Source organism: Bariatricus sp. HCP28S3_A4 (genome assembly GCF_052066395.1).
Taxonomy (GTDB): Bacteria; Bacillota; Clostridia; order Lachnospirales; family Lachnospiraceae; genus Allocoprococcus.
In genome coordinates, this window is sequence record NZ_JBQHSE010000011.1 from 1 (window position 1) to 57,671 (window position 57,671).

Here is a 57,671-nt window from a genome sequence, read left to right on the forward strand (position 1 = left end):
ATCTGTCGATTCAACCGTTCTTGAAAAATCTCTTAAAGAATTTTCAGGGTTGTTGTCTATTGTTTAGTTATCAATGTTCTTTCTTCTCTGTCTCGCGACAGCTATATTAGATTATCACATCTTCAAGCTTCTGTCAAGACTTTTTTATTTTTCTTTTTTGCCGATCCGTTCTTCGGAACTCTATTCTTCAGAGCGACAGCTTAAATAGATTATCACATCTTTCGACGTTTGTCAACAACTTTTTTCTTATCAGACTTCTGCATGCCGCCCCCTGGCCTCTGTCTCAGCCCTTTCGGAAATCAGTTATGACCCGCTGCCCGGCCCCTCATTTCTGATTCCTGTCCGGTCAACGAGTCATATCTTACCACTTACTTCCTTAATTGTCAATGTTTTTTCTCTTTTTTATTTTTTTCATGCAATTCAGATAGTTTAATATAGATTTTTCCAGTTACATTATATATTTTTTTATAACCGTACAATTTCCTGTATCTATCTAAATACAGTTATTAATTTCATTATGTAATTATGTTCGTATAATAATGTCAGAAATTCATCTTCACGAATCATTCCCATAAGTGTTTTTCCAATCTCAGTCGTATATAATAATGTGATTCCTACAAAAATAAACCCAACAATAATCAAGGAAATAGATGCACCTACAAGCATTCCTGCCAATCTGTTCAGGATTCCCAGAACCGGCAGCTCAGTAACGAAATCCAAAGCAAATACGATTGCTCTTACAACGATTGTCACAATAACAAATGTTCCCAAAAAGGAGATAATATCAATAACCAGCTTAGCAAAATATTTGCTGATATATTCCATGAAAGTAGTGGCTCCCAATGCACGATAAACTTCGCTGTTGTTATTGCTCAAAAGCAATTCTTTAAACACATCCGGAATATCGGATCCCTCAATTGCCGCAATCTGAGCCTGGCGCGGTATCTCCGCATCATTCAGAATTTCCGCTGCTTTTTCCTGCGTATGTCCCTCCAGAATTCCTGCGGAAATTCCATATTTTGCGAGATCCTCACCCGATACCTTTCCATCCACAATATCCTGCACTGTAATTCCCGCCGTCGCCAACTGTTCTTCTGTAACTCCCGCTCCAGCCAGTACTGCTCTCACCTGTTCTTCCGTCAATCCCTCTGCTGTCTGTCCTCCGGAAATTAATTTTGTAACAGTATGAATGCATTGTTTTTCCAACATTTCATCCACCGGAGTAAGGGAAATGACTGCCTTACTCACATAAGGCGTAGCAACAAATACCACCGCAATCGTAAAAAGCGTCGCAACTAATGACACCGCAATCCGCACGCCCCCTCTTACAAATCCGACAAGTACTCCTACTAATAAGATACCAACAACTATAATCAATAACCAATTCATACGCACTCCTATTTCACCAGACGAATTTCTTCTATACCATCGGCGTTCATCACTAAGTATTTATTTATTCCCTGAAGTGGCAGGATCTCCATAATCTCTTTATCCATCTCCCCTTCAAATTTTTTTACCCCAAGTTCAGAATAAATCAAACTCTTCTTTCCATCATACATGATAACATTGCCATTTGAAACTTTAATATTACTGTACTCCCCTTCAAAATCTCTGGACAATGCCAGATTACCGGACATATTATAAAGTCTCAGTTCATAGCCTTCTGTTCCCACATTTTGTAATATAAATCCAATATATTCTTTATCATAGAAAACACTTTTTATTTCTTTTTCAATTTCCACTGATTTTGACAATTCCGGCTGATTTGTACCTCTGTAAATCAAGAACGCCCCATCACCGATAAGGACTGATGTTTTATTGTTTGCGAAAAAAGATACAGGAATTACCTGGTTTTTATAAATCTCTTCTGCCACCGGCACACCGTATTCTTCGTCAGTATTTGCAAAATCATAATACGCCACTCGAGTCGCCTCTACTCCATCTACTACGCATAAATAAGAAATCTGAAGTATCGTTCCATTCGGCGAAAGCGACATCCCGATTGGATAACCTTGTCCACTCAAGGAAGTTCTGTGCTCAACCAGTACATTCCCTGCCGCATCATAACACACTACTTGCGGTGTACTCTCATTTTTGAGCAGTACACTTACAATTCCATTTTCCGAAATTGCGAACTGTTCTATTGGATAATTTGTGTGAATTTCACCACGAAGTCCTTTCTTATCAAATACATAAATATCATTTCCTCCTCGATCTGCCGTCGCTGCAGAATTGCCAGCTACATGCACCAAAGGATTCTTGATCTGATAAGGCTGATTCCACTGTTCCTCTCCTTTTTTATTCAGAAAAGCAATTCCATCACGACTATACTTCAATACTCCCGTTGAGAACTGCACATAGCTGCCGCCATTATTTCCTCCGCTTCCATACTCCTGCATCACCCTTGTCTGGCCATATGTCTGCACCTCGATCAAAAGAAATGTACTGATAACCGCCGCCAAAATCGTTAAAATCGTTAAAATTCCTTTTCTCCGTATACGGCGTCTGTGCACCTTTATTTTTTCCTGCAGATCCCCCATAGGATCTCGTAACTCTACTATAACTCCCATATCGTGTCCTTTTTCTTTCCGTCATTTATTATATAGTATATCACTTTCTGCTCTAGGGCAGCAATAATTTCTGTCCAATGAAGATCAAATTCCCGTCCTCAAGCCCATTCATCCTGCAGATAGCATCTACATGTCCGATATCACCGTAAACTCTTTTACTGATCTTAGCAAGTGTATCGCCCTTCTGTACAATGTAAATATCTTCACTCATCTCCTGGATCGTACTGGAAGCCGTATTGCCTGCTATATCCGCCTGTGCCCCATCTAAATTTCCTGAAGTATCGTCTGACGTTTCTCCCCCATCCCCTTCTCCCTGATTCTCATTTTCAGGCTGTGCTGTACTTTCTTCTTCTCCGCTCGGATTCTCCGGTTTTTTCTCTTCCATCATAGCTGTGACACTGTCTCCGGAAGCTGAGGCCTCTGTGGTCTCTTCAGTACCAGATCTTTCTTCATTTCTTGCAACACTTTCTTTTATATCTTCCACAGATGACTGAACGGAACGCATTTTATCATAATTATTGATCGTCGTAACTCCCATCACCAATACAACAAGAACCAGAAAGACACTGGCCGCATACATAAATCTGGAATTACGCTTTTGTTCCTGAAACTCAAATCTTTCTTTTACAATATTACGAAACTCCTTTGCAGCCTTATCTTCCACAGCTTCACTGGGAGTCACGCCGATCTGTTTTCTTGCGCTTACCATATAATTCTGCATGGCCGGATTTTTTTCATAATAAATATAATGGCCTCCTATCGGCATCAGCTCACCATATTTATGTGCGAAAAACAACTCATCTGTCCCCGATGGTTCTTTCAAAATCAAAACCGTCCCACTTTTACCAAAATACTGCTCATGCAGTTGCCGCAAATTACTATTTAATACGGCAGGATATCCCGGAAGACTTATGAACCATCCAAGCATCTCTCTTCCACCGAAATACTCACTGCAATCTTCCCGAGCTTTCTCCCATGTCTCCCTTGCGATCACAATATCCATTCCATCGATCCCTATCTCTTCCATACGGACCGCACCGGAAATATACACAACCTCCTGATCATCTGATCTCACTATACGACCGACCAGGAACGCCCCCACCGGTTCCTCATCTGTATTTTCACAAATCTGGCTCAAAAAGGTATCTACATAATCTTCTACATAAATCTTTGGAGTATCACTTACATTTCCTATCTGACGTACGTTTTTGGGAAATCTGTTTTCCATATACTCTCACCTCATCAAAATAATTATTTGGCTTATGATAGCATATGGAAATCAATTATTTTATCGCTTTGTGTCTATCAGATAATTAAAATACTCGACAAGCCGGGACAAATCTCTTCGAATTCTTGTTGTATCTGCATTTTTTCGCCGACTTGTCTCGCATCCTCCACAATATTTGTCTGTCAGGGTCGTAATCCAGGCTTCTCTGGTATGTGGGATTGTAAAAAATGTAACCGGCCACATATGACTTCGTATAATATCACGTTCAATGTCATTCAGATCAAAAAATTTTTCCGCATTCTTCAATGCTGTTTCAGGATGTGTCAGACCGTGAAAATGGTCCCCTGTTTTTCTGGCATGTGTATGCCAATCATATAAAAACAGGTCATGCAGCATTCCTCCTCTGGCCGCCGAACGTGCATCCAGCTTAAAAAAGCGGCACCATTGATAATTATAATATGCGACGTGCATACAATGCTGATAACAATTACTGCTACCGTGGTGCGGATACAATTTCATACGGAGCACCACCGGATGTTCTGCAACATCACGGATACAATCATAGAATTCCTTATTCCATTCACGGCGGAGTTTCTGAAGACGCCCTGCCATTCTTTTTCGGAAAGCCTGCATAATTTCCTCCCTCACTCTTTCCATAAAGAGCTGCATTTTTTTGACATTGTTAGTATACCAGAATAGCCGCATTTTCTATAGTATTTTTGATAAATTTAGGAAAAACATAAGATTTGATCGAAAAACAGGCGGTTTTCGTTTTCGAAAACCGCCTGTTTTTCGCTTCAGATAAAACAACTATTTTACAAATGCTTTTACTTTTTCATAAATACTGTCAGCGTCCAGACCATATTTCACAATCAGCTCTTTTGCCGGACCAGATTCGCCAAATACGTCATTTACACCGATTTTCAGAACCGGCGTCGGGCAATTTTCAGATAACACGTCACACACAGCACTTCCAAGGCCGCCAATTACAGAGTGTTCCTCAACTGTAACAACTTTTCCCGTTTCCTTTGCTGCCGTAAGAATCAGCTCGGTATCCAGCGGTTTGATCGTATGAATGTTGATCACTTTCGCATCAATTCCGTCTGCTGCCAGTTTTTCTGCTGCTGCAAGAGATTCGCTGACCTCAAGTCCGGTTGCAACAATCGTTACATCTTTTCCTTCTCTTAATACGATACCTTTTCCGATTTCAAATTTATAGTCCGGGTTGTCATTAATTACCGGAACTGCAAGTCTTCCAAAACGCATATAAACCGGTCCCTGATGCTCATAAGCTGCAAATACTGCCGCCTTTGCTTCCACATCATCAGATGGGCTGATAACTACCATTCCCGGAATTGTTCTCATAAGAGCAATGTCTTCGTTACACTGATGAGATGCTCCATCTTCTCCCACAGAGATACCCGCATGTGTTGCTCCGATCTTTACATTATTCTTCGGATATCCGATAGAATTACGTACCTGTTCGAATGCACGTCCTGCTGCAAACATAGCAAAGGTACTTGCAAAAGGAACTTTTCCTGTTGTAGCAATACCTGCCGCAACCCCCATCATATTTCCTTCCGCGATACCGCAGTCAATAAAGCGCTCCGGAAACGCTTTCTTGAACACGCCGGTTTTTGTAGCGCCTGCGAGGTCTGCATCCAGAACGACTACATCATCATGTAATTTACCTAATTCTGCCAAAGCATTACCGTAGCTTTCTCTTGTTGCAATTTTCTTTACTTCTGACATAATGCTTCACCTACTTTCTCTAAATCTTCCATAGCGATCTTATACTCCTCATCATTTGGAGCTTTTCCATGCCATCCTGCCTGATCTTCCATGAAGGAAACCCCTTTACCCTTTACAGTCTTGGCAATAATAGCTGTCGGCATTCCCTTGGTAGCTCTTGCTTCCTTGAATGCAGCATCAATTTCATCAAAATTATGTCCGTCAATATTGATTACATGGAAATTAAATGCTTCAAATTTCTTATCAATCGGATATGGTGAATTTACTTCATCAATACGTCCGTCAATCTGAAGGTTATTGTTATCCACAATCACTACCAGGTTGTCCAGTTTTTTGAATCCTGCCAGCATAGAAGCCTCCCATACCTGGCCTTCCTGAATCTCACCATCACCAAGAAGTGTGTATACACGATAGTCATCTCCGGAAAGTTTTGCAGAGATCGCCATACCAACAGCAGCAGAGATTCCCTGTCCCAAAGATCCGCTTGACATATCAACGCCCGGGATATGTTTCATATCCGGATGTCCCTGAAGATAAGAACCAGTATGACGAAGTGTCGTCAGATCCTCAACCGGGAAAAATCCTTTGTGAGCCAGTGCAGAATAGTAGCCCGGAGCAGTATGTCCCTTTGATAATACAAAACGGTCACGGTCCGCTTTCTTCGGATCTGCCGGATCCACGTTCATTTCTTCAAAATATAAATATGTATAAATATCTGCTGCAGATAAAGATCCGCCCGGATGTCCTGATTTTGCAGCATGCACTGCTGTCACGATACTTTTACGGATTTCATTTGCAGTTTTCATAAGTGCTAACTTGTCCATGAAATTTGCCTCCTGATGGAATGTTTATATGAATGTTACTTTCGACCGTTTATACTTACTCTCCAAAAACAGCCTTATAATCAGCCTGGAATTTTGCGATTCCGGCATCTGTAAGCGGATGATGTGTCATCTGTTCAATTACTTTATACGGTACCGTTGCGATATCTGCACCTGCAAGTGCACAGTCAGTTACATGGATCGGATTACGTACACTTGCTGCAATGATCTGTGTATCAATATCACCTGCTACGGCGAAAATCTCTGCAATCTCGCTGATCAGATCTGTTCCACGTACAGAAATATCATCCAGACGTCCAAGGAACGGAGAAACATATGTAGCTCCTGCTCTTGCCGCAAGAAGTGCCTGGTTTGCAGTAAAGATCAGTGTAACATTTGTCTTAATTCCTTCTGCGCTTAAAGCTTTGCAAGCCTTCAGACCTTCTACGGTCATAGGAATCTTTACAACCATATTCGGATGAATCTTAGCGATCTCTCTTCCTTCTGCGATCATTCCTTCAGCATCTACTGTTGTAGCTTTTACTTCTCCGCTGATCGGTCCGTCTACAATAGAAGCGATCTCTGCGATAACTTCTGAAAATACACGTCCTTCTTTTGCGATCAGTGATGGATTAGTTGTTACTCCGCAGATAACACCCATGTCATTTGCTTTTCTGATGTCTTCAACATTCGCTGTGTCAATGAAAAATTTCATCTTTTTCTCCTCCTTAAAATATAAGAAATCTTTTCCGTAATTCGACAGCCTGATTCATTTTTACTGCCGCCCGGTTTATTTAAATTATATCTCATTCAGGAGAAGTTGGTCAATAGCCTTGTATTTTTATTAATATTTTATTTTATTAATAATCGTAAATTATTAACTACATTTATATCTTATTTTACTAATCAACCAACTGTTTTACCGCTATTTTCAAGATTTGTCTTTTAATTTATTACTAATATTTTTTGCTTTTGAACTAATTTTAGTTTTTGCATACGAAGTTGTCCCTCTCACGATCAATTTCGGTTCATATTCAACATGATAGGTGCTGATGGGTTGAAATTCTGAAACCTTGCTGTTCTGCGAAGCAATTTTTTTCATAATGATATCACAGGCATCTCTTCCTTTAAAGACCACAAAATGTTCAATTGTTGTAAGCGATACCTTGTGCATCCTTGCAAACAACGTGTTATCGCACCCCATGACCGAAATATCTCCCGGCACTTTGTATTTTTCCGACTGAAGTGCATCCAGAATTCCGAATGCAATCATGTCATTCAACCCTACGATAGCCGTTACATCGTTCTGTTCCCGCAGCAATTCTTTTGTCAGGTCATATCCAATCTTATACTCTGAATCAATATTCGGAACACTCATATCAATTTTCTCATCCGCAGCTTTGATGATCACATTCTGTTTCAATCCTCTCGATTCAAACTCTTTCAGGAATCCTTCCACACGTTTGGACCGCTGCTTCTGCCGGGTTGTGAGCGGAGGAGCGATATATGCGACTTTACGATGCCCCAGTTCCAGAAGATGACGTGCCATCAGACGGCCCAGTTTAGAATTGTCCAATTCTACCGCATCAACATTTAATCGTTCATTCTGATTGTTAACGACCACGATCGGTATGTGTTCCGCAAGTTCTTCTACAAGTTCCATAAAACACCTGCTCGGATTACATGTATAAATTATCCCAAGCGGTTTTAACTCCCACATCATTTTCAGATAACGTTCTTCCATTTTCAGTTCACGCTGCGTATTACAGATGAACAGCCCAAAGCCCTGTTCTTTCGCACGAGTTTCAATCCCCTGGAGAAGCATCACATAATATGGATTTGTCAAATTAGGGCAAAACACAACGATCAGCTTCTCCTTTCGGCTTTCCTTCCGCTTCTTTCTTTTGGGAATCTCATATCCCATTTCCCCTGCAGCCTGTTCCACCTTTTGTATTGTCTCTTTCGAAAAAGAAACATTATATTTTCTGTTCAGCACCATAGATACTGTGGCCTGCGAAACGCCAGCCGCTTTCGCAACATCTGAAGAAGTGACTTTTTTCTTTCCCATGAAGCTCCTTTCCGGAATCATTCCCAAATATCATTTCAGTCTATACTCACTGTTTCTACAATTCAGTACGTCCTTCCAGTGCACGTAATAGTGTGACCTCATCGATATATTCCAGATCTCCGCCTACCGGTACTCCGCTGGCGATCCGACTCACCTTGATTCCGGTTGGTTTAATCAGTTTACTGATATACATCGCCGTCGTTTCGCCTTCCAGGCTGGAATTGGTCGCAATGATCACTTCCTTCACATCTCCTTGAAGACGTGCCATAAGTTCCTTCAGCCTGATGTCTCCCGGTCCGATTCCAAGCATGGGAGAGATCGCTCCATGGAGCACATGATACACACCGTTATATTTTCCGGTTTTTTCATATGCACCCATATCTCTTGTATTTTCCACAACCATAATTGTCTGATGATCTCTTTCTGTACTTGCGCAGATCGGGCACAGCTCCTGATCGGTAAGTGTGCAGCATTCTTTACAGTACCGCACATTGTTCCGCGCTTCGACCATCGTATTTGCAAGCTGTTCCACCTGTTCTTTCGGCATATTTATCATATGAAAAGCCAGCCTTGCGGCTGACTTATTTCCGATCCCAGGCAGTCTCGACAGTTCTTCAATCAATTTGGTTATCTGACTGCTGTAATAATCCATGATTTATTCTCCTTGTACGTTCTTTTAGAACATTCCCGGCATTCCTCCGCCTATTCCACCTGTCAGTTTACTCATCGCAGATGCATTGGCGTCCTCAACCTGTCTCAGCGCCTCATTCGTAGCAGCTACGATCAAATCTTCCAGCATCTCAATATCATCCGGATCTACGACTTCTTCCTGAAGTTTTACCTTAAGCACTTCTCTCTTCCCGCTGACAGTAACTTCCACAGCTCCGCCTCCGGCAGTTGCAGTAAATTCCTTTGTCTCCATCTCTTTCGCCTGTTCTTCCATCTGACGCTGCATCTTCTGTGCCTGTTTCATCAGATTTGCCATATTCCCCGGCATTCCTCCACCCGGAAATCCTCCTCGTTTTGCCATAATAATAATCCTCCTTGAATGCTGCAATCTCTTCCCCGACAGTCCTGCTGCCGGTTTTATTCATCTTCAATGGTAATATCCATATGAATCATTTTTTCTATATCCACAAAACTGTCCTCGAAATGCCGCCCTTTTTCAACCTGACGAACTTCAATATCAACCGTTTTGCCGATTTTCTTTTCTATCAATTCCTGAAGCTCCTGCTTATGTGAATCGCTCCCAACCACACTTGCACTGATTTCATCCGGGAGTACGATTAGAAGCTGATTCTGTGCCCCTACACTCAGTCTTGCCTGCTTTAAATACGTTCTCAGCATACCGGATGCTTCATTTGCAATCCCGCGGAAATTAGACACTACCTGCTTTACATCCTCTGCGATTGCCTTCGGAAGCTTTGGTTTCGGCGCCTCTGCCGGCGCATCTCCGTTCACATACACCACTCGTTCTCCGGCAGGTGCTGCTGTAATCCCTTCCTCCACCTGCTTCTCCAGAGCGCGAATTCGATCCAGCAGACTGTCCCGGGTCGTTTCCATCTGCGGTCTGCACAGCTTGATCAACGTCACTTCCAGCAGAACTCTCTTCTGCGTCGCATATTTCAATTGATTGGTAAGCTCCGAGAAAATACGGATATAGCGCAAGAGCACTTCATCCTCTATCATCTGTGCTTCTTCTTTGAGCTGCACCAGATTCTCTGTTGATACATCCAGCACATCTTCCATATTATCAGAGCTCTTTACCAGAAGAAGATTTCTCAGATACCAGGTAAAATCCGCAGCGAGCTGCGACAGTTCCCTTCCCTGCATGACCAGTTCATCCACCGTTTTCAGTACTGCTGACACATTCTGAGAAATAATTTCCCGCAGAAGACGGCTGAACACCTCCGTATCCACAGCTCCCAGGACTTCCAGTACATGATCATACGTCAGTTTTTGTCCCAGATAAAACGCAATGCACTGATCCAGAAGACTGAGCGCATCACGCATGGAACCATCCGCCGCTTTTGCCACATACCGGATAGCTTTCTCCTCTACATCTACCTGTTCTTTCTTCATCAGATCCGTCAAACGCGCTGCAATCGTGTCAATCGTAATCCTTTTAAAATCATAACGCTGACAACGTGACAGAATCGTAATTGGTATCTTATGGGCTTCTGTTGTAGCCAAAATAAAAATAACATACTCCGGAGGTTCCTCCAGAGTCTTAAGAAGTGCATTAAATGCCCCGATAGAAAGCATATGCACCTCATCGATAATATAGACTTTAAAACGGCCTTCTGTCGGACGGTAGGAGACCTCTTCCCGGATCTCCCTGATATTATCAACGCCATTATTGGAGGCCGCATCAATTTCAATCACATTCATGGAAGTGCCCGCCGCAATGCTTTTGCACATCGGGCACTCCCCACATGGACTTCCATCCACCGGATGCTCACAATTCACTGCTTTGGCAAATATCTTCGCCACAGTCGTTTTCCCGGTTCCCCTTGTTCCGCAGAACAAATAGGCATGTCCGATCCTCTCTGCCTTTATCTGATTTTTTAATGTTGTAATAATGTGATCTTGTCCCTTCACGTCCTCAAATTCCGTAGGCCGGAACTTGCGGTATAAGGCAGTATATGACATGTTCTTTTACTCCTCAGTTTCTATTCATTTCCAAAACTGATACCGGTCATCCTTGCTTCTTTGATAATATCGGAATTCGGATCAACCATCTTCAGCTTTCCGGCCACCTCAGCAAGCGGCACTTTCTTAATCTGTCCGTTCTTGATTGCCACCATGTAGCCGTAATCTTCTTTCAGAATCAGATCCGCGGCTGCGGCACCCAGACGCGTTGCAAGAACACGGTCATACGGGCATGGTGTTCCGCCTCTCTGTGTATGACCCGGTACTGTAATACGTACTTCCTGATCGGTACGGTTCTGGATCTTCTCAGCCAATTCATATGCAACAGAAGGATATTTCTTCTTTGCCTGTTTTTCTTTCAGTTTCTTCTTCGGAAGCGCTGCATCTTCCTCAGAAATTGCTCCCTCCGCTACTGCAATAATCGTAAATCTCTTTCCAGCTTTTGCACGGGCATTGATTGCATTGATAATGGTATCCAGTTTATACGGGATCTCCGGCAAAAGGATAATATCTGCGCCGCCTGCAATACCGGCATGAAGTGTTACATATCCCACTTTATGTCCCATTACCTCTACGATGAATACACGGCTGTGAGATGTTGCTGTGGTATGGATTCTGTCAATCGTGTCGGTTGCAATATCCACCGCACTCTGGAATCCAAACGTCATATCGGTTCCCCAGAGGTCATTATCAATCGTCTTCGGCAGTGTGATTACATTCAGTCCCTCTTCTCTCAGAAGATTTGCTGTCTTATGAGTTCCGTTTCCGCCAAGTACAACAAGGCAGTTCAGATTCAGCTTGTGATACGTATGCTTCATCGCTTCCACTTTATCAATGCCGTCCGGTCCGGGCACTCTCATCAGTTTAAATGGCTGACGGGATGTTCCGAGGATTGTTCCGCCGACTGTCAGAATTCCCGAGAAATCTCTGGAAGTCAGCATTTTAAAGTTGGAATAGATCAATCCCTTGTAACCTTCCTGAAATCCATAAATCTCCACATCATCACGCTTTGAGAAAATCGCTTTTACAACACCTCTCATTGCCGCATTCAGTGCCTGGCAGTCTCCGCCGCTGGTCAGCATTCCTATTCTTAACATTGCTCCTCATCCTTTCTGTCCTTTTAGAGCGTCCGCATACAGATAACGTCTCGCGCCGCCCACATTTCTTTTATTATAACTGATTCTTTCTCCAGAAACAATAGTGGACTCTTTGGAATTATTTTGTAAGGACTTCCGCACCGTCTTCCGTAATCAGCACCATATATTCCACTTGTGCAGAAAGTCCGTCATCCTCCGTATAAACTGTCCATTCATTTTCTTCATCAACAAAGAAATCCGGGCTTCCCTCATTGATCATCGGCTCGATCGTGAAAATCATTCCCGGTACCAGAAGCATCTCGCTTCCCTTCGGGGTCACATAGCTCACCCACGGATCTTCATGAAATTCCACTCCGATTCCATGACCACCGATATCTTCCACCACAGAATATCCGTTCGCCTTCGCATACGTATTGATTGCATCGGCAATATCCCCGAGATGATTCCACGGTTTTGCCTGTGCAAGTCCCAGTTCTACACATTCTTTCGTAACTTCAACCAGTTTTCTGGCACGCTCACTGACATTTCCTATCATAAACATTCTGGAAGCATCTGAAAAATAGCCGTCCAGAATCGTTGACACGTCCACATTGATGATATCTCCCTCTTCCAGAATAATGGATTCATCCGGAATCCCGTGGCAGACCTCATTGTTGATTGAAGTGCAGACACTTTTCGGAAATCCCTGATAATGAAGCGGAGCGGGAATTCCTCCATGCGACACAGTAAAATCATAAACAAGGCGATCGATTTCTTCTGTACTCATTCCCGCATGAATGTGTTCAGCCACATGATCCAGCACTGCCGTATTCAGCCGGGCACTCTTTTTAATTCCTTCAATCTGTGGAATCGTCTTCAAAATATCACGAGTCGGCACAATCTCTCCTTTTTCCTCATGATATGCAATCCTCTCCTCAATGGCAAGATGGCATTTTTTGTATTTCTTACCGCTTCCGCACCAACATAATTCATTTCGTTCCATATGATTCATATTATTACCTGACTTTCTTATTTTTTACTATTTCACATAACCGATAAATGTATTTCCGCTAGCTCCGACCTTGCTTTCCATTTCTGCAAACGTAACAGAGTATCTCTTCCCGTCCGCCGGATCCAGATATGCAATATTCGTTTTATTATATCCGATGACCAGCACTGTATGCCCATTCTCAAACATCGCAATAACTGGTGTCTCACGGCTGATCGTATATAGGATCTCTTCCGTTGTACATCCGGTCAGGTCCAGCCCCTCCCCTCCGATATACGTACTGAGAATCGTTTCCGGAGATTTCCCAGCATTCAGCTCTTTCACCACATCAGCTGTTTTTCCCTCTTTTTGAAGCATCTGCTGCAAGCAGGCAGCCATTGCGGTTTCGCCCTCTTCCATCTGGAATTCCGTCATATTCTCCACCTCATACACGGAAGGCCAGTTTCCTCTTTCCCAAACATACGCCTGTCTAGAGGAAACCGCAACACCGTTCACTTCATTGGCTTTTATCACAGCATAACTTGCGCGTTCATAAACTCCCTGCAATTCTCCAAGCGCATATACATAATACTTGCCATCCATCGTTGACTCATCAAACCGAATCGTCATCGACTTATCGAACAATACCTGCTTTGGCTTGAGGAGCTTGGCATTACTGTCTTTGATTCCGTCTTCATAAGTCAGACGCATTACTTTCTGCCGCGTATCTTCTGTATAGGACTCCAGTTTAATGTTACTCTCTGCCTGTTCTTCGTTATTTGTGATATAATCCGGCGTGATCGCCATATAAATATTTCCGTTTTTCGCTACCCGGTTCAGCTGCAGCATATTATCATTAATATAGCCATCCAGCAAATACACATCAGCCACTTCATATGTCTTCACAATTTCCTGTTTCTGGTTGATAATCTGCAGCTTATACATCGGGTACACAGACTGACCCGCAAGTGTCTGTCCTCCGTCTTCTGACTTAAGCGTTCCATATGCAAAATCATCCTTAATAAACCCTACTGGTTTCAGATATTCACCATTTTCCGCATCAATTTCAAAAGAATCCCCAGTCTGCAAATTCAAAACCGTAATCTTTTCCGATTCATTTACTTTACCGCCGATTCCCTGATACGCAAGCAGATGCCCGTCTTGTGAAGCCGTATACTGTCCGTTTTCAAGCCCTCGAACAAGGACTTCCCTGGTATCTTCTTCCATGTCAACGCTGTAAAGGGTTCCATCCATCATCACATAAAGCATTTCGCTTTTATTGCTGTAGTACACATATTTCCCGAGCTCTTCTTTCATGACATAATAGCCTTTACTGCTTGGAACAAACGCTTTCTCTGCCACCGAATTCTTCTCACTGTCAAAATAGTATACCGCAACACCGGTCTCTCCTTCATGTGTCCCCCGGTTCATATATCCCGACACGGTAAATGTTGTATTTCCCACTTGATCCACCGATACAATATGAATTTCATGGCGGTCATAAAAGTTACGAATATCTACATTCTCTGCATCTGCAAAGCTGAATACCAGCGACATCTCATCGGCATCTTTGTCATAATTCCAAAGTTCATTATTCTGCACGAAAGAAACAATTGTGCCCTCTGAATTAATCTGATATTCCAGATCCACAGGTGCGATTCCCAGCAGGATTCCCTTACTGCCAAGTGCCTTCGTTGTACCGTCAAAATTCTGAGTCATTGTTCGATTATAATCCATCAAATACTGCTTATCCCCCACAACTCTGACGCGGAAGAATTCCTTCACTGTATACAATGCCTCCGGATTGTCACTTACCCCGGCACACCTCACACGATAGGTCAATAAGATGGAAGTATATGTCTCATTACACTCTTTCACTTCCCACAACACATCTCCAGCAACCTGAGGCCTTAGTTCTCCCCATACTACATGATTCAAATCCGAGTGAATCGTAACTGTCTGATAAGTAGAGACCGCACCGTCCGATGTCGTCTCCAGATAGGGCTCCAATTCATCTGTCTGCTCTTTCTTCATGGCCCGCTCATGAAAAGTATTTGCAAAATCCAGACATGTTTTATAATTGCATCCTTCCTGATTTCGAATTCTTGTATAATAATATACATCCTCATTTTCCAGATGGAGGGTCACCTTAAGTACACGTTCTTCATCCAGTATTCCATCGCCCTTTAACTTGAGTGTTTCCACATCACCAATCTCTTTTAACGTCTCCTGCTGCAGACATTTTTCGCCGTCCAATGTAAATACCTGCCAGGTCATCTTCTGAACCTGAGTGTCATATTTTTCGAGATGCAGTTCTATCTCACGATTTTCCACCGGAGTGAGCGTATCGCGCATTGATGGAATCTCCATGTCATTCTTATACCCAGGAATGGAATTAATTTCATACCCTTCCGTCACAAATGAAATTCTCGGCAATGTTGCACCATCCATATCAGCGCTCATGTCCGTATTCCCACGATTGGTCAGATAACTGAACACAATCACTGCCATGATAAACACGGCAGTAAGAACACTTGCGCGCACCGCTATTTTTTTAATCATATATTTCACCCTTTAATAATTTTCCCAACGTAGGCTGAACATGCAGCATTTTCTCGCATGCACAGATTGCCTCATCATTGTCTCCCCGTTTTCCCGTATATACGGCCCGTATCAATATATTCTTCGGCGTATGTTCCATATCGATAAATTCCAGAATCTGTGTATCATACCCTTCCCTTTTTAAATACTCCGCACGGAGCGAATCTGTCACTGTCACAAGTGCCGCCATCCGTTCTTTAATCAGCCCATAGGAAAACAGCGGCGCAAGCACTTCATTTGCCATTTGCCCATTGAGCTCATGCTGACAGCAAGGAACCGAAAGAATGACTTTGGCTTTCCATCCCACAGCTTTCGCAAGCGCAAAATCCGTCGCTGTATCACAGGCATGAAGCGTCACAACCATATCTACCTCGTCGCTTCCGGTATAATCTGCAATATTTCCTTCCAGGAACTTCAGTTTCTTGTATCCATATTTTTTTGCAAGCTGATTACACGCTTCGATCACATCTGTTTTCAGATCCAGTCCAATGATACGGATGTCATATCCATTCAGCTCGTGCAAATAGTAATACATCGCAAAAGTCAAATATGATTTTCCACAGCCAAAATCCAGGATCGTCACTTCTCTGTCCTTTGGCAGCTGTGGCAGAATATCTTCAATAAACTCCAGGAAACGATTAATCTGGCGAAACTTGTCGAACTTCGTACGCACGATTTCTCCCGTCTTCGTCATAACTCCCAGATCCCGCAGAAAAGGAACCGTTTTCCCTTCTTCCAGAATATAGTGCTTCTTTCACTTCAGCAGTCTGCAGTCTCTTCTGTATCGTCATCTTGCCTTTCTTACTAACAAGAACCTGGTAGCGGAACTGCCTTGTTTCCATCTGCATCTGCTTGAAAACTTTCATCTGGTTTTCCACATATTCCGAAGTCGCTTCCGCCTCCAGATTCAGATGAAACGCCTGATTGTTCCTGTATTCTTCACATTGAAAAAGCAGTCTGTCCTGCTTCATGACCGGACGTATTTTAACCTTCACCGTCCCATCTTTTTCCCGCGGATTACTGAGCACCGCAGAAACAAAATCTATATTAAAACTTTTATCCAAAACTGATTTTAATGTATCCATAATATACTCCTCTGAATCATAGTCGAAGATACCCTAATATTGTAAAACGGAAATGTTGGAAACGCAAGGGGTTTTCACATGAATAAGGAGCCCGGCTTGCGCCGGGCTCCCGCTCTCTGAAAGGTTTCACATTTTCTAACTTATTCTGCTTTCGGAAAACAGATCAACACTTTAAACAAATCTCCATCCAGATATAATTCAAAAGTACCTCCCTGTAATTCTGTAAGATTCTTTGCTATCGATAATCCCAGACCGCTTCCTTCCGTACTTCGTGAAAGATCTCCCCTGATAAAACGCTCTGTCAACTCATCCGCAGAAATATTTAAAGGCTGTTCTGACACATTTTTCAAAGTAAAGCGGATCTCCTGTCCCACGGTCATCAGATCAACATACACTCTGGTGCCCTCCATCGCATATTTTGCCGCATTATTGAATACATTAAATAATACGCGCCACATTCTTCTGCCATCCGCAAATATAATTGCCGGTTCCTCCGGAAGATTCACAACCAAATGAAGGTTCCTGTCTGTAAATTTTTCTTCCAGCTCTGCGTAGGTCTGATTGACCAACTCGACCAGATTCAGATTCATTTTCTCCAGTTTAATGTTACCGCTGCTGACCTTGGAGGCTTCCACTACATCTTCCGTCAACGTTTTCAGACGAAACGCTTTTTCTTCCAGAATCTGAAGATAATTCTGTATCTTCGGATCCTCGAAATTCTCACGTTTTAAAAGTTCCACATAATTGATAATGGAAGTCAGAGGCGTCTTGATATCATGCGAAACATTGGTGATCAGATCCGTTTTCATCCTCTCATTTTTCATACTTGCTTCCAGCGCACGATCCAACCCGTCTCCAATCTTATTAATCTGTTCCGCCACTCCCCGCTGCTCACCGCTCAATCCTTCCAGTGGAATCTGATAATCAACCTGTCCCTCCGCAATTGCAGACACTCCTTTTCTGATCCTATTGCGTCCGAGTGTCGAACGAACCACTACAACAAGCGCCACTGCTTCCGCCGCCAGCATGACGATGAGCCAGAAAGGTGCTTGCCACGCCCAACCGACAGCAAACCAGTGAAGCAGAGTAAATACTCCAAATCCGACCAACGTCCCCCACAAAGCATTGATATTGGAAAACATCATTTTTATAAACCTGCATATCCAGCAGAAAAGGCTGTTTTTCAAGATCGTATGTGCTTTGATTCTTCTTGTCATTCCAAACCACAAGATCGAAACTGCCACGCAGAGCAGCATAAAAGCCATGCCCAACAATATGACACTGTCCCACGTCCACAAAATATATCCATTGGAAATTGCATAGGATGTCGAACTGGTGGTTGTTGATGTCGTATAATGATAATATCCCTGACTAAAGATAGAATCACATACATAAGCAACAGCAGTTACAGCCAGGGCACATGCACCTCCCACAATCACAATGAAAATTTCCGTCTTCATTCTGTCTATCGTAAGAAGGCAGACTCCCTCCTCACGGTTGGAACGGCCGGATATGATTGTAAGCCACGTCAGGCAAATCAAAAAAATAATTACCGCTGTTATTCCGATTCCAAAGACCGTCCTGTAAACGGGAGCATATTCACTATACACTTCATTTTCCTGGTAAAATTGGTCCTGAACCGGATATGTAGTATCAACCGCAAATGCACAAACATAATCATTAGTCCGTACAAAAGACGAAATCACACTTTTCCATACCGTTGCCGATTTCTTCATATTACTTTCAAACTCAGCAAGTTTTGGCGTAACAACAACATATTTTCCATATTTCTTGATGTACTCAATGCCCTCTTTCCAATCTGACATTCTCAAAATCTCTGCCCTATTGGAATAGATTTTTCCTGTTTTTCTGTCCACCAGCAAATAATAAAGATTCGAATTTCCTTCCGACCATTCATTCAGGATCGTCCGGCAGTTATCCACTTCATTATTAATCTGATCCACCGCTTCTGCGATTGCCTCCATCACTTCACTCAGTTTTCCATTCCATCTCGGATCTGTATTCACCAGTTCCACCAGATTTGATACTCCCAGCGGTTTATATGTTTCTTCTACCATGTACCCGTCGTATAGCCAAAAGCTGGTAAATGCAATTCTCCCATCACTGTCGAGCAGATTTTTGTATAGGCTCTCATAGCCTACCTCTCCGTTTAACAGTAATCCAAATATCTCTTCCTGTGTTTCGTACCCGAAGCTCTTTGCTTCTTCTATCGTAGAAAATCTTAGTGATCCATCCTCAAGCATTTTCTGAAATTCATCCTGGTAAAAATACTGGTATGTACCATCTTCACGCTTACAGACTATGATTTTTTTATCGATATCCGCTGTCGCCCCATAGTTTCCATATACCCCGGTTATCCCCCATTCATACAAATCACCAAGCCTATATGCCAGACCGCTTTTATTCTCACCCGAGATTGTTTCATCATCCAGGAATTCTCTGAGGTCTACCGTCTTATTTTCATCATAGACTCCTTCTGTTTCGAATTCTTCCATTCTGGGTTCAGCCCAGATTATGTCCGATGCAACTCCCTGAAGCTGTTCTTCAAAAGCTTTGGAGTCTTCGTATTTCTGCTCCGGTTTATCCAAAATCGCCGCCATACCGCCATTCATATAACAAGTCATCATCCACACAAGACAGACCGCCGCAGTTGACGCCATCAGATGTTCCAACACAAGAAGAACTCCCTTACATGGCGCACTCCTATACCATTTATTCATACTGTCGCCTCCTGATTATATTTTTTCCACCTTATACCCTACACCCCAGACGACTTTAAGATAGCGAGGTTCCTTTGGATTAATCTCTATCTTTTCACGAATATGCCGGATATGTACCGCAACCGTATTATCTGCGCCGATCGCCTCTTCATTCCAGATACTTTCATAAATCTGATTGATTGAAAATACTTTTCCTTGATTTTTGACCAGTAAAAGTAGAATATTATACTCAATAGGAGTTAATTTGACTGTCTCACCATCCACGGTCACCCGCTTTAAATCATCCCGGATGACCAGTCCTCCGGTTTTAAATTCATATTTGCTGTCTTCTTTTGATGTACTTCCAAGCTGGGTATAACGACGCAACTGAGATTTCACTCTTGCAACCAATTCAAGCGGATTGAACGGTTTCGTCATATAATCATCCGCACCGATATTCAATCCCAGAATCTTATCTGCATCTTCCGACTTCGCTGATAAAATAATGATCGGCAGACTCATCTCTTCCCGAATCTTTAAGGTCGCCCTGATTCCGTCAAGACGCGGCATCATGACATCTATAATCAGAAGATCCACTTCCTTTTCCTTTAAAACTTTGATTGCTTCTTCGCCATTATAGGCTTTTAGCACCTGATATCCCTCCTGAGTCAGGTAAATATCGATCGCATCTACGATATCTTTATCATCGTCACAAACTAAAATTGTAGACATATTCATCACCTCCTCTACAGTATACAAGATTATCAAAGATTTTTTAAGAGCATGCGGGGAGTTTTCTTAATTTTCATTTAAATTTTTTTGCTGATTTTACGCGGTTTTTCGGCATTTTTGTCACTAACGTGTTACTAACCGTTTAAACTTAATATGATGTAATCTAATCAAAGATGATACAATATGATTATACGAACTTTCTCGCAAAATACCTTTCTGCATCGAACGTATTGCCAATCAAAAACAATATGTTACACTATATTTGATCGGAAATTATACCGAGAAGCTTACACGAAGAGAGGGGAAGCGGCGCGCGCTTCCCTTCTTTTCTTTTTTATGTCAATCTATTCCACCCAGATTCTTACCGCTTCGATTCTTAGTGACTGTCCGGTCGTTCCGGCCACCTCGCCATCAGCTTTTTTACCCTGCCAGCCGATATCCTGGACATGGGCTTCATAGTACAGCTTCTTGTCCGGAACACCTGTCAGATGCAGTCTGAATGCTTCCAGTCTCAGTGATTTACCGATCGTACCGATCAGAGTATCCGGTTCGATATTATCAAGGTGTACCGTTCCGATATTCTGCACATGGAAATCGCCGGATAATTTCGCATTCGGATTTTCCTCACGGATTTTCCTGATATCAAGTAAAAGTGCCTCCATTCTGGTAGAAAATCCGGTTGTGCCGGAAATCTGTCCATCGTGCACCGGATCCAGCCAGCCAAGGTTCTGGCAGTGCGCTCGGTACCAGAGCTGATTGTCATTTTTTGCCTTGCCCGGGATCTGTTTGATTCGCTTCGTCGGAATGTCAAACGCTTCCAGCACTCCCTCGGCGATATCATCCATCCGGGAATTGAAGATTTTAACGTCATTCGCATTTGAAATAAAACCGAATTCTACCAGACGGTATCCGTACCCCTTCGCTGCTGCTCTGTTTACATTGGCCAGATCGCCGCGACCCACAATCATGTTAGATCTTCCCGGAAGGATCTCTTTTAACATTTTTGCAAGTGCATTATCATATTTGTCTGCAGTATATCCCTGCTTGATTATCACATGGCCACCACGTGCGGATGATGCTCCGGAATCCATGTGCAGTTCTATGATCTGCCAGTCCTTCGGGATCGTCAGCGTGTTGATTCCTGCGGTCTTGTACCAGTTCTTCGAGGTATCTGCCAGTGTGACATAATCTCCGCCAAGAGCCTTGATTCTGGCCCCCAGAGTCCTCACACGTTCCTGCTCCTGATATCCGTTGCCTACCGCTCCACTGTCTCCTGCTCCGTGTCCGCAAATCAAAAATACATGTGCCATACCCTTTCTCCTTTCCGTGCGACGTCGCACATAAAAAGAGTCGTTTCTGACTCTCCTATTCCTCGGTGTGACAAGTGTTAGTAATCTTTCCGTATACATCCTCATACAATTCTTGTTTATCACCGTTGTATGTATACTCAGCATAGATTCCGTCTCCACTGATTGTAGTAGATGCAAGACATTTGTAGTTCTGTAAAGTCTTGCATGACCAGACGATAAAAACATTGCTCAAATCAATCTCTATATCTGGTCTGTTTTTATGATACCACTCAACGAGATTCTTTTTGCACACACTTTGGAAGTGCTCCATTCCTGTAATAATCATAATCTTTGTTCTCCTTTCAAAATAAAGAGGACGATGTTACTCGCCCTCTGAATCCTTCTCCCTTAACTGCAACAATACGTCACGCAGCTTATCCGGTATCGGAACAAAAATAGCCGCATTTTCTAATAGACTAATCGCTTCGTTTGAAATATAGAACATAATCACACATTCCCTGAGTGGTATCGTACCGCCAATCAGCTGCTGAATCACGAAAGCAACTGCAATCACAATAAACATTACAATCTTTTTCAACAGCCCCTTGAATCCAATCTCGGAAGATAACTGTTTTAGATATACCGCTTTAATGAGTCCCGTTATATAGTCCACTACTGCAAGAAATACGATTGTTTTTAGCAGCACGTCCCATCCTCCAAGCCAGTACGAGAAGAATCCTCCAACGAACCCGAATACAATACTAAACCAATTGAATAACTTATCCATCTTCTTCATATACCTCACTCTCTTTCTATAATTTTCTGCATAAAAATAAGACCTCTACGGTCTCGCTCTGGTTTCTCTCATATGTCACCTGCTTTCTGACACAGAAAAACCGCAGGCAACTGACCTACGGTAATTTTCTGTTTCTATATTTTATTTATATATTAATACCACAACTATTTAGCGTCATTTTTAACTGTCATTGAATTTATATCCATAACTTTCTCTTTTTCTTTAGAATAAGATAATATTCTGTTTATATATAATCCGCCAAAATAAAGTGTTAAAACTTCGATAGCAACAAATACGCCACAGTATAAACGAGAAACTGGAACTATGTCATGGTTGCATATCATGAATATGCCAATTATGATGGGACATATAATAAGCAACCCTAACATGAGATAATAATAAACATAATTAGTTTTCTTAATAAAAGGTTCATTCCGCGTCTCGTTAAAAAGGTAATGGTCGAATCCGTTTTTTGAAGTATCTTTACAGTAGGCAAAAATACTTTCTTCAAGCATAAATATATAATGTGCTTCTTTGATAAACCGCGTAGTTAGATCTAACCATATTAAGCCAAAAAGACTACACACCCCAGGTAATATAACAGTAACAAGAAAAGCAATAGTATTCCTGGATTCTGGAAGTACACTAGAATCGTGAAGATATTGATTAAAATTATTTATCGTCACTCCATCAAATTTTTGTATTGTTTCATATAGGATATTAAATTGTGATAAGATAATTCCTAACAATACTCCTAAAAAAGCAAGCCAAATACTTACAATAGTAAATTCAAAAGAATATAAAGTTCGCTCTTCTTCTTTGAGAGTCTGATATTCCTTTAACATGATTTCTATTTTTGTACTATCATCCATTTGCTATCATCTCCTTTAAATGAATTATACCATAAATTAACCAATCATCAACATCCATCACATTATTCAACTTCTTTCCACAAACTCTCTGTTCCTGTCGCTCCAGGCTCCCATACATTGTTATCCACCAAAGATTCCCATGTTTTACCGTTATGCATCACCTTATCCCATCCACCATTCAACATTCAATCGCCAAAATCGCTAGTTTACATTGTGCAGATAAAAAGAGCCGTTCCTTTCGGATTTACGGCTCTTATCTACTTAATTAAAGTCTGCTTTAACGCATATCTTTGTTAAGTAATGTAATTCAGATTCTCGGTGGCAATGCTAATTTATTCTTCTGTGTAAACTTTCCATATATAATTTTTTGTTGGGTTGTCTTTCGGTATTATTCTACATGGACATCCAATAACAATGCTGTTAGAAGGTACATTCACATTAACCATCGTATTTGGAGCTATAAGAACATTATCTCCGACGGTTATTCCTCCGATTACAGTAGAATTAAGACCGATATACACATTATTCCCAATTACAGGCGCACCACTCATTGAAATTCCAACAGTTGAACCTTTTAGCATGCTAACATTTTCCCCTATAACAGCTTTCTGATGTACTGTTATATTATAAGGGTGCGTTATGCAAAATCCCTTACCTATATTCGTACACGACTTTATCTCCAGACCATATTTCCGAGACATTCTGTATAATACAAAATCGAAAAATATGCGAGCAATCTTAGTCTTGCTTGTTTTTGCATATCTTAATGCGATTACAAAACGTAATCTGTGTTGAAAAACTAAGTCCTTTAGGAAATGTAACAATACAAATTCTGTATCATCTGTAGTTCTGTAATAATCCGGGTACCATACACATTTTTCAAACATATACTCACCTCCAAATTGATAATGCTAATATACCATTTTGGAGTGGTTATATCAATCAACTTTACATAAACATTTATGAATACATCTGATCAAGAGCAGTATTAAGGCTTTCAACCTCACTTGCCGTCAACGCCTTACTTAATACCTTGCGCTGAATTTTCATCACCATTAAGGAAGTAGACCATTAAATCTTCTGTCCATTCGCAAGCATATACATGCCGCTGAGACACATCTACACTACCCCAGTTGGAAGACACTCTAATTGATTCGTGTGGGATGTCTGATAATACGGGCAATTGCGGAAGAACCTGATGTAGTGCATACTGTACGGTCGGTATCTACAATAAGTATCAAAACCCTTCGATTGTGGACTACTTACACAAATACAGATTCTACCGATATTGTGTATTAAGTAATATCACACCGCCCTTCGAAAGTTGACTACCTTGTCAGTTTAATTTTACCTCACATTTTAGACAAAACCAATCCACTTACTAATCTTATCTCCAAATATTTTTATGAATGCAGAAATAAAAATCAATTCAATAGATAAAATCAAAATGATTGGAATGGGGAATCGTGCTGGAATTAACAAATAGATTGTTTTCTCTAGAAGTCTCATTAAAAAAATGTGACTCAAGTATATACCAAAAGAATAATTCCCCAAAGTAATTCCAAGACTAAAAAATATATTTCTCTTTATCGCTCGTTTGTTTGCAATCCACATACACATCAGTGTAACCACAGCTAACGAGGTTAACATAGATGATAACTTAATCTGAGTTGTTGCCATATTTCCATTTTCGTCTAAAATAAACCATGCAAACGACTCGATATATTGGAGTATAAGAGTACTAATCCAAATCAATACCGCACCTTTTATAGATATCCGTTGCAACTGAATTCTATTATTTCGTATGCACATACCAAAATAAAAGAAAATAAACCATACGAAAAACATATTAGCATTCCAAGGCCACGGGAGCGGCTTAAAATATTGAATTAAAATTGCAATCGGAGAAATCAAAAACAACAATTTCCAATATTTTGATTTCATAGCCTTTATGATTAAAGGAACGAGTAAAGTTAATTGGATATATACTAGAATATAATAGTAAATACCACAACATTGTCCTGTCAGATATTTCCACGGAAATACTACATAGTCACCATAGTATATTGTATATATTATTGACCATATAGTATAAGGAATCAGAACTCTTAAAATCCTCTTTTTGTAAAATTCTCGCATATCCGTTATTTTTTCAATTGTTAATAATCCAGATAGAAACAAAAATGCTGCAACACAAAAATTTAACAATGGTCTTAGAATTACGCCATAGTATCCGCCTAAACAATTATGGATACATACGACTGCAACTATTGCTATTCCTCTGCAAAATTGAATTTTTTTACTCATATTTTCATCCGTTTTCAAAATAGTTGTCCTCCATATATACTATTATCCAATAATTGTACCACAAACCTGATGATATACAAGACCATATCTCTCTTTAATAGCAGTGACCACACCGCCATCAACCGTTACCTTTGTTTCACCGGAATTGCTTCAAACAATAGCATCGTGGTGTCTGTAGGGATCACGGTCGCTGCCTAAAGTCTGCTTTAGTCAACATTCTACCGAGTCTTTTGGTTTGTCGTTTTCTTTTATTAGTTCAACACCGCCCTTCGAACGTTAATTAAATGTATCTCACACTATCGACCATGAATGATACATCAAATTCAACAACAACATTTTCGATATTGTTTGCGCCATTTACCAGTACGAACAAGCAACCATAATCTACATCAGCGTTAACTGTTGCAGACACAGATTTTTCATCTGTACCAGTATAATTCGCAATACCAAAGCTACCAGACGTTGTTGTATTTGATTTCTTGAAGTTCGTAGACACAATAATACCACTATCGTTCACTATGTTACTAATGGTATATACACCAGTTTGACCTGCGCTCAGACTAAACCACTTATCATGACTTAAACTTGTAGATGTAAAATCAGTGTTGGATTCAACGTCTGAAATATTAAAAAATACCTGTGCATTACCATTGTGTCTTGTACATTTGACATGATTTCCATTTGTAATCTCGACGGTTGCAATATCGTTGCTATACGTTCCATTCTCCAAAGGATATAATGCTGATTTTTCAACATCTTCAACGCCAGTTGCATTGATAACAATATCCCCCGTGACTTCTGAAATAGTCAGAACACCATCAACACAATTTGCAGAAATATCTGTACCACCCATTGTCACACTTATATCACCCAATATGCATCCATCACTTGCAGTTAATATTTCACTATGGGAACTTCCTTCATTAACGGTTGTCGCATTACTAGAAGAAACACATTTCGTTAAATTTCTTGTAATTGTGTACACCACAATCACTGGCACATCAACTGTCACTTCGCAAGTCGCAGAATAATTACCGGCAGTTGCTGTGATTGTGGCAGAACCGCTTGAAATAGGTGTAACCACACCGTCCACTACTGTAACGACGTTGGTATCAGAGGATTCCCAAACAACCATATCCGTGCTTTCAGATGGTTCAACAGTTGCGGTAAGTGTTTGCGCAACAGCTTCCGTAAACGTCAATGCAGATTGGTTGAGTGTAATTCCAGTTGCAGGAATCGAAACAAGTAACGGAATCTGTGTGTCACAGTATGCCATTCGAGTAACAATAATCTCTCGCAATTTTTGGAGTGTATTTGTAGTCCTTGATGGAATATTAGTAAATGCTCCACCACCCGTAGTGTTTGCATAATCTTCTTCATATAAATCAGAAGGAATCGTATCCATAAATCGTTCAAACTCATTGATGATATTTGCATCACTTAAAATATCATTTCTTAATTCTTCGTATCTAGCCTTGATCTCATTAGGAAATAATGTAACAAGTCTTTCATAAAGAAGATTAGATTGCCCAACTTCTTTTTCGGCACTATATCCACTTGGACATGGTGTTTCATAGTCATAAAATGTCGAACCATCCCAATACAAAGCCCACGTTGTATCCATATCATAGATGTTAGCCAAGAATCTCTGTGCATCGTAAGTGAACATAGTCTGACTCTTTGCAAGACCGCCATACATTAAAATACAGTAAATATAAATATAATAATCAATTAAACTTGATAAATAAAAATGATTCTCTATGTTTGCAACAAATTCTTCATCAGTAGAGTTCATGACAAACGAATAAGCATTTTGGAATGCTGTCTTTACTGCATCTGGCACAGTGTCATTTAATTCGTCTGTCCAATCCGAACCATTAATGTTCGGAAGTACTCTCCATACAGTAACACGACTATTAGCATCTGCAATCAATGCGGAATGTGTACCTGTCTCATCATCCATATTGAACATAGAACTGTCTTTTCGGATATTCCAAGTATATAAGCCTTGATAAACTCCATTGATATACACTTTAATTGGAAATCCATCAACTGCTCCGCTGTTGGCTGATTCCTTGTACTCTGTTGGATAGCTTTCATAATCTGAACGGCTCTTTGCTATTTGATTCCAAAGTCTACCACCAACAACATTTCTTGCGTGTGTATGGTCAATCCAGTTTGCTTTTAAGCAATATTTATGTGTATTGCTCCAATTTCTAAAAGTACATTTTAATTTCTGTGTTCGTGCATCATCACTAAACATTTTAAGATTAAAATTCTTTTTTGCATATTTTGCACTAGAATCCCCTTGCACTTTTAATGTTACATAGCTTTTAATGGTCTTTGTCTTTGAGCGATATTCCATTGTAAGTGGAAGTTCATCTTCTGCTTTTGATGTTGGTGCTGTTCCCACAAAAAATACTTTTGGAATATCATCATCCATAGGTTCTACAACGACAATTCCACTAGATTCTTCTATCTTCTTAACTCTGCCAGTCAAGGCGGTATTCTCCTCAGAAAGTTGACTAATATCTTCCGTATTTTTCTGGATCTGCTCTGCTTGTTCAGTCGTCGCTCCAGCCTGCACCGGATTGGATTTCATGTACGTTCCGACTGCTTCCGCAATCTTTTCATCCGATACACCACCGCCCGGATCAGTTGCTTCAAATCCCGTAGGCCTTCCGTCCTCGTCCACCTCACTGACGGCAATAACCTGTCCCGCTTTCGCAGGTACCGGAATGCCTACCTTGTCCTCGGCAATCTCATTGACTGTTTTTAAGATTTCTGCGAATGTATCATCTCCACCGCTTACGTATCCTTCCGGTTTCGACCTCGTACTAACCTTTGCCCGAATCTTATATTCCGTATTGCCGGACGTCTCATCGGTAAGATAGATATACGCGAAGAAGTAATAGCTGTCACCATACGAGGATTCATTTTCAACCATCGAGTCCGGGATTGGCACATTGGTAACACCGTCTTTCGTAACTCCAATTCTTCTAGCAGCTTCTCCGCCGTGCTCGTCCAATGAAAAGTGTATTTCTACCGCGGTCGGAAGGTTCAGCCCTTGAATCCTCAGAATCTGCCCGTAGTCCCACTGCCAGATATCCTTAACTTCCGCAGTTCTGGAGCCTTCCTTGAAGCGCGCTATATTAATCTTGTTTTCCATATCATCACCTACTCATAACATCTAATTTCCGTAACATCTGACCGCATACTGTACGTTTCATCCTCGCCGTACGCCCGCACCCTCACTGTCGGGTGCACGTCTTCTGTATCCATGCAGGACGGATAGAAATCACTGCCCTCTGACAGAATCAGATAATTTGTCGTAACCTCTTTTGTCCTCGTCCCCGATGCATCTGTAATCTCTACCTTATAGGATGTTGCGCCTTCCACGGATTCCCACGATATAATGAGCTTATTTTTGTACGGATAGAAATATCGGCAGTGCCAGCATGTCGCATTGATAATTGCTGGCTTATCAAGAATCATCTTTTCAATCTGCTTCTGTGCTGCATTGTTCACCGCTTCTTTTACTTCATCTGACAGCTCCGCTTTGACTTCCGGAATCTCCGGCATGTCTACCTCATACCGCGGTGTGAATCCTGCCCGCGCGGTCATGGAGCAGGCGGATAATAAGGCTAATACAAGTGCTAAGATTAATTTGTTTTTCATGATAGATCTCCTTTCTATTAGATCAGTGCCAATAACTTCTTCAGATTTTCAAAGCTCAGCACCAGTTCTTCCGACGTGGTAGAACCCTGCTTTGTTTCAGTCATTTTGAGTCCTTCGTATGATATCGTAATGTTCTGCGACAGTCCGGATTCCCAGTCTCCCTCCTGCGTGGCTCTCGTATACTTTGTTGTATCAATCGTCATGACTCCGCTTTCGATATGCATTTTCCCAGTATACCGCAGATACGGCGATACATCATCGTTAAATTCGCTTTCGTAGATAGCCCCGCTGAATAGATAGCCGCGGAAGGTTTCCGCTTCAATGTTTGTTGCCGAGAACTTATACATTTCCCACTCCGTACCATTCCACCGGTATGTCGCTCCCTGCACCAGCCCTGCAGTAGTTCCGGTATTCTTCCAGAGCATACCGATATATTTGTCGGATGGTTCATCCGCTGACTCTACGATTCCAGTCGGGTCACCCTCGATTTTCTTCCAGGTGTAATCCTCAAATACCGTGCTCGGCGTCGGATTATCACTTACCATCTGTCCCATCCATGCACCCGGATAGGATCCTAATTTCGATTCGGGCTCTCCAAACATAGGGAAAACACTGTTTTTTTCAAACAGTTCGCTCCAGGATCCGTATTTGGTAACGTAAGGCGATGATCCTGACATATATAGCCTAACTTGGTATGTATCATCCGGGACTTTATATTGCTGAATTGATAAGCTTCCGTCTACCGTGTCAATTCCTACCGAATTTCCATCCGCTCCGTATTTAGTTATCCCCATTGCGATAAAAGGGTGTCCAGATGTGATCTGATATGTGTCTCCCGGAACAACCGGTATTAGCTTTTTCATACAAATCCGGTTGTAATTTCTGCTTGCTGTCATTTCATCCGGTGCCTCGGTATCGATCGTAGTGTCGGATGAATAATATCCTTTTACCCAGTCTTCCCGTTTTCTCGATGCGAGATTTCCCTTTCCGGTAAAGGTTTCGCCATCATCACTGTATTTAATGTGCGTATACGATGATATCCCATCCGCCCCCTTTAGTGGCTCTGTGGTCTTTTCTCCTTCCGCGTCCGTGATGGTGAGTGATGTATCATCATTGACTACCACGGTTGGGCTCACCCCATCGTTTCCGTTGATGCCGTCGCTCACATCCGTCACAGTAACCTCGTAGAATCCTTTTACATTCCCGGCGAAATCCTTCGCGTCGAATCGGTACAGTGCTTTCCCGTCCACATCTGCAGCATTGACTGTGATGCTTTCTCCGGTCGCTAAATCCGCGCCGTCTTTGCTCCACACGATTTCAAATTTGTCCGTTACGTCTGTCACGCCGTCGCGAACAGAAGCTGTCAGTGTGGTAGATCCGGTATTATTTTTAAATGTCGTTCCGTTATCAGTCGAAATCATACAGGTGTATGTCTTATTCTGCTCAATAAGGGCGTTCATTTTTGCCACCAGATCTAAGTCCAGCTGAGACTGCAGTTCATGGAAATTGTCAAACGTTGTTTTGTTTCTGGTCAGATCGGTAAAGCTCCGGATCTGCTCTGTAACCCTCGCTTCCAGATACAATTCCGGGTTATATTCATCATCCTCAATCTGCACCGTATCGCCGATATCGGTATCAAAATACCCGGATACCTCGTACTCAACCTGCGGAACGCAGTTTTTCTTGAGTTCCGCCAGAGCATTGCCATATAGGACGTTCACGTTGTCCGTATCGTATTCGTAGATCTTCGCAATGTACCGGTCTTTTGCGGACCACAGGTTAGATGGAAACCGGTCTCTCGCTTGTGGGGCGAGAATGTTGTTACTTCCGGATTCCGTGTAGTATTCAAGGTTCCCATCCGCATCGTATTCCGTTTTGTCCAGATCCGTGATCGTAAGCCCATCCCTGCCAAACGGCCGGATCGCCGTATACAGTCCCGTGATATCTGATGTCTTTGTGATTCCGGTCACGTTTTTTCCGTATCGCAAAGTAATGTCATTCCGGTTCACGCCGATGCCTTGGATCGTGTCACTGTGCTCTTTATAGACATCCATCACGATCGCTTTAAGGGAGTAGTTATCGTTTAGCTGTGAGGCAAATTCCACCTCAGCACTAAACACCGTGGCCAGCGAAAACAGTCTGGCCAACAGTGTGCTGGATCCTTCCCACTCATACTTGATCGACTTATCGGATACCTCATTATTTCCAAGCGTGATCACTTTTTCCGCGTCAAATATACTTAAGTACTCCGCGAACGTCTTCGCTTCCGTAGCAGCATATTTCTCTTTTTCTTCATTTAAAAGTTCGAATGATAAAGAGTACGCCGTCACTTCCACTTCCAGTTCATCACGCCGGACGCTCATGATATTCAGATAGTATTCTTTTCCGCGGTACAAAAAAGAGAGCTTATTGCCCTCTACTAAATACTGCGCATCCTCATGCTTTGCGCCGGCGCAAAAGGTCAGCGTGTTGGCAGCGCCTTTCAGGTACTCATGCAGCTCATCATCGTAATAGTGCAAGGCTTTCGGCGCACCGTTATCCATAAATGCCAGGACGTTATCGTAAGCGTCCAGGACCGCAATCCTCACTCTTTCCATCTACAGATACGCCTCCCTTATTCGAACGGTAACATCGGGTACCGGGTTGCAAAAATCGGAGAAATAGAACTGGATTTTTGATTCCCCTGGCGGAACGTGGAAATGTTTGCTTCCTTTCACCTCGTCTCCCAGTGCCGGCACGCCGTTTACATACATTTTCGTAGTCTCTCCATCAATTGTAATCACATCGCCTTCTGCGTACCGGTTCGGGATGTCCACTCGGTACTGCACATTGTCTTTCCGGAATGACATCTTTCCAAATGCCATGTTGCTGACCGGATTCACATTGTTTGCGTACTGGCCAATAAAGATCGTGACCGTAAGTCCTTTCTTTTCAGCCGCCTCCGGTACCCGGAACGGATATGTTTTTCCACCAAATACAAACTCAAACAGTTCGCCGCTTTTGTTGATCGAAATCAGGCCATTCTTGCTGCTTGTTGCAGAATCTGCATTCGGCTCGTACCGGATCCGTTTTTTCTCGGCAGCCTGCACCTGGAAAATCGCGCTGCACATGCTGTCACTTTCGGATGATTTGACGATATGGATTGATGCAAGATGTTCTCCGTTTTCATCACCGATGACAAATTCCAACAGCCCGACCTCTGTAGCTTTTGACGTCTGGAACCAAATACTGGCTTCCGCCTTGAAATTGACTGCGCCAGAATTTCCGGAAGAGTCTGCCGGCAGTGTCACCTGTCTTGCGGCTCCGTGCCAGCTGGATCCGCTTCCAGGCGTCTGCAGTCTGAGCCATCCATCCTCATAGCCCGCGAAACTACCTCCCATCGGAAATGTATCATTGCTGGCCAGAATTCCCTTACCTTCCGTCATTGCGCTGTAATCGGAAGGCTTAGTGTATTTCAGCAGTACTTCTGATTTCTCTCTGGCTTCATCGTCTGCCTCGTCAACTGATCCGTACTGCAGGATGCCATACTCGCTTACGATGCCGATGAAACCATTTTCGTGATTGTGTGTGATATCATAGCTTACTGGGACGGATTCCGTACCGGAATTAGTAATCGTTGCTTCCATGACTCCGGATGCACTTTCTGACGCCTGGAAGGTTTTTTCGGTTGTGGAGTGCTTATATGGATCCGAGCAATACATTTCAAATGTGCTGACTATCTTATTTCTTCCATCCGGGACATCCCCGGTATCTGAAAATGTACCATAAAAGCACTTGTCCGGTTCGTCATCAAAGATCAGCTGCGCCTCTTCTGCATTAAGTGCTTTATTCAGCAGATTAAATGCTTCCCTGAACTCTCCACACGTGTCTACATTGATCTGATACTTAATAGTCAGAATTCGTGTCGGGCGCCTTCTCTGGAGATACTGTTCGCCATCTATGCCGGATATTGATAATGTAGAAATCTCAGATTCCAGCAACTCTCTCCCAGATACGCTCAATGTTCTGTATCCGGGAACGATATTCTCCAAATACTCTCCATTAATCGTGAATGCTTCCGACCCGAAGTATTCTAATGTCTCTTTTGTCTTGATTGTATCTCTAAAACTATACATCTTTAATTCCTTTCAGCATATTCTTAAACTTATCTTCCTTTTCCAATTCATCCTGCGTATAGGTGGCGGATGCTTTTGCAATTTCACGGCCTTCAAGTTCAACCGGAACGATAATCGTATATTTGGCTTCCTGATAATATGTGTAATCGTCCGAAAGCTCCATATTTCCATATCCACCTGCTACTGCAAGTTTCTGTCGCTTCATCACCTTGCTTGGCACAGATACCAGCTTTTCTGAGGCTCTCCACGCTTCTTTGACCTTTGAAAGTATGCCACCAACATATCCTCCGCCCCAGTATCCCCCAAGTCCTTCAGCAACCTTTGATGGACTGTTGATTTTTGCCTTTGCCCGAATGGCCGCCTCTGCCGCTATAGCAAGCTGAGCGGCTACGCTTCGCACCGCTCCGAGCTGACTTCTCATTCCATTTGCAAGCCCTTGTCCAATGTAGACACCACAGGAATAAGCTCTGTTACTGGTTGAATTGAATACAGAAATAATAGTATTTGTGGAACTTTTTGCGGTTCCGATTACAGCCGTCATTCCCGTTCCAAGTCCGGAATTGAATGCACTTCCTACTTTTCCGCCAGAACTTTTTGCCTTGCTTGATGCTCCGTCAAATGCGCTGATCATCGAATTCATTGATGATTTCGCCTTGTTTCCGATAGCATCCAGCCCTTCATTCACAATCGACATTGAACTCTTCATGCTTGATAACGATTTTTGAGCCGTCTTTGCATTTTTGGAAATAGACTTCATGCTTGAATTTACTAATTTCAGAGATGCATAAAGCACCAGCATGCCTGCACTCGTAACAACAATTCCGGCAGAAAATGCCAACAATCCCACCGTTGCCACCACAAGTCCCGCTCCAAGTGCAACGCATCCGATTCCGGCAAGCGCAGCTCCTGCAGCAAATACTGTCATTCCAGCACCAAGGGCTACTATTGCTACGGCTCCTTGCAATCCATATTCTGTGACAGTAGGCAATACTGCCGCCACAACATACAATGCTGCAGAAGCTAAAACCGCTCCTGCACCTACCATCAAGATTGCGGCTCCAAATGCAACAAATCCCACTGTTCCAGCAGTAAGCAGCGGTCCCAACACCGCAGCTCCTGCCGCCAGAAGTGCAACTGCAGCAACCATTCCTACCATGACACCAATCGCCAATGGACCAGCATTTGCGAGATTAATCGCCGCACTCGTCATGAGAGCCATACCCGCGCCAGCAAGCAATACAGCTGCGCCAAACGATGCAAATCCGGCAGCTCCTGCCGTAAGCGTTGGAGCGACTGATTTCGCTACGTACATGAGCGCTCCGACTGCGGCAACCATTCCTACCATAGTAGCGATAGCAGCCGGACCCGCGCTTGCAAGCTGTATCGCGGAATACGATAGCAAAGCAAATCCGGCGCTGATCAGCAGTATACTTGCTCCAACTGCCATCATTGCAGTTGATATAGCAGATAATTTTTTTGTTCCCCCAGACATAGATGAAAGCATTTTCAACATTCCAACGCTCAGAGCAGACACCACTCCTACCAATCCAACGAGAACACCGATAGCCACTGGACCGGCGCTTGCGACTGCGACAGCAGACTGCGCAAGTAAATAGAATCCAGCACTAATCGTCAAAACACCGACGCCAAGCATCATAAATGATTTAGCAGAAGCCAACATTTTATTAGAGCTTCTGCCGCTTGATTTACCAACTGCATCTTGCCCTTTAGATACTCCGAAAAGTCCAGGAACCAATTTACTAATGCCAAGCTTGGCGAGACCTCCGATCGCACCGGTAAACATTCCAACGAACGGAGCTACGGCTTTCACAATTTTGAATCCTTTGTATGCGACATAAAGTTTAGGTAGAGTAGTTAACACCTTTGCGATAACCTCTGAATGCTCCTCGCAGAATCCTGCAAACGACTTTAGTGCATCTGTAGCGACACCGAGAACATCCGAAAAGCTACTCACGCTCTCGGCTGATCCAAACGAATCTGTAAGTTCTCCTACGTGTCCTATAATTGCACTGGCAGCATCGCCGAACGCATTTTTAACCTCGATGAAATCTGTTTTAAACACCGTCCAGTATGGCGAAATCTTATCAATAGCCGCCGGCACTTTAACTGCAAGCCAATCGAATCCAGATCCTATTTTTTCATTCATTCCATTGATTGCATCAATAACAGAACTCTTTGCGAAGGAGTCATACAGGTTCATCATTCCGCTAGCCACTGTTGCTTCCAGATTTCCCATTGCTCCTTCAAACGTTGTGACTGAAGTAGCTGCCTCTTTTGCCATTTCGGTCATACCGATATTATTCATAGCTTCCGCCAGAAGATCTGCTGTAAGAGCTCCATCTTCCATCGCTTTCTTAAAGTCTTTACCGATTTTAGGATTAAGCTTTATAAGCTCTTTTCGAAGCCCTCCAGCGAGCTGAGGACTGGCATTTAAAATCTGATTCCAATCCTGAGCATGGAGCGCTCCTGCCGCCATCGCCTGTGAAAATGCAAGAGCAACACTGGAGTATTCCTGCGCCCCGCCGCCAAATACGGCAACTGCATTTCCGACCGCTTCCGTAAGCTTATCCGCATCCTTGATTCCGTTTGCAGATAGAGCCCCGAACGTGCTCATAACGTCCTGAAGACTAAATACCGTCTTATCAGCGTATGTTTTTAATGTTCCTGTCGCACCCGCGATTCGCTGGATCTCCTTTTCCTCATATCCGCTAAATCGCATAGCCGCCTGCAGCTTGTACATAGAATCTGATGTTTCAATCGTCTCTTTTGACAGACTTGACATCTCTCCCATGACCGTCTGAACTGCAGACTGCCCGATTGCCATCATTGCTCCGAACCCGATTCCGCTCGTCAATGTGTCCTTCAGATTATTGGTGTACCCAAGGGCGCTTTTCATTGTTGATGCAAAATTCTTATCGACTGCGGATAATACCGCCCTAACGGAAAAATCGCCCATGTTATGCGCCCTCCTTCCTTAATAATTTTCCGATTCCGGAAAAACGTTCTTTCTTTTGAGCATTTTTTTCTTTCACCTTTTTCAGTTCTGACTCATAATCAAAGAACTTATCAAAACTACTGAAAGCAGGCTTCTGCTTATGCTTTCCGACTTTCTTCTTTGCCTGTGCTGCGAAATTAAGGAAAGCCTGCCAGTGCGCATGGTAATTGTCATCAACCATTTTCAACTGGTAGGCTTCCATCATAAGCTCATATTCTGGAATTGTAAGTCGGTCTACCTCAGCAATGCTTTTGAATCCTAAATACCGGAAACAGTCTACGGCAACATCATGATAGAATTCTTCGATCGTTACATCATCGATTCCATCCTCATTTTTTCCATTGTTTCCCGCTTCGCTTTCTCCTTCTCGATAGCGTTCAGTGCATCCAGTGTCGCATTCTTCGTAGCATTTGCTTTCTTTAAGAAACCCAGCGTTTTCTCAAATACCTCGTCAATATCTGTATTTTCGTCATTAATAAAGGCATCCAGTCCATCCATAGTGATTCTCGGATCGCAGCCCTTATTTGCCATGAACAAAACCTCCACCAGTGCTTCGACATCATAATCGTTCAAACGACCAACCGTGTATCTGAGCCCCACGTTCTGTTTCATATCTTTCATGCCGTCGACAGGAACCGTAACTGTTTTGTTGATCTCCCTGAGGAATCCCATTCCGAAATTGAACTTCACCATCTGACCATTCATTTCTAATTCATACATCTTTTATTTCCTCCTTACGCTCCCGTTTTCTTCGTATCCTTAAATACATATTCTGCAATCGCCTGCTGTTCATCTGTCACTGTTGCATATCCGTCAGCGCCTTTTCCTTCAATTCCAAAGTCTATAGATGCCTCGGCATGGTCCTCTGAATTTGAAGAAAGCTCAAAATTGGTCACGTATCCAAGAAAATACTTTGCTGCAAACTTTCCTGAATTCGTATCTGTTCCTGGCTTATCCAGATTCACCTCCCAGATCTCCATCTTTTCGCCGTCATCAATTGCCTTCTCAATCTTTGCAATCATTTCATCATTTTCGCTTGCAAAAATAGCCGCTGCACTAATTTCTGTTTCCAGTTCGCCAGGAACGCGAATGGACCCATCCTTTGTGTCTACTGTATCTGAATCTCTTGACTTTGATCGGCTGTTTTCTGTTGTGAATGCAATCGCAGTTGCATCACTGGTTGCTGCTTCGCTCAAAAGCCTGTACAGATAAATAATTCGTTTACCTTTAATTGCTCCCATATCGTCCTCCTATAAAATATCAAATACTAAATTTACCATGCCCCTCCATACCGGTGGGGTTACCGTCCTATCCTGATTGATCTGTATGCCGGAATCATTAACCCTGAGAGAAACCTTGAATCCATAAGCGTCCTTCATATTTATTGTTTCAAAGAACAGATCATTACATATCTCAGATACTTTCTTACGGTTCATTTCTGTATCCCAAATATTCAAATTGATAGATACCTGGGATAAAGCACCGGACTTCGTTCCGGTATATTTCGTCTGCAAATCACCAAAGTCCGCAAACGGATACCCAACATCGTTTGCAGGCCTGCTCTCATATACCTTTTTATCCAGCCTCCCTGATAGGAACTTCCATATCACATCATGTATCGCCTGTTCTGCAGTTCTCATGACTTCCTCCTACTTTACCAGCTTTTTCATATCTGCTTGGAACTTTGCTTCCTGTTCGTCAAGCGCAGGCTTTACAAACGGCTGCGCATCCATAAATCTGGTGCCGTATTCCAGATACGGCGAATACTCTGTTGTTGGACCCGATTCTGCCGTCATTCCTCCGTCAGTTATCTCTAAATCAACGCTCCTCTTTGTCGTACCGGTCTGGTATCCCTTCTTGAAGTCTGCATTATCCTGTATTTTCTGCTGTAGCCCCATACCATTCGTGCGTACAACCTTTTTAACATCATTCAGGGTTGCATTCTTTCGCAGCTGTTTTTCCAGTTTATCTAATCCAACAATCTTAATTTCCGCCATTTTCCGTCACCACAAAGCTGCATCTATCAGTCGGATAACGATCCGTATCGACTGTATATGCTTTTCCTTCCATTTCGATATAATCGTACGGCCGGTCGAATGCTCTTTGCAGACGAACGACATAGCGGTTCGGTTTAACATCGCCGAACACAGCTTGCTGCCTCTCGCTATTCATGTGTGTTACATTAGCATACTTCTTTTCCCGGATGCTCTTTTCCTCGTTCCATACCCCATTGTCCGGATCATATTCCTTCCACCCGCTCTTAACAAAGATAATCGGTGTGTTGTATCTCATATAAACCTCAGCACTCCTCTTTTCTTTCCTTCGCGCCTTGCAATCCATTCCTTAATGTCAGAATCGTATGCATCGATGTCATTAGCATCGTCAAAGGAAATACTTTCTCCTTCCTGGCTGTAACTTGACATTCCTTCATTTCCGAGCCGGTTAAATCTTGCAACGGAAACCTCGCACACAATATATTCCAGTTCAGGCGGCACCTCTTCAATGTCAGACGGCAGGCGAAGAAGCACCTGCCGTTTTGCATGTTCTATTATCAGATCTATCTTGTCATCCAATCCGGATTCTCTGGAATCCACATCGATCAACAGTTTTACATCTTCAAATATTGACATTTAATCACCTACTCTGCTGCACTTTTTCCTGACTTCGACTTCTTCTGGCCGGACTCATGGCTTTCGTCATTAGCCGATTCTTTCGGCGTCTCCGCTTCTTCCTCTTCAATAAGTTCAATCAGCGGAGTTTTCTGCAGATTGTTACTTCCGGAAAGCTCGGCAATTCTTTCCTCGGAAGGCTTGAGACCTTTCCGTGGATACTCATCTCCGATTTCATATTCGTGGTAAAGATCTCCGCTTTTGGTCTTCTTTACATCCTGCAAATCGGCGAATGCTTTAATGACTCTATACATATTCCGTTACCTCCTATGCTCCTGTGATTTTTACTTTTGCGACTGCTTTTTTGTTAACCGGAAGGATATATTCACCTGCGGATCCTGCGCCCTGAAGGGCAACTCCGTCAAAGTCCTCAGACTCAATTGTTCTTGCAGTGTTAATTCCGGTAAACGCTTTTCCAACACCTACTGCATAAGCCAATACACATTCATTTTCCTGGAAGAGATCAGACGGCACCTCCTCGATCACAAAGCCTTTAAACATGCGGACTTCGTTTCTGTCGATATTGACCGTGGATCCCTTCGCTGTGGTAGAAAGCCCTGAATCGATGATGGCATTGTAAGTAGTAGCATCTACTTTCGCTACTTTCGTTACGCCTTTGCGAAGCTTAATGTCTACAAAGTACGCTGAAAGCTTATTGAATACTCCCGCTACTGTGTCTTTTGTAATAGCTGCCGGTTCAGTTACAACTGCGGACCCAGAAGCACATTCAGATATGAATTTGCCGTGATGAGCATTAAACATACCAACCTTTTCCTGCGCCTGCAGGTCAAGGCGGTCTGCTACAGCAGATTCAAAATCATTGTTTACAGTATGGCGATCCAGTCCTTCATGGAATACCCAATCCCATGTGTACGGCACCGGCACATCTTTGTATACAACTTCTGTTCGATTTCCAAATCTGGAGCTCTTACCAGTTCCTTCTCCAAATGCTGTATTTGCGTCTGTTTTATAAGCAGCACTCTCGCCTTCTTTAAGCGATCCCTGTGTAATTACGCACGGAATATCGGAAGTCTTTACGTAAAATGCAGTTTCGTTATCCTGTACTCCATCCATTGTTTCAAGTCCGCCAACGAAAAAGTCTCCAAAATAAGACTGTACGCCGAACACTACTTCAAGAAGTTTTTTAAATTCTTTCTGATACTGTCTCGCAGTAGTTTCCGGTTCTCCTTCGTGCACCTTTAAGTTAAAAATTAATTTACTGTTTCTGTTCATATTTCTCGTCCTCCTATTTTATTTGCTATATTTAGCGATTCTGCGGTCAATCTCAGACACTTCGCCTTTATTGCCGCTTCCATAAGATTTCGGCGTCCTTCCGGTCGCCCGTTTTTCTTCCTGCGCCTTCCGGTCTGCAAGAATAATGCCCACAATTTTTTTAACATTTGCATTTGATGTATCTGCGTCACCTGTTACAACCAGATCAAGGAAATCCTGAGAAGCTACAATACCTTCCGGCATTGCTTCTACATCGGCGGCTACGGACTTACGAAGCGCATCTGTCGCAATCTGCTGTTCCAGTTCTTTGATGCGAGCATCTTTCTTTGCGGATTCCTCCTCCGCTTTTTTGCGATCGGCTTCTTCGCGTTGTTCCTTTGACATACGCTCGTATTTTCTGGCTTCATCTTTTGCCTTTTCCAGATCTTCCTTGTGCTGCTCTTCCCACTCTTTTTTATGTTTCGCAACAATGCGGTCAACCTCGGCGTCATCATAAGTTCGCTTATTCGGTTTGTTTTCTTCCGGATTATCCAGCTCTTCCTTACCTTCCGGTTTCAGTTCCGGATTATCCTGATCATCCCCTTCGCCATCATGGATCTGCAGGTCAAACTTTACATGTCCTCTGTGTTCCTGTGGATTCTTTGAATTGCGTCTTCTCATCAAAATGTTTTTATAAGTTCTATTCTTCATCGTGTTCTCCTTTCCCGCTCCTCCCGGAGCACTCCCCAGCTTTATCTATCCCTCCCGGGATTTCGGTTCCGGGCCTGCCAAATTAATTGATAGTTACAGCATCCGGATAAGCTCCCGCCACTCCGCAAATGCCAATAAAAAAAGAATCCACAAGCGTTTTACTTACACTTGACAGATCCTCATATATCAATCTGGAATGTCCAGATTCGATATTATATTCAATTTCATCATCAGTCAGCGATTCTATCGATGCAATCATTGTTTGAAACAAGCACGATACAGCACTGCACACAATACTATTCCCGGTTCCTGCATGTCCGGAAATATCAATCTCGCCCTCTCGGACATTTACTACAATCAAATAGCATCTCTCCTTTCTCTTCCGGTCGTTCCCTGCCGGTGGGAGATTCTTCGGATCACCGCCTTTCTACAGATAACCGCTTGCCATCAAACAGAATCTTATCTCCAATTTTCGCAATCTCGGCACCTATCATCACTCCCTTCAATTTCGAAGCACCATCATTAATGCGATACACGAATTTTATAGTTCTGTAGTTCATTCGTCTGACTAACCAATCGGGAGCCAGCACATCTGAATCTTTCGTCACAATATATGATTGTTTCACAAACAATCAACTTCCTTGAATGTCTGATAAATCTTCGGTGACTGGATGGCGAACCAATCAACCATCTCTTCATTTTCTGCCCATGATCCGTAGCAGTGAGAAGCATTTGCGGACAACCCACTCTCAGACAGATACGCATGGATGATCTCATGTCTGAGAACGTCTTTATCGTATCGTTCCCTCCCCGCATCCGTCATATCTTTGTCGTTGCATCTTTTAATCCAAATATCTCTGTCGTGCCTATTGCAAAGTCCGCCAGCATTTTCTCCCACTTCACTTAGATAATCCGGGAATTCATCCACAAAGTAAATATTGTAATCAGTTCCGAGTATATTTACTGTCTTCATAGCTCCTCCTTAAAATGGGTATAAAAATACCACCGGTCAATTACTGACTGGTGGCTTTTAATCTACTTTTTCTTTTATTTCATCTTCGATGACTGTTATCACCTTATCTTCAATCCCTTTTTTGTCGACTTCAAAAATACAAGCTTCTCCGTTTCCGAGAATGTCTACCGCTCGCCCAACGCGCCCGTCTTTCAATCTGTATTTTTCATATAATGCAATCATAATTCTCATCTCCTAATCGACATGAACTGTTGTCAATCTCATCTCTCCACTGGCATTATCGTCAATCCAAGCTGTTAATACCTTTGCTGTCTTTCCATTCGGTCCAGTGATGTCCATAATAACTTCATATGTCATACCCCAACCCCTATCGCCTTTCTCAATAGCATCGTAGTACGGCAAATTCTCGTATATCTGTTTGATTAACTCATCTGCGTTCTCTTTCGTATAACCAAGCGCCAGTCTGAACGCTTCTGCCTTATCTGGGTCTTTTTCCGGTTCTAATGCATAATGCGTGAATTTTGCTCTTGGTATTACAGCATCCTTGTATTTCGGCAAAGCCAACGCGGATACTAATGCATCTTTCATTTCAATGCCTGATTTTATTTTATCATTTGTATTTTGATTTGCAAGGAATTCTTTTGACTTTGACAACTTAAGTTTCTCCCACTCTTCAGTGGTCCCGCCGTTATCCAAATAATTCAGCCATTCTTCGTATTCCTCACTATCCATCCAAGCGGCTATGCTACATCGGCAGTTCGGATGCATTGGCGGAGCGTTTACTGCAATTTCCATATCTTTAATCTTAAAATGCTTTCCGTTCAGCTCCTTGCATATTCCACAGGCAGTTCCATTGCAAATGAATTGATAATCTTCAAACCCATTCTTCTCAAGAGACTGCTTCTGAGCTTCTATCTGCACTCTGGCGAGCTCCGTCCGCATAAGTCTCTCTGCATTGTACTCAGATACTCCGAATCTCTTCCGAAGATGCACAGCAAGCTGCCGCGGATTCTTCCCCTGGATCATTCCTTCCATCAAGAGTTTTGATAGTTCAGATTTTAGCATGTCCTGATACATCCAGATACGATCTGAATATGTTGCATTTGCAAATGATGCATTAGCAATAGCATGCGCGTATTTCGCATTATTCCCCACCGTTCCTCCAAGGATTCCAGCCATGCGTTCGAATTCCTGAAGGGTTCTCTCAGTCAGAATCTGATCAAAATATTTTTGTAAACCGTCAAACCCATCCACCAATTCAAGTCCGATATTTGCTTTCAACATTTCCAACCGGTTTACCTTCATCGTAAGATTATATAGCCGCATCTCCTCATTTGCCTGATCGGAGAAGTTTTTTTCTTTCACATACTTTGCTGCCTTTCGTTCATATGCTTCGATATCCAGCTTGGATACACGCTTCCTGGCTTCTGCAAGTGTGATGCCTTCTTTCTTGGCATATTTTGCATAAAATCCGTTAATCTCTTTTTGAATGTTATCCATCATATATTCGTAGCAGTCATTAATAGCTTTTGAATACTCTTCTTCGGTCTTCAGATTTTTCTTTAGATTTTCCGCTTCACGCTTCTGCCAGTAATCCTTACTGCTTGCCATTTGCATCAGCTCCAAACATTCGATTCGTCACGATATCATTCTTTTCTTTGAGACTTTCTTCTTCCATTTTCTTAATCTCTTCAGACGCTTCTGGTACTATACTGAGCACGCCGATCTGCGTTTCCCGGCTGACGATTCCGTCAAGATTCTGAGCCACCTGCGACTCTTCCAGTATATTCCTCGGAATATTTCGCGTAGTCGTGTACTTGATATCCCTCCATGCATCCTTATTCGAAACATTCGTTGAAAGCGTACAAAATAGCTTATAGCGTTTACTCATGCTTTTGAGTACTTTCCGGTCAAGCGTTTTTGCAAGATCGCTCATTGGCTGCAGCTTAAACTCTAATGCAACTCCAGAGTCATTTCCGAACGACTCATCTGTAATATCGGGTACCATGCTGATTTTATGGATCAGTCTCTCCGCTCTATTCAGGAGATTCTCCTGTGTGCCATCAGCGGTCGGCTTTTGAAGAAACTGCACGAGCACGTCTTTTGCATCATCCGTACCGAACATATTAATGAATCTATCATCACGGATCTTGCGTACACCTTCTTCGTCCACCTCCACTCCAAGCACTTCGAGATATGCCTCAGCGAATGAATCCACATCATTTGCTTTTTCTCCAATCGATTTATTGTACACTTCTGTCAATCCGGAGATTTCTTCGTAAATGCTCATGCGCTCATCATTCATGATCCATTCCACAACACATATCTTTCCATACGGATTATCTCTTGCCTCTTCAATAAAATCGTTTCCGCGGAATTCACGAATTTCGTAAGGCGTGATTACTTCTCCATACCTTGTCACTCCATCTTCATCGTATCCGTACCTCACTGCGAAATACGCAGTTTTCCTGAGAGAATTCTCGTATACTACAAAGACTTCCTTAGGACTTTCATCAGACACTCTGGTCTGCGCATCTTCATCCTGATAGAAATATTCAAAAGCATGCCCGTATTTGCACACCTTTTTCAGCATTTCAAAATCGTGATCAGCAATTCCGTTAATACGATCAAATTCTTTGATGGCTTCATTTACTGTTTCATCTGGATGAACCTTCTTCACGGGAATTCCGTAGGCGTATCCCAAAAACACATCTGTTATGAACTTTGGAAAATTAACCGCCAAGCGATTGTCTGGCTTCCAGTGTTCTTTTTCTGGAGCTTTAAACACATCGTGAAATCCTTCATAAAGATTCTCAAGGTATTCGTATCTTGGAAATCGCTCTTCGTGTTTGCAGATATATGTATTGACCAGATCCATCGTGATTTCCTTGCCGGCGTCACACTTAAGCGGCTTAGGCAGCTTATACGGTCTCCTTCCCATCCTATATTCCTCCTTTGAACGTCTGCATCTTTGCAGTTCCTTTGCTCATTTTCCGAAGCAGGCTTGCCGCACTGTCCGGCGAATCATCGTGTTCCGCATGTTCTGAATAATCCAAAATTTCATTGATATATTCCGGATCCGTATCTTCCAACCAGACAATATTCTTCCAATTGCTTCGAAGATAAGTCGATATCTTTACAAATTTATTCATCGATTCGTCGTATGGATTTACGCTGTATCCGAGTCCGCGCAGCTCCTTGGCCAGATATCCTTTATCGGCATTCTTTTCGCATGATATTGAGCCGGCGCGGAACATCTTGTGATAAACTCCAATTTCGGATAAGCAGTCGTCCACATGCTTGTCCCAGCGCTTACCAAATCCAATGATCCGGCCATCCGGGATCTTATGGAATACTGTGTATGCCGTACCGTCAGCTCCGTCATAAGCAGCATCTATATGAGCTACGCCGTTGTAGATCAGCTCTTTTTCTTTCGTGAACTTCGGTTCCTTAAACATGGCATCTTTATCCGCAATGTGCTTCAGCTCATAATTGGCAGCGAACAAGCTGTCGCTCATGCTCTGTCGCAATTCCTCCAGTTTGTCTCTTTTGATTAGTCCGGTAGAATAGCAGTCGTACTTTCGAACATTTGGCATGATCGATATTGCATCTTCTTTATGCCAGGGCGTCCCGGTGTTGATGAAACGCCCGCCACGGTTGCAGATATTCTGGAGCTCCATGTACTGAATCTTTGTCCGCTCACGCTCAGCCTTGCTGATACGATCCTTCAAATTCACAATGTCATCCGTCACAACGATATCGGCATGCTTACCGGTAATGCTAGTCCCGATACCAAGTCCTACTACCTGGGACACGCCCTTTGTGGATGTGCTTAGATTCGTATGTATTTCGGAATTGTTCTCTTTTATCAGCTCCAATTCGGTTCCATACAGATCGCGAACAACACTCTGCATTGCGCCGCTCTTTAATATCTTCTGCGACTGCGTCAGAACCTCAGTAACGTCATCATCCGTCTTCCGGAAGAACATCACATTTTCGTTTGGCTTGATCACAGTATGTATTGCCAGAAACAGAGATAGATCTGTCGTCTTGTACGAACCGCGATGCGCAAGCAGCGTCTGATCAGCATCAGCATACAAAAAAGACCTCAACCACTCATTGTGTAAAGTAGTCAGGTCTTTAAATCCTACCCAGTGTCCAATTTTATATGGTTCATTCCACAGGAGGTCCAGAACCGCTTGCTTTCTGCTGTTCAAAGTATGCCTCCATTTCCTTAATGGAATCATCAATGGCCGGAGTTTTGATATCCAGCTTATCATTCCACATGCCTAAATGACGCCCGAGAAGCTCTAATGCTTTCTCTTTATCATTCAGTTTTATCTCGATGCCGTTCGCGCCTTCCTTGATTCCTGCAATAGCCCGGATCTGGTTGTCCTCCAGCTGGCTGGTATCTTTTATTACAACTCTTCCTCCGCGTATTTCAACATAGTCTGTCGCTTTCGCGAATGCAGATGCTGCAAGTTCCTGGACAACACGATCCTGCGTGACCTCTGTTCGCTCCTGGCGTTCTTTCATTCGGTCTGAAATATATTTCGCAACCTTGACATTTCTCAACATCCTACTTCCAGCCTGTGCTGCCGTTTCATCTTTTTTCACACTCGGATACGCTACACGGTAAGCCCGAGTGGCGTTCAAATCAATCAGGTATTCATCTGCAAATATTTTCTGTTTATCTGTCACTTTGGCTCACCACCTTTCTTCGCATAGAAAAAGCACCCCGGAGGGTGCCGATATTTAAATATTATCTTTGTTTCTGTAAATATTCAAGATATAACAAGCTCAATTCTATACCAATCCTTTTCCCGAAAGAATCCTTCACTAAAGAAATCATATTTTCACGAACATTTTTACACGCTTCATCGTCGTCCTTAGTAAATCTCTTTTTTTGTGTTGAAATAGATAACATTGCTTCTACGTATAAAGTATCATTTTTCTTCACCTGATACCTGTAACAAAAGATCGATCCAACCTCTTCTCCATTTTCTTCGCTTAACTCGTCTTGCGGATTGTATATATACCTTTTCTCCTTTTTTGCATCTTCTTTTTTATTATTAAAATAATATGGTTTTTGAGAATCCAACAGATAATTAAATGTGCTGTTTTCCTTAGGGTCGAAAAGAGTTTCTATATTCATATCCTTTTCGACCGTTCCTTCAGTCCACTTCCACGAATCATTCTCCTGCGGGAATCGATATACAATTGTAACAAGAAAATCTTTAAACGAATATTCCATTTCTGAATTGTTTAATAATTTAACTAAGCAATCCGTAATTCCGTTTATGATTTCTTTTAACTGATTGTTTGGATTTGAAATTATCTCTGCTCTCGCACTCGCATCACCTTTCGCTTCAACGATTTTATTTCTTAATCTTGAATACTTCTCGTTACATATTTTATCTACCTTTTCCATTATAGTAGACAGATATTCTACTTTCCCGATCAGTTTTTCCAGTTGTCCAGTTTCAGTTCTACTTAAATACAAGTTATTTAAAAACGCTATAATTAAAACAATTCCTACTAAACATGCAGTAAAACATATTCCAACTCTTGTTGCTTGCCCGTTTTTATCTAATAGGCCAATACTCTTTCCTAAATATGGAACAATAACCGAGAACCAAATTGTAGGAATGGATATGATAATAGTATACCAACACCAATGTCTCTTAAAAAAATTATGTAAAACAGCTAATCTGTTTCTTTGCTTTTTCTTTTTACTAATTTCCCCCATAAATTGTGTTTAGCGTTATCTGTACGATTATATACGGCCAACTCCATTATTGAACGATTCGATGTTTCTCTTTTTTCATAAGTCGATTTAGCATATGAAGCCCTCTCTAAAACCGAACCTACGCTGTATCCTTTCATTGTTTTATTCATCTTTTGTACCAACTTTCTTATAGCACGCATTGTATTTACGCTTCCATTCTATCATTTTTATAAATCATATTCAATATTTTGTTACAAATCAATTCTTTTTCTTCGACAAATTTCAACAAAAACACCCTATCTGCCGTAACAAATAGAGTGTCTTGTTAAACGTCTGGTGGAGTTATCGTTTCCCGGAAGAGCTTGTCTCATCTCTTCCGTTTCTCGATGATACCATAATACCACAGATGCTACTGACATTCACTGACATCTTTCGGAATTTGGAAATTAGCTAATGCCTTTCCATGAATTCTGAATATCTGCCTTTCAGAGAATTTCATCTTCTCCGCGATCTCCCACCAGTCCATCCCTCTGATATATCGGTAGAATAACACATCTTTCTCGTTCTCACTTTTCAGCTTCTTGATCCTTCCGACGATCTCCTGGTAATCCTTGATTCTGCAATACCTCTCATCGATCAGCTCCTGTACCATACTGTCCAGCTCGGCAGCATATCCGGAAAGATCGCTTTGCCCGCAACCTCCGTGCGGCATTCCGTCATTATTCACCGAAGGAGAAATCTTCATTGACCTGAGTTCTGCTATCTCGGCATTGATTCTATGTATCCGCCTTACATGCGTTCGATATTTCCTCAGATACTCCTTTTTCAGATCATTCTCCGACGGTTCTCTCTTTTCTTCGATTGCTTCCACCACTTGCATCACTCCCTATCACATTTATACAACCTGCCTGTCCTCTTATCCCGTACTTCCACCACTTCGAATCCGACCATACTTGCAATCGCCTGCACCGCATTCAACGCTTCTCTCATCCTGTGCGGCATACGGTTATATTCCCTCATAGCTTTCTCCGCAGTCGGATCTCTGTATCCTTCCTGGTTCAATGTATCCCTTCTTTCTCAGATATTCTACAACCGAATACCTCTTCACAGTATTCTTTGTATTCTTCGCACATCCTGTGCTTCTTCGCTTCTTCAGGTGATATGTTATGCTGTCTTGCATATACTTTGCAATACTGTTTATATTGGACTTCTGCTTCATTCACGTATCTCAATCTCCTTTCCGGCGTGCTCTATTATTTTCTTTCCGATGGCGAATATCAGCCCATTTCACCGATCGTTAATGGTCTTTTTAGATTTCCATCAATATCGAATGCTCTGTATATTTCTTTAAGTGTTTCGCCGTCAGATTTATAAATTATTCCGTCCTTCATAATTCTTGACCTTTCTGATCTGCTTCTGACTGCAGCCATTCTATCCATTCTCCGGCTTCTTCCTCGCTTGGATAATCTTGGTTAATCCACTGATAATCGGCTTTTACACTGCAAAGGAAATCTGCCAGTCCTTCATCTGTCATTCCACGGATCCGGTCTGCGTTTGTCATAGGCACATAATATTCCTTAACGGCACATCCATGAACACATCTTTCGCATGGGTATTCATAATAACTTTTACTACTGTATTTGCACTTTTCGCAAGATTCAAATTCTTTCATTCTTCTCACTCTCCTTTTCTGATCGGTACGGCTCTGGGAGTGGCATCCAAGCTGTTACTTTCCAGTAAGATCTATTTCCAGACAAATTCCACCTTTTCATTCTCGGCATCCATTTTGCAAAAGTAACATGAACTATATGATTTTCAATAGCATTCACAACATATGTTCCGCTCTCTTCCGGAAAACGATCACTGCATGTAATCCATTCGCCGACTTTCGGCTGGTCTTCAATTACACTTGCAATCTGACGCATGCCTGCAACCATTGCCGGCATATTACATTTCATTGCAAATTCGATTTCTTTTTCAATATCTTCAATCAGCTTTTTCTCATCAATCATCTGCTATTCCTCAACATGTATTTTCTTTCCGCAAAACGGACAATATAAATATCCGTTCTCCACGGGTCCATCTGCCATAAACATCAAAGTTCTTTCACATGATGTCTCATAATAATATTCATCTTCATTGTATTTCCAGGTGCATTCATTCTCGTTAATCATCTGCTATTCCTCCATCGGTTCAATTTCTTTCCACCTAACCACATTGCAGGTTTTGTATTGGAGCCAGATATCTCCACCGTGCACTTTTGAATAGATGTGTGTTTCAAAAAGCTTGATATTTCCAACGATTCTGAAAGTGCCTTTAAAAACCTGTCCCAATTTATTCTCAAATAAATAGCTTTTAGATAAGTTTTTCGGCAAATCTTCCGGATCCTTATTAAGATTATGCCAGCGATATTTCTCTTGCCTTTCAAGCGCATCGATTGCTCTACCAAAGTCGAATTCTACCTCTTCTGCATCCTTTTCTCCTCTTCCATGCAGATTCAGCAAAATCACTCTTTCTTTCATTGAATCCTTCACTGATGTAATGTTTTCAATCGTATCCTCTACACTCCACGGCAATTCTGCATATTTTCTCATTCTCCCACCTCCAACAGTTCCGGATTGTCGAAAATGTTTCCGATAACCTTAATCTTATCTTTCCACGGATACATTGGCGAATATTTCTCTTTGTCAATCCAGTGGATTACAAATGCAGTATTTTCAACGTCATATTCTACAATTCCAATAGACGGCTCTCCGACTTTGTGAATGTCTGTTCTTTTTACAATATCTTTTTCGAATAATTTCTTAAGCCCTGTACACTGGCAGATGGTTGATGGGTCAATTAATTTCTCCGTTCCCAATTCTGGTGAATATATATAATTCTCACAATAAAGGAATCCATAAACCCATCCATCATGTTTTTTATTTACATCAAATGCATGCACATGTTTTGCACGGTATAAATATCTATCGTTCATCTTATTTCTCCTTTACAAACTTATATCCCGGAACCCGTATCGCCCGTGATTTACCGGATTCCGCATCAGTCTCTATCATTCCGCTTTCACGCATACTAACAAGATGCTCCTGCACGGATGATGTGCTGTTTAATCCAACTCCTTCACCGATCTCACGAACGGTAGGCGGATATCCGTGAAGATGTATGTATGAAATGATGAAATCTAAAATTTTCTGTTTCATGTTACCTCCTACGCAAATCTCAATTGAGGTTCGCTATCATCAATCCTCATGTTCGGTACCCGTTCTCCAACCTTCAGATAAGGACAATTCGCTTCTACCAGCTTCTGAGCCATGATCGGAACAACACTATTACCGATTCTTGCAACCTGCTTACTTACCGGATACTTGTTGCCGTCATAGTCGTGATCTATGATGTAATCTTGCGGAAATCCCTGCATAAGCTTCAGTTCTTCCGGTTTCAGCATCCTTAAGTAAATATCTTTCAGTATATATTTTTCACCATCTATCTCAGTAACTGCATTTACCAGTCCGAATCTGTCTTTCGTTGTTATGGTCCCGAGCGGTGCGCTTAATTCTTGCCCGCACCCGGTTCCGTAATATTTAATCAGGAATGCAGATATCAGACCAAAATGCCCCGGTGATGTAGTAATCGTGTGTAGAGGTTCGTCACATCCCTGTCCGATTCCAGATTTATAAAACTTTGTGATAAACGCTGTCACAAGCCCGTATCTGTTACTGGTATCAATCGTCTTGATTGGCTCAGTCAAAAGTTGCCCTCTGGAATCTCCTGCCTTTTGCTCTCCGTGATACTGGATAAGGAATGCGACTGCTTCTTGGTTCTCCACTATGTACGGATGCGGATTATTAACCACGTATTTCACATATCCATTCGCTATCCTTCGCATTGTGGCATCTGCCAGCGGTTTCTTTCGGTCAAATATAGATTTTCCCAAATCTGACCAGTCAATATAGTCTCCGCACTCTTTCCACTTATCTGTTTCAAACAAATTCCCATATATGCTGTGGGTTCTGGCAGGCCATAATATTAATCGCCCATCTCTTCGGAATATTGCATACCATCGTTTTCGTGTAGTTGGCGCTCCGTAGTCTGCCGCAACAAGCTCTCTACTGTCGAATACGTATCCAAGTGACTTCATAGCAGTAATGAATTTCTTATAGTCCTCCCCTTTCCGCTCTGGTATCGGGTGCCCGTCATTATCCAACGGTCCCCATTGCTGTATTTCTTCCACATTCTCCATGATAATTACATCCGGAAGAATGGCTTTCGCATGCTTATACACCGCCCACGGAAGGATTCTCAGACCTTTCTCGCGTGGCTTTCCGCCTTTTGCCTTGCTGTGGCTTGTACAATCTGGACTCGCCCACATCAGAGCTACATGATGTCCTTTTACATATTTCTGCAAATCAACCTTAAAGATATCCTCTGTTAGATGCAGCGTATCTGGATGATTTGTCTTGTGCATCAGTATGGCATCTGGATCATGATTAATGGCAATGTCTACAGGTCTGCCGAGTGCCATTTCTATTCCTACCGATGCTCCACCGCCGCCGGCAAAGGCATCTATAATCAAATCTCTCATTCTGGCATCACCTCCGGAAAATCAGCAAAACTCATCTGCACTGGCGGAACGTCCTCCCATTCCACGAATTCTTCATCAGGCGTTGAAATATCTTCAATTTCTTCGCCATTCAAAAAATCAAATATTTCTTCCATTTTTCTTCAAGGAGCCGATTCGCATCTTCCCGGGAAGCTCCGGTCTCCTTTCTAAATCTTTTTCTCTATAAATTCCGCAGCACTGACAAATCCATTCTCTTTCAGCACTCTGATCAGCTCATCTACATTCGCCATTTTCTTTTTCGTCTTATCGGCTGTCGATGATTCCTGGCACATTGATGTGCGTTCTACATCAATCCCCATACCGTATTGACCATTCAGGTACACAGCATAGTCTTCCAGTGTTGCGTAGTGATTTCCTAGATAATCAAAATCCATCACTTCTCGCGTCAGCTTATCAAATGATTCTTTCAGTCTGTTCAGACGCTTCTTCCCGAATCCGAACGTTGTATTAAGTGCCATGAACCAAACCGTCTGTGACGTCACATACAAGTTCTTAGACATAAATTCGATAAACTCATCAATATCTTTCTGAGAGAACTTAAGCGGTGCACGGGTAAATCCTCTTTTCCGGATATCGGATTCCAGCGCATCTACGCCATCTTTTTTTGCAATGTTAAGAGCGTAGATCATACCCTGCATCCGGTATTCAAATTCTTTACTGGGTTTACTCATCTTTTCTTCACCTTCCGTTTCTCTAAAATTTTCAACGTTCTGTCTATCTCATTGTTGATCACAGCAAGAAGTAATTCTTTCGCAAATGGAGTCTGATATTTTTCATAAATCCTTCTCGCATCATCACGAAAGTTATCACGCTCCGCATCATCCAGCCATCTTCCCGCATACGTCTTATACAGATTCCACACATCACAGAACATCGAAAATGCTTCTGCGATACTCATAATTCTGTTTTCCATCACAACCCCTCTATCCGTATATAGATTCCTGGAATTTCCGCCCAAAATTTTTCTACAATTTCTGATGCCACAAGAGCATCGTCTTTCCAGAAATGGCAATCCGTCATGCAGTCTTTCAGCAGCTTCTGCAGATTATCTGTATCAGGTTTTGTGATCCGGTATTCACCGTCTTTATGTTTTCCTCTCGGGAAACACCATTTTACGATTAACCGGATTCCACTCTCATATCTTCGCGCCGGCTTATACTTCGACAGATACGCAGTCAGCTTCTGCCTGGCTGCTTTCAATTCAGGTCCGTCGTAGAAAACCGGCTTTCCGTTCACGACCGCAACCTTATGTTCCTGATATGTCACTGTCGGTGGGATTATTGGTATAAAAAATTCTGTTTTCATTCGCTTCACCTCTTTAATGTGTGAAATTGCATGGAATGGAAAATTTTTTATAGTCAAGTAACGTCAGGGGAAGGAGTCGTCGTGCGTAAGCTGTCGCACGACTACTTACCCCTTACTTGACCGTAGGGAAAGGAAAACTTTATATATACGTAGTATATATAGTAATTTTCTTCCCTAGGGAAAGGAAATGACGTGCCGATATTTTCCTTTCCCTGAGAACGACTGAGGGAAAGGGAAAATTACGTGTTTTTTCCCTATTTTCCCTCGCTAGGGAAAGGGAAAATTACGTTTTTTTCCTTACATTTCCCTCTTCTATAACGAAGCCACCATGCTCTTTCAACCGATTTCTGACTGTTTTTTCTGTAACCGCCATGTATTCAGCAAGGTCTTCGACCGTTACTTTTTCATTAATTCCACATGCCTCGAACGCCATTTCCAATGATTGTTTTCGCTCCTTCTTTTTATCTGCAGGAGTCTTTCTTTTCTCTGCAGCTTTCTTCCAGAACGGCTTATCGGAATCTGGTTGAATATCGTTCAGGGAACCGACTTCATCTACTTTATGTATCGGATAATCGAACCACAGATTGACCGGATCGAATTTCGGGAATTCTCGCAAGGTGCCTTCTATCCGCCATGCAGTCATCGCACGCACTTTATCTTCAGACACCTTGATTCTTCGCTCTAGCTCCTCAAATTGCCCCTTAAACAGTTTTTTCTTGCAATAAGCAATCATCTGCGCTTGACTGCACATATCGTCCTGTGACACATCATCTTCCCAGTCCTCGAACAAATTATTAAGATACTCCATACAGGTGTTGCACGTTGCCTTATTGATTTCCTGTTTCAAAAGTTCTTCCGTCGGTTCGAGCTCGATCAGATCGAGAATGGCATCCGGGTCCCTTGCGAATACTCCAGATCCGGACGCTCTGTCCATGGAGCGTTTTCCTCCCTGGATTCCTTTGCTGTGATGATGGCAGTAAATCACCGCAGCCCCCAGTTCCGTACACACTTTATCGAACTGATTGCAGAAATTTGCCATCTGATCTGCACTGTTTTCATCACCTGTGATGACTTTGTAAATTGGATCGATAATAATTGCTGTATAGTTCTTCTTCAGTGCACGCCTTATGAGCTTAGGGGCGAGTTTATCCATAGGTACTGACTTTCCTCGGAGATTCCAAATATCGATGTTATTCAAGTGATTTGGCTGCCATCCAATGGTTTCATACACATCTTTGAATCGATGCAGGCAGGACGCACGATCAAGTTCCAGATTTACATACATTACTCTGCCCATAGCACAGTTCCACTGAAACCACTTACGCCCTTCTGCGATCGCGATACACAACTCTATTAAGGCGAATGATTTACCAGCTTTCGATGGACCCGCGATCAGCATTTTATGCCCTTTGCGAAGTACATTTTCTATGAGTGGTTCCGACAGCTCAGGAAGGTTATCCCATACACTTCCAAGGCCTTCCGGTTCCGGGAGATCGTCATTCACGCTTTCTATCCACTCACGCCATTCTTCCCATGACTGCTTTCCGATATTGGTATCAACAAGAAACTGCTTGCGACCGTTCCGGATGACGCCCGGCATGCGTGACAATCGGGATGGATTGCGGTTCTGAATATCTACCTTTAGACCATTTTTTTCGCATACTTTGTAAAGATAATCTACGCGCTCCCGATATTCCTTATAATCTGATGCTTCTATTTTGACAATCGCATGAAGGCTCTTTCCTCCACTGTGTACCAGACATGCCACTGGAAGCTCCAGCTCTCTTATGATCGCATTCTGTTTTCCGATTTCCATCGTGTCTGATTCAACGAGTGCATATCGGAATTCAACTACATTTTCATTTTTGCATCCCTTTCCATCCAGTGGATTAAACCGGATCCATGCACCAGCTTTTGGGTTGTAATCACCAACTACAGAACCTATATCACCACCGCACTTACTTAATTTTTGGATCAACTGCCGCGCAGTTCTATCGCACAACCCTCTATCCGGCAACAGCTTGCCGTCCTTTTCCCATGTGTGCGTCACATAGCCAACATAATCATCGGTGCCAAATAATGTTTCAATATAGGTAATTAATTGCTCTTCCGGATTCCAGCTTTTCGGTTCTTTTATTTCTTTTTCTTCGATCCAGTTTTTATCTATTATTACCAGGTCGTCTTTTTCTCCGATCGCATCGTTCCAGTCCAGTTCATGTCCTTCAAACTTGGGTCTCCATCCGCGTTCCATTGCCATCTGCACAATCGTTCCGGCTGTAACTGGAGACGAATTTCCACGGAAAGTCTGCCACTTTCTTTCACATTCATTTTTGTGATATCTTGCGTAGTCTTTTCTGCTCCATGAATCCCAGACAGACACGGAATAGCCTTCATGCTTCAATGCCATTCCAACATTAACCCACTCCTGGTAATCTAATTCTGCAGGATTGATGTATTCAATTATTTCGGATAAATCTGTCTGTTTCTCCATTTAATCTCTACACTCCTTTATATTCCTGAGGAATAATATCATGAGGCACGTGCCATCCGTTTGCCGCGATCCGGTCAATTAGCTTCTTAGCACTATCAAACTGCCAGGTACCCACATGCTGAAATCCCCTTCCTTCCAAAAAGCGGATCTGCTTCGGAGTTGTAAGTCCTTCCTGTCTGCGTTTATCAAGCCTTTCAAGAAGCTTCGAAGCTTTACCAGCATTATCAATCTGATCTGGAAGGATTCCGAGCTTTTCTAGCGTCTGTTTCTGTTTTTCAGAAGGCGGCGCCATTTCCCATCCGAATGCCGGCACATATCCAGCCAGATCTTCTGCCTGGATGCTCATTTCAAACTGCAGCGGATCTACAAGCTTACGTTTTCTTTTCTTCATCTCTGCGAGCTGTTGCGCCAAAGCTTCCTCTCTTTGCGCAACTACATCTTCCGATGCAATTCGTTCCGCTTCTTCGATGTCAATTGGACATCCCGCTTTTTCCAGGTTTTCCGTCATCTTCTTTGCAACTTCTTCGCTTTCGCAAATCAAATGAGCGGGATGACAAAGTTCATGTCTTTCCGTGTGCCACAGAAAATCAAGCAAAAGAAGGTGTTCTTTTCCCGGCGCAAGCCTTGTTCCACGCCCAACCATCTGGCAGTAAAGTCCTCTCACTTTCGTTGGCCGTAATACTACGATGCAATCCACAGAAGGACAGTCCCATCCTTCTGTAAGTAACATGGAATTGCAGAGCACATTGTATTTCCCCTGTTCAAAATCTTTCAGGATTTCTGCCCTGTCCTGGCTGTCTCCGTTTACTTCCGCAGCATGAAAACCATTCTGGTTTAAGATATCACGGAATTTCTGACTGGTTTTAACAAGTGGAAGGAATACAACTGTTTTTCTTCCTTGGCAGTATATTTTCATTTCTTCCGCGATATCATATAAGTATGGATCAAGTGCCGTTCCGAGATCTCCCGCCTTGAAATCGCCGGACTGCATCCCTACTCCGGTCAGATCGACTTTAAGTGGGATTGTAATTGCTTTGATCGGCGATAAGTATCCTTCTTTTACCGCCCTTGGAAGTGTGTATTCGTAAGCCAGGCTTTCGAACACGGATCCAAGATTCTTCATATCTCCTCTGTCCGGAGTCGCTGTAACTCCTAATACTTTCGCATCGGTGAAGTGATTCAGTATTCTCTGGTAACTATCGGAAATACAATGATGCGCTTCATCGATAACAATGGTATTGAAGTAATCTGCGGGAAACCTTTTCAGTCGCGTTTCCCGCATCAGGCTCTGCACGGAACCTACCGTGATCCGGAACCAGCTGCCAAGGCATGTCTCATCAGCTTTTTCGACGGAGCATCCAAGGCCTGTTGCCTTTGCGATCTTGTCGGAAGCCTGCTGAAGCAATTCGCCGCGGTGTGCAAGAATTAGCACACGATCTCCCTGCTTTACGCATTCTTCCGCGACTTTTGCAAATACAATCGTTTTTCCGCATCCGGTCGGTAGAACGAGCAACGTTTTCTGGATGCCCTTCTCCCACTCAGTAAAAATAGATTCCTTTGCTTCTTTCTGATAAGGTCTGAGTTCCATTAGAACT

At 42.5% G+C, this 57,671-nt stretch carries 65 protein-coding genes and 1 pseudogene (1 of these 66 running past the window's edge); all 66 read right to left on the bottom strand.

The window, feature by feature from the left end:
* Positions 1-489: 489 nt before the first annotated feature.
* Entirely contained in the window at positions 490-1,389 is a 900-nt protein-coding gene (locus tag ACTNBF_RS07260) for a CvpA family protein (RefSeq protein WP_441088946.1), read from the bottom strand.
* Between the two features lie 8 nt (positions 1,390-1,397).
* Positions 1,398-2,570, bottom strand: coding sequence for a DUF5711 family protein (locus ACTNBF_RS07265; protein ID WP_441088947.1), 1,173 nt, complete (start codon positions 2,568-2,570; stop codon positions 1,398-1,400).
* Between the two features lie 52 nt (positions 2,571-2,622).
* The gene (locus tag ACTNBF_RS07270) at positions 2,623-3,798 is read right to left on the bottom strand and encodes a LysM peptidoglycan-binding domain-containing protein (protein WP_427820540.1); all 1,176 of its coding nucleotides are present in this window, start codon (positions 3,796-3,798) and stop codon (positions 2,623-2,625) included.
* Positions 3,799-3,858: 60 nt separating this feature from the next.
* Positions 3,859-4,410 carry a phosphohydrolase gene (locus tag ACTNBF_RS07275; protein WP_427820555.1) on the bottom strand — a complete coding sequence of 184 codons (552 nt, stop codon included), beginning with the start codon at positions 4,408-4,410 and terminating at the stop codon, positions 3,859-3,861.
* 198 nt (positions 4,411-4,608) lie between these two features.
* Positions 4,609-5,550 carry a transketolase family protein gene (locus tag ACTNBF_RS07280; RefSeq protein ID WP_427820541.1) on the bottom strand — a complete coding sequence of 314 codons (942 nt, stop codon included), beginning with the start codon at positions 5,548-5,550 and terminating at the stop codon, positions 4,609-4,611.
* Positions 5,538-6,374: a transketolase gene (locus ACTNBF_RS07285; protein ID WP_427808047.1), complete on the bottom strand. Its 837-nt coding sequence runs from the start codon at positions 6,372-6,374 to the stop codon at positions 5,538-5,540. Before ACTNBF_RS07285 ends, ACTNBF_RS07280 begins: the two co-directional genes overlap by 13 nt.
* Positions 6,375-6,429: 55 nt before the next feature.
* Positions 6,430-7,086 carry a fructose-6-phosphate aldolase gene (gene fsa, locus ACTNBF_RS07290; RefSeq protein ID WP_427808049.1) on the bottom strand — a complete coding sequence of 219 codons (657 nt, stop codon included), beginning with the start codon at positions 7,084-7,086 and terminating at the stop codon, positions 6,430-6,432.
* A 216-nt stretch (positions 7,087-7,302) separates the two neighbouring features.
* A complete protein-coding gene (locus ACTNBF_RS07295; RefSeq protein WP_441088948.1) occupies positions 7,303-8,439 on the bottom strand; it encodes a LacI family DNA-binding transcriptional regulator in 1,137 nt (378 codons plus the stop codon).
* A gap of 55 nt (positions 8,440-8,494) precedes the next feature.
* Positions 8,495-9,091, bottom strand: coding sequence for a recombination mediator RecR (recR, locus tag ACTNBF_RS07300; protein WP_427808053.1), 597 nt, complete (start codon positions 9,089-9,091; stop codon positions 8,495-8,497).
* A gap of 24 nt (positions 9,092-9,115) precedes the next feature.
* Positions 9,116-9,469 (bottom strand): YbaB/EbfC family nucleoid-associated protein, encoded by a 354-nt coding sequence (locus ACTNBF_RS07305; RefSeq protein ID WP_427808055.1) that lies wholly within the window; start codon positions 9,467-9,469, stop codon positions 9,116-9,118.
* 56 nt (positions 9,470-9,525) lie between these two features.
* A complete protein-coding gene (gene dnaX, locus ACTNBF_RS07310; protein WP_441026723.1) occupies positions 9,526-11,091 on the bottom strand; it encodes a DNA polymerase III subunit gamma/tau in 1,566 nt (521 codons plus the stop codon).
* Between the two features lie 20 nt (positions 11,092-11,111).
* Positions 11,112-12,188 (bottom strand): 6-phosphofructokinase, encoded by a 1,077-nt coding sequence (locus tag ACTNBF_RS07315; RefSeq protein WP_427808059.1) that lies wholly within the window; start codon positions 12,186-12,188, stop codon positions 11,112-11,114.
* Positions 12,189-12,306: 118 nt separating this feature from the next.
* Positions 12,307-13,170 carry a methionyl aminopeptidase gene (locus ACTNBF_RS07320; protein ID WP_441088949.1) on the bottom strand — a complete coding sequence of 288 codons (864 nt, stop codon included), beginning with the start codon at positions 13,168-13,170 and terminating at the stop codon, positions 12,307-12,309.
* A 36-nt stretch (positions 13,171-13,206) separates the two neighbouring features.
* Positions 13,207-15,717 (bottom strand): hypothetical protein, encoded by a 2,511-nt coding sequence (locus ACTNBF_RS07325; RefSeq protein ID WP_441050292.1) that lies wholly within the window; start codon positions 15,715-15,717, stop codon positions 13,207-13,209.
* A pseudogene (locus tag ACTNBF_RS07330) lies at positions 15,710-16,841 on the bottom strand (class I SAM-dependent methyltransferase). Before ACTNBF_RS07330 ends, ACTNBF_RS07325 begins: the two are co-directional and overlap by 8 nt.
* Before the next feature lie 140 nt (positions 16,842-16,981).
* Positions 16,982-19,582, bottom strand: a complete 2,601-nt coding sequence (locus tag ACTNBF_RS07335) for a sensor histidine kinase (RefSeq protein ID WP_441050290.1) — start codon at positions 19,580-19,582, stop codon at positions 16,982-16,984.
* A 15-nt stretch (positions 19,583-19,597) separates the two neighbouring features.
* On the bottom strand, positions 19,598-20,293 hold the full coding sequence (locus ACTNBF_RS07340; protein WP_427808069.1) for a response regulator transcription factor: 696 nt from the start codon (positions 20,291-20,293) through the stop codon (positions 19,598-19,600).
* 344 nt (positions 20,294-20,637) lie between these two features.
* Positions 20,638-21,603, bottom strand: a complete 966-nt coding sequence (locus tag ACTNBF_RS07345) for an N-acetylmuramoyl-L-alanine amidase (protein WP_441088950.1) — start codon at positions 21,601-21,603, stop codon at positions 20,638-20,640.
* Positions 21,604-21,658: 55 nt separating this feature from the next.
* Positions 21,659-21,928 carry a DUF6275 family protein gene (locus ACTNBF_RS07350; protein ID WP_441088951.1) on the bottom strand — a complete coding sequence of 90 codons (270 nt, stop codon included), beginning with the start codon at positions 21,926-21,928 and terminating at the stop codon, positions 21,659-21,661.
* Between the two features lie 36 nt (positions 21,929-21,964).
* Positions 21,965-22,378 carry a phage holin family protein gene (locus ACTNBF_RS07355; protein ID WP_441088952.1) on the bottom strand — a complete coding sequence of 138 codons (414 nt, stop codon included), beginning with the start codon at positions 22,376-22,378 and terminating at the stop codon, positions 21,965-21,967.
* 164 nt (positions 22,379-22,542) lie between these two features.
* The gene (locus tag ACTNBF_RS07360; protein WP_441088953.1) at positions 22,543-23,250 is read right to left on the bottom strand and encodes a hypothetical protein; all 708 of its coding nucleotides are present in this window, start codon (positions 23,248-23,250) and stop codon (positions 22,543-22,545) included.
* A gap of 332 nt (positions 23,251-23,582) precedes the next feature.
* Positions 23,583-24,137, bottom strand: a complete 555-nt coding sequence (locus tag ACTNBF_RS07365; protein WP_441088954.1) for a serine acetyltransferase — start codon at positions 24,135-24,137, stop codon at positions 23,583-23,585.
* Positions 24,138-24,609: 472 nt separating this feature from the next.
* Entirely contained in the window at positions 24,610-25,575 is a 966-nt protein-coding gene (locus tag ACTNBF_RS07370; protein WP_441088955.1) for an acyltransferase, read from the bottom strand.
* 262 nt (positions 25,576-25,837) lie between these two features.
* Positions 25,838-28,726: a CotH kinase family protein gene (locus ACTNBF_RS07375; protein WP_441088956.1), complete on the bottom strand. Its 2,889-nt coding sequence runs from the start codon at positions 28,724-28,726 to the stop codon at positions 25,838-25,840.
* An 8-nt stretch (positions 28,727-28,734) separates the two neighbouring features.
* Positions 28,735-29,235: a hypothetical protein gene (locus tag ACTNBF_RS07380; protein ID WP_441088957.1), complete on the bottom strand. Its 501-nt coding sequence runs from the start codon at positions 29,233-29,235 to the stop codon at positions 28,735-28,737.
* Between the two features lie 17 nt (positions 29,236-29,252).
* Positions 29,253-31,832 (bottom strand): phage tail spike protein, encoded by a 2,580-nt coding sequence (locus ACTNBF_RS07385; protein WP_441088958.1) that lies wholly within the window; start codon positions 31,830-31,832, stop codon positions 29,253-29,255.
* Entirely contained in the window at positions 31,833-33,350 is a 1,518-nt protein-coding gene (locus tag ACTNBF_RS07390) for a distal tail protein Dit (RefSeq protein ID WP_441088959.1), read from the bottom strand. It abuts the gene before it with no gap.
* Complete coding sequence (locus tag ACTNBF_RS07395; RefSeq protein WP_441088960.1) at positions 33,343-36,327, bottom strand: tape measure protein; 2,985 nt, start codon at positions 36,325-36,327, stop codon at positions 33,343-33,345. The genes ACTNBF_RS07390 and ACTNBF_RS07395 overlap by 8 nt, the downstream gene beginning before the upstream one ends.
* Before the next feature lies 1 nt (position 36,328).
* A complete protein-coding gene (locus ACTNBF_RS07400; protein ID WP_441088961.1) occupies positions 36,329-36,571 on the bottom strand; it encodes a hypothetical protein in 243 nt (80 codons plus the stop codon).
* Positions 36,572-36,675: 104 nt separating this feature from the next.
* Positions 36,676-37,086 (bottom strand): tail assembly chaperone, encoded by a 411-nt coding sequence (locus ACTNBF_RS07405; protein ID WP_441088962.1) that lies wholly within the window; start codon positions 37,084-37,086, stop codon positions 36,676-36,678.
* A 14-nt stretch (positions 37,087-37,100) separates the two neighbouring features.
* Positions 37,101-37,607: a phage major tail protein, TP901-1 family gene (locus ACTNBF_RS07410; RefSeq protein WP_441088963.1), complete on the bottom strand. Its 507-nt coding sequence runs from the start codon at positions 37,605-37,607 to the stop codon at positions 37,101-37,103.
* 9 nt (positions 37,608-37,616) lie between these two features.
* Positions 37,617-38,006, bottom strand: a complete 390-nt coding sequence (locus tag ACTNBF_RS07415; RefSeq protein ID WP_441088964.1) for a hypothetical protein — start codon at positions 38,004-38,006, stop codon at positions 37,617-37,619.
* A 9-nt stretch (positions 38,007-38,015) separates the two neighbouring features.
* Positions 38,016-38,363 carry an HK97-gp10 family putative phage morphogenesis protein gene (locus ACTNBF_RS07420; protein ID WP_441088965.1) on the bottom strand — a complete coding sequence of 116 codons (348 nt, stop codon included), beginning with the start codon at positions 38,361-38,363 and terminating at the stop codon, positions 38,016-38,018.
* Positions 38,350-38,658: a hypothetical protein gene (locus tag ACTNBF_RS07425; protein ID WP_441088966.1), complete on the bottom strand. Its 309-nt coding sequence runs from the start codon at positions 38,656-38,658 to the stop codon at positions 38,350-38,352. The genes ACTNBF_RS07420 and ACTNBF_RS07425 overlap by 14 nt, the downstream gene beginning before the upstream one ends.
* Entirely contained in the window at positions 38,655-38,996 is a 342-nt protein-coding gene (locus tag ACTNBF_RS07430) for a phage head-tail connector protein (protein ID WP_441088967.1), read from the bottom strand. Before ACTNBF_RS07430 ends, ACTNBF_RS07425 begins: the two co-directional genes overlap by 4 nt.
* Positions 38,997-39,004: 8 nt before the next feature.
* Complete coding sequence (locus ACTNBF_RS07435; RefSeq protein WP_441088968.1) at positions 39,005-39,289, bottom strand: hypothetical protein; 285 nt, start codon at positions 39,287-39,289, stop codon at positions 39,005-39,007.
* 13 nt (positions 39,290-39,302) lie between these two features.
* On the bottom strand, positions 39,303-40,268 hold the full coding sequence (locus ACTNBF_RS07440; RefSeq protein WP_441088969.1) for a hypothetical protein: 966 nt from the start codon (positions 40,266-40,268) through the stop codon (positions 39,303-39,305).
* Between the two features lie 18 nt (positions 40,269-40,286).
* Positions 40,287-40,958, bottom strand: coding sequence for a capsid assembly scaffolding protein Gp46 family protein (locus ACTNBF_RS07445; protein WP_441088970.1), 672 nt, complete (start codon positions 40,956-40,958; stop codon positions 40,287-40,289).
* Between the two features lie 82 nt (positions 40,959-41,040).
* Positions 41,041-41,319 carry a ribosomal-processing cysteine protease Prp gene (locus tag ACTNBF_RS07450; protein ID WP_441088971.1) on the bottom strand — a complete coding sequence of 93 codons (279 nt, stop codon included), beginning with the start codon at positions 41,317-41,319 and terminating at the stop codon, positions 41,041-41,043.
* Between the two features lie 55 nt (positions 41,320-41,374).
* Positions 41,375-41,584, bottom strand: coding sequence for a hypothetical protein (locus ACTNBF_RS07455; protein ID WP_441088972.1), 210 nt, complete (start codon positions 41,582-41,584; stop codon positions 41,375-41,377).
* Positions 41,581-41,931, bottom strand: a complete 351-nt coding sequence (locus ACTNBF_RS07460; RefSeq protein ID WP_441088973.1) for a hypothetical protein — start codon at positions 41,929-41,931, stop codon at positions 41,581-41,583. Before ACTNBF_RS07460 ends, ACTNBF_RS07455 begins: the two co-directional genes overlap by 4 nt.
* Positions 41,932-41,988: 57 nt before the next feature.
* Positions 41,989-42,153 carry a hypothetical protein gene (locus tag ACTNBF_RS07465; protein WP_441088974.1) on the bottom strand — a complete coding sequence of 55 codons (165 nt, stop codon included), beginning with the start codon at positions 42,151-42,153 and terminating at the stop codon, positions 41,989-41,991.
* Between the two features lie 12 nt (positions 42,154-42,165).
* On the bottom strand, positions 42,166-43,542 hold the full coding sequence (locus ACTNBF_RS07470) for a minor capsid protein (protein ID WP_441088975.1): 1,377 nt from the start codon (positions 43,540-43,542) through the stop codon (positions 42,166-42,168).
* Entirely contained in the window at positions 43,529-44,872 is a 1,344-nt protein-coding gene (locus ACTNBF_RS07475) for a phage portal protein (RefSeq protein ID WP_441088976.1), read from the bottom strand. The genes ACTNBF_RS07470 and ACTNBF_RS07475 overlap by 14 nt, the downstream gene beginning before the upstream one ends.
* 1 nt (position 44,873) lies before the next feature.
* Positions 44,874-46,148, bottom strand: coding sequence for a hypothetical protein (locus ACTNBF_RS07480; protein WP_441088977.1), 1,275 nt, complete (start codon positions 46,146-46,148; stop codon positions 44,874-44,876).
* Complete coding sequence (locus ACTNBF_RS07485; RefSeq protein WP_441088978.1) at positions 46,105-46,632, bottom strand: terminase small subunit; 528 nt, start codon at positions 46,630-46,632, stop codon at positions 46,105-46,107. The genes ACTNBF_RS07480 and ACTNBF_RS07485 overlap by 44 nt, the downstream gene beginning before the upstream one ends.
* A gap of 61 nt (positions 46,633-46,693) precedes the next feature.
* Positions 46,694-47,680 carry a hypothetical protein gene (locus ACTNBF_RS07490; protein ID WP_441088979.1) on the bottom strand — a complete coding sequence of 329 codons (987 nt, stop codon included), beginning with the start codon at positions 47,678-47,680 and terminating at the stop codon, positions 46,694-46,696.
* A complete protein-coding gene (locus ACTNBF_RS07495) occupies positions 47,638-47,829 on the bottom strand; it encodes a hypothetical protein (protein ID WP_441088980.1) in 192 nt (63 codons plus the stop codon). Before ACTNBF_RS07495 ends, ACTNBF_RS07490 begins: the two co-directional genes overlap by 43 nt.
* Before the next feature lie 239 nt (positions 47,830-48,068).
* Complete coding sequence (locus ACTNBF_RS07500) at positions 48,069-48,539, bottom strand: DUF1492 domain-containing protein (protein ID WP_441089013.1); 471 nt, start codon at positions 48,537-48,539, stop codon at positions 48,069-48,071.
* Positions 48,539-48,721 (bottom strand): hypothetical protein, encoded by a 183-nt coding sequence (locus ACTNBF_RS07505; RefSeq protein WP_441088981.1) that lies wholly within the window; start codon positions 48,719-48,721, stop codon positions 48,539-48,541. Before ACTNBF_RS07505 ends, ACTNBF_RS07500 begins: the two co-directional genes overlap by 1 nt.
* Positions 48,718-48,882 (bottom strand): hypothetical protein, encoded by a 165-nt coding sequence (locus ACTNBF_RS07510; RefSeq protein ID WP_441088982.1) that lies wholly within the window; start codon positions 48,880-48,882, stop codon positions 48,718-48,720. The genes ACTNBF_RS07505 and ACTNBF_RS07510 overlap by 4 nt, the downstream gene beginning before the upstream one ends.
* Positions 48,883-48,936: 54 nt before the next feature.
* Positions 48,937-49,089, bottom strand: coding sequence for a hypothetical protein (locus ACTNBF_RS07515; protein ID WP_441088983.1), 153 nt, complete (start codon positions 49,087-49,089; stop codon positions 48,937-48,939).
* Positions 49,047-49,331 carry a hypothetical protein gene (locus ACTNBF_RS07520; protein ID WP_441088984.1) on the bottom strand — a complete coding sequence of 95 codons (285 nt, stop codon included), beginning with the start codon at positions 49,329-49,331 and terminating at the stop codon, positions 49,047-49,049. Before ACTNBF_RS07520 ends, ACTNBF_RS07515 begins: the two co-directional genes overlap by 43 nt.
* Positions 49,318-49,671 carry a DUF551 domain-containing protein gene (locus ACTNBF_RS07525; protein ID WP_441088985.1) on the bottom strand — a complete coding sequence of 118 codons (354 nt, stop codon included), beginning with the start codon at positions 49,669-49,671 and terminating at the stop codon, positions 49,318-49,320. The genes ACTNBF_RS07520 and ACTNBF_RS07525 overlap by 14 nt, the downstream gene beginning before the upstream one ends.
* A 3-nt stretch (positions 49,672-49,674) precedes the next feature.
* The gene (locus ACTNBF_RS07530; RefSeq protein WP_441088986.1) at positions 49,675-49,833 is read right to left on the bottom strand and encodes a hypothetical protein; all 159 of its coding nucleotides are present in this window, start codon (positions 49,831-49,833) and stop codon (positions 49,675-49,677) included.
* 3 nt (positions 49,834-49,836) lie between these two features.
* Positions 49,837-50,253, bottom strand: a complete 417-nt coding sequence (locus ACTNBF_RS07535; RefSeq protein ID WP_441088987.1) for a hypothetical protein — start codon at positions 50,251-50,253, stop codon at positions 49,837-49,839.
* A complete protein-coding gene (locus ACTNBF_RS07540) occupies positions 50,250-50,636 on the bottom strand; it encodes a YopX family protein (RefSeq protein ID WP_441088988.1) in 387 nt (128 codons plus the stop codon). Before ACTNBF_RS07540 ends, ACTNBF_RS07535 begins: the two co-directional genes overlap by 4 nt.
* Position 50,637: 1 nt before the next feature.
* Positions 50,638-50,859: a hypothetical protein gene (locus ACTNBF_RS07545; protein ID WP_441088989.1), complete on the bottom strand. Its 222-nt coding sequence runs from the start codon at positions 50,857-50,859 to the stop codon at positions 50,638-50,640.
* 8 nt (positions 50,860-50,867) lie between these two features.
* Positions 50,868-52,241 (bottom strand): DNA cytosine methyltransferase, encoded by a 1,374-nt coding sequence (locus ACTNBF_RS07550; RefSeq protein WP_441088990.1) that lies wholly within the window; start codon positions 52,239-52,241, stop codon positions 50,868-50,870.
* Positions 52,238-52,375: a hypothetical protein gene (locus tag ACTNBF_RS07555; protein WP_441088991.1), complete on the bottom strand. Its 138-nt coding sequence runs from the start codon at positions 52,373-52,375 to the stop codon at positions 52,238-52,240. Before ACTNBF_RS07555 ends, ACTNBF_RS07550 begins: the two co-directional genes overlap by 4 nt.
* A 51-nt stretch (positions 52,376-52,426) precedes the next feature.
* Positions 52,427-52,951, bottom strand: a complete 525-nt coding sequence (locus tag ACTNBF_RS07560; RefSeq protein ID WP_441088992.1) for a hypothetical protein — start codon at positions 52,949-52,951, stop codon at positions 52,427-52,429.
* Complete coding sequence (locus ACTNBF_RS07565) at positions 52,948-53,193, bottom strand: hypothetical protein (protein WP_441088993.1); 246 nt, start codon at positions 53,191-53,193, stop codon at positions 52,948-52,950. The genes ACTNBF_RS07560 and ACTNBF_RS07565 overlap by 4 nt, the downstream gene beginning before the upstream one ends.
* Positions 53,193-53,585: a RusA family crossover junction endodeoxyribonuclease gene (locus tag ACTNBF_RS07570; protein WP_441088994.1), complete on the bottom strand. Its 393-nt coding sequence runs from the start codon at positions 53,583-53,585 to the stop codon at positions 53,193-53,195. Before ACTNBF_RS07570 ends, ACTNBF_RS07565 begins: the two co-directional genes overlap by 1 nt.
* Before the next feature lie 283 nt (positions 53,586-53,868).
* Positions 53,869-56,076 carry an AAA family ATPase gene (locus ACTNBF_RS07575; RefSeq protein WP_441088995.1) on the bottom strand — a complete coding sequence of 736 codons (2,208 nt, stop codon included), beginning with the start codon at positions 56,074-56,076 and terminating at the stop codon, positions 53,869-53,871.
* 7 nt (positions 56,077-56,083) lie between these two features.
* Positions 56,084-57,664, bottom strand: a complete 1,581-nt coding sequence (locus ACTNBF_RS07580; RefSeq protein WP_441088996.1) for a DEAD/DEAH box helicase — start codon at positions 57,662-57,664, stop codon at positions 56,084-56,086.
* Positions 57,664-57,671, bottom strand: the 3' portion of a protein-coding gene (locus ACTNBF_RS07585) for a hypothetical protein (protein ID WP_441088997.1). Its footprint extends 421 nt past the window's final position; only the last 8 of its 429 coding nucleotides appear in the window; its start codon lies off the right edge, out of view — the gene reads right to left on this strand; the stop codon is at positions 57,664-57,666. The genes ACTNBF_RS07580 and ACTNBF_RS07585 overlap by 1 nt, the downstream gene beginning before the upstream one ends.

Excerpts from the sequence above, each read along its gene's own strand:
- ACTNBF_RS07550 (WP_441088990.1), bottom strand. The coding sequence starts at position 52,241 with ATGAGAGATTTGATTATAGATGCCTTTGCCGGCGGCGGTGGAGCATCG.
- ACTNBF_RS07580 (WP_441088996.1), bottom strand. The coding sequence starts at position 57,664 with ATGGAACTCAGACCTTATCAGAAAGAAGCAAAGGAATCTATTTTTACT.
- ACTNBF_RS07425 (WP_441088966.1), bottom strand. The coding sequence starts at position 38,658 with ATGAGATACAACACACCGATTATCTTTGTTAAGAGCGGGTGGAAGGAA.
- ACTNBF_RS07340 (WP_427808069.1), bottom strand. The coding sequence starts at position 20,293 with ATGTCTACAATTTTAGTTTGTGACGATGATAAAGATATCGTAGATGCG.
- ACTNBF_RS07375 (WP_441088956.1), bottom strand. The coding sequence starts at position 28,726 with ATGGAAAACAAGATTAATATAGCGCGCTTCAAGGAAGGCTCCAGAACT.
- ACTNBF_RS07440 (WP_441088969.1), bottom strand. The coding sequence starts at position 40,268 with ATGAACAGAAACAGTAAATTAATTTTTAACTTAAAGGTGCACGAAGGA.
- ACTNBF_RS07275 (WP_427820555.1), bottom strand. The coding sequence starts at position 4,410 with ATGGCAGGGCGTCTTCAGAAACTCCGCCGTGAATGGAATAAGGAATTC.
- ACTNBF_RS07490 (WP_441088979.1), bottom strand. The coding sequence starts at position 47,680 with ATGGGGGAAATTAGTAAAAAGAAAAAGCAAAGAAACAGATTAGCTGTT.
- ACTNBF_RS07380 (WP_441088957.1), bottom strand. The coding sequence starts at position 29,235 with ATGAAAAACAAATTAATCTTAGCACTTGTATTAGCCTTATTATCCGCC.
- ACTNBF_RS07525 (WP_441088985.1), bottom strand. The coding sequence starts at position 49,671 with ATGATTGATGAGAAAAAGCTGATTGAAGATATTGAAAAAGAAATCGAA.
- ACTNBF_RS07360 (WP_441088953.1), bottom strand. The coding sequence starts at position 23,250 with ATGGATGATAGTACAAAAATAGAAATCATGTTAAAGGAATATCAGACT.
- ACTNBF_RS07475 (WP_441088976.1), bottom strand. The coding sequence starts at position 44,872 with ATGGGAAGGAGACCGTATAAGCTGCCTAAGCCGCTTAAGTGTGACGCC.
- ACTNBF_RS07465 (WP_441088974.1), bottom strand. The coding sequence starts at position 42,153 with ATGATTGCATTATATGAAAAATACAGATTGAAAGACGGGCGCGTTGGG.
- ACTNBF_RS07410 (WP_441088963.1), bottom strand. The coding sequence starts at position 37,607 with ATGGGAGCAATTAAAGGTAAACGAATTATTTATCTGTACAGGCTTTTG.
- ACTNBF_RS07555 (WP_441088991.1), bottom strand. The coding sequence starts at position 52,375 with ATGGAAGAAATATTTGATTTTTTGAATGGCGAAGAAATTGAAGATATT.
- ACTNBF_RS07570 (WP_441088994.1), bottom strand. The coding sequence starts at position 53,585 with ATGAAAACAGAATTTTTTATACCAATAATCCCACCGACAGTGACATAT.
- ACTNBF_RS07520 (WP_441088984.1), bottom strand. The coding sequence starts at position 49,331 with ATGAAAGAATTTGAATCTTGCGAAAAGTGCAAATACAGTAGTAAAAGT.
- ACTNBF_RS07445 (WP_441088970.1), bottom strand. The coding sequence starts at position 40,958 with ATGAAGAATAGAACTTATAAAAACATTTTGATGAGAAGACGCAATTCA.
- ACTNBF_RS07385 (WP_441088958.1), bottom strand. The coding sequence starts at position 31,832 with ATGGAAAGAGTGAGGATTGCGGTCCTGGACGCTTACGATAACGTCCTG.
- ACTNBF_RS07350 (WP_441088951.1), bottom strand. The coding sequence starts at position 21,928 with ATGATTATTACAGGAATGGAGCACTTCCAAAGTGTGTGCAAAAAGAAT.
- ACTNBF_RS07540 (WP_441088988.1), bottom strand. The coding sequence starts at position 50,636 with ATGAACGATAGATATTTATACCGTGCAAAACATGTGCATGCATTTGAT.
- ACTNBF_RS07345 (WP_441088950.1), bottom strand. The coding sequence starts at position 21,603 with ATGGCACATGTATTTTTGATTTGCGGACACGGAGCAGGAGACAGTGGA.
- fsa (WP_427808049.1), bottom strand. The coding sequence starts at position 7,086 with ATGAAATTTTTCATTGACACAGCGAATGTTGAAGACATCAGAAAAGCA.
- ACTNBF_RS07515 (WP_441088983.1), bottom strand. The coding sequence starts at position 49,089 with ATGGCTGCAGTCAGAAGCAGATCAGAAAGGTCAAGAATTATGAAGGAC.
- ACTNBF_RS07405 (WP_441088962.1), bottom strand. The coding sequence starts at position 37,086 with ATGTATGAATTAGAAATGAATGGTCAGATGGTGAAGTTCAATTTCGGA.
- ACTNBF_RS07295 (WP_441088948.1), bottom strand. The coding sequence starts at position 8,439 with ATGGGAAAGAAAAAAGTCACTTCTTCAGATGTTGCGAAAGCGGCTGGC.
- ACTNBF_RS07305 (WP_427808055.1), bottom strand. The coding sequence starts at position 9,469 with ATGGCAAAACGAGGAGGATTTCCGGGTGGAGGAATGCCGGGGAATATG.
- ACTNBF_RS07335 (WP_441050290.1), bottom strand. The coding sequence starts at position 19,582 with ATGAATAAATGGTATAGGAGTGCGCCATGTAAGGGAGTTCTTCTTGTG.
- ACTNBF_RS07285 (WP_427808047.1), bottom strand. The coding sequence starts at position 6,374 with ATGGACAAGTTAGCACTTATGAAAACTGCAAATGAAATCCGTAAAAGT.
- ACTNBF_RS07420 (WP_441088965.1), bottom strand. The coding sequence starts at position 38,363 with ATGGCGGAAATTAAGATTGTTGGATTAGATAAACTGGAAAAACAGCTG.
- ACTNBF_RS07430 (WP_441088967.1), bottom strand. The coding sequence starts at position 38,996 with ATGTCAATATTTGAAGATGTAAAACTGTTGATCGATGTGGATTCCAGA.
- ACTNBF_RS07395 (WP_441088960.1), bottom strand. The coding sequence starts at position 36,327 with ATGGGCGATTTTTCCGTTAGGGCGGTATTATCCGCAGTCGATAAGAAT.
- recR (WP_427808053.1), bottom strand. The coding sequence starts at position 9,091 with ATGGATTATTACAGCAGTCAGATAACCAAATTGATTGAAGAACTGTCG.
- ACTNBF_RS07270 (WP_427820540.1), bottom strand. The coding sequence starts at position 3,798 with ATGGAAAACAGATTTCCCAAAAACGTACGTCAGATAGGAAATGTAAGT.
- ACTNBF_RS07390 (WP_441088959.1), bottom strand. The coding sequence starts at position 33,350 with ATGTATAGTTTTAGAGATACAATCAAGACAAAAGAGACATTAGAATAC.
- ACTNBF_RS07470 (WP_441088975.1), bottom strand. The coding sequence starts at position 43,542 with ATGGCAAGCAGTAAGGATTACTGGCAGAAGCGTGAAGCGGAAAATCTA.
- ACTNBF_RS07565 (WP_441088993.1), bottom strand. The coding sequence starts at position 53,193 with ATGGAAAACAGAATTATGAGTATCGCAGAAGCATTTTCGATGTTCTGT.
- ACTNBF_RS07400 (WP_441088961.1), bottom strand. The coding sequence starts at position 36,571 with ATGATGGAAGCCTACCAGTTGAAAATGGTTGATGACAATTACCATGCG.
- ACTNBF_RS07530 (WP_441088986.1), bottom strand. The coding sequence starts at position 49,833 with ATGATTAACGAGAATGAATGCACCTGGAAATACAATGAAGATGAATAT.
- ACTNBF_RS07260 (WP_441088946.1), bottom strand. The coding sequence starts at position 1,389 with ATGAATTGGTTATTGATTATAGTTGTTGGTATCTTATTAGTAGGAGTA.
- ACTNBF_RS07325 (WP_441050292.1), bottom strand. The coding sequence starts at position 15,717 with ATGATTAAAAAAATAGCGGTGCGCGCAAGTGTTCTTACTGCCGTGTTT.
- ACTNBF_RS07365 (WP_441088954.1), bottom strand. The coding sequence starts at position 24,137 with ATGTTTGAAAAATGTGTATGGTACCCGGATTATTACAGAACTACAGAT.
- ACTNBF_RS07415 (WP_441088964.1), bottom strand. The coding sequence starts at position 38,006 with ATGAGAACTGCAGAACAGGCGATACATGATGTGATATGGAAGTTCCTA.
- ACTNBF_RS07500 (WP_441089013.1), bottom strand. The coding sequence starts at position 48,539 with ATGCAAGTGGTGGAAGCAATCGAAGAAAAGAGAGAACCGTCGGAGAAT.
- ACTNBF_RS07560 (WP_441088992.1), bottom strand. The coding sequence starts at position 52,951 with ATGAGTAAACCCAGTAAAGAATTTGAATACCGGATGCAGGGTATGATC.
- ACTNBF_RS07495 (WP_441088980.1), bottom strand. The coding sequence starts at position 47,829 with ATGAATAAAACAATGAAAGGATACAGCGTAGGTTCGGTTTTAGAGAGG.
- dnaX (WP_441026723.1), bottom strand. The coding sequence starts at position 11,091 with ATGTCATATACTGCCTTATACCGCAAGTTCCGGCCTACGGAATTTGAG.
- ACTNBF_RS07320 (WP_441088949.1), bottom strand. The coding sequence starts at position 13,170 with ATGGAACGAAATGAATTATGTTGGTGCGGAAGCGGTAAGAAATACAAA.
- ACTNBF_RS07315 (WP_427808059.1), bottom strand. The coding sequence starts at position 12,188 with ATGTTAAGAATAGGAATGCTGACCAGCGGCGGAGACTGCCAGGCACTG.
- ACTNBF_RS07280 (WP_427820541.1), bottom strand. The coding sequence starts at position 5,550 with ATGTCAGAAGTAAAGAAAATTGCAACAAGAGAAAGCTACGGTAATGCT.
- ACTNBF_RS07460 (WP_441088973.1), bottom strand. The coding sequence starts at position 41,931 with ATGAAGACAGTAAATATACTCGGAACTGATTACAATATTTACTTTGTG.
- ACTNBF_RS07535 (WP_441088987.1), bottom strand. The coding sequence starts at position 50,253 with ATGAGAAAATATGCAGAATTGCCGTGGAGTGTAGAGGATACGATTGAA.
- ACTNBF_RS07355 (WP_441088952.1), bottom strand. The coding sequence starts at position 22,378 with ATGAAGAAGATGGATAAGTTATTCAATTGGTTTAGTATTGTATTCGGG.
- ACTNBF_RS07575 (WP_441088995.1), bottom strand. The coding sequence starts at position 56,076 with ATGGAGAAACAGACAGATTTATCCGAAATAATTGAATACATCAATCCT.
- ACTNBF_RS07265 (WP_441088947.1), bottom strand. The coding sequence starts at position 2,570 with ATGGGAGTTATAGTAGAGTTACGAGATCCTATGGGGGATCTGCAGGAA.
- ACTNBF_RS07435 (WP_441088968.1), bottom strand. The coding sequence starts at position 39,289 with ATGTATAGAGTCATTAAAGCATTCGCCGATTTGCAGGATGTAAAGAAG.
- ACTNBF_RS07545 (WP_441088989.1), bottom strand. The coding sequence starts at position 50,859 with ATGAAACAGAAAATTTTAGATTTCATCATTTCATACATACATCTTCAC.